A 55,452-nucleotide genomic window follows, 5' to 3' on the forward strand; every position below is an offset into this window, starting at 1 on the left:
CCGGGGGTGGCGGAAGCGCTGCCCGTCAAGAGCGAGGCCTTCGACGCCGCCGTCGCGTCACTGGTCCTGTGCACCGTACGCAGCCTGCCGCGCGCCCTCTGCGAACTCCATCGGGTGCTGCGCCCCGAGGCCGAGCTGCGGTTCCTGGAGCACGGGCTCGCGCCCGGCCCCGGCATGGCCGCCGTGCAGCGCGGGCTGGACCGGACCGTCTGGCCCCGCCTGTTCGGCGGTTGTCACACCGCCCGCGACCCGCTCGCCGCGATCGAGGCCGCCGGGTTCCGGATCGTGTCGCAGCGCGCCTTCCGGTTGCCCGAGCGCGGACCGGCTCTCCCCACCTCGTACTGCGTGATCGGCTCCGCCCGCCGCGTTCCCTGACGCCGACCGGCCGGCCCGTCACCCGTCCGGCCGACCGTCCGACCGTCCGACTGCCGTCAGTCCGTCAGCGGCTTGACCCAGCGCGTCCAGATGTCCTCCGGGTGGTAGCCGGCCGCGCCCCACGCCCCGCGCGCCCCTTCGTTCCCATCGAGCACCATCGCGTCGGCCCCTCGTCCGCCCAGGGCCGCGAAGCGTTCCTCGGCGGCCGCCGGCAGGGCCGTGCCGATGCCTTGCCGACGGTGGCCGGAGTGCACCGCGAGCCGGTACGGGTGGCAGCGCCGGCCGTCGAACCCCGCGACGACCGTGCCGACGAGCTCCTCGCCCCGCCGGGCCAACAGGAGGGCGTGCGGGTCCCGGGCGTGGAGCCGTTGGACGCCGACGAGGTCGTCGCTGATGCTCGTGCCCTTGGCGGCGCCCTTCCAGAAGGCCGACACGGTGGTCAGGTCCGCCGCCGAAGCGGTGGTGCCGCGGAGATCATTCATGCGCTCATCCCACCATCCGCGCATGCGGGGCCGGAAGGGCGGTCATTCTCCTGGGGTGTGTTCTTGCTGCCCGGGCGGCGGGCCCGTCGTACGGGCGCGTCCGATCGCCCCCGACCGAAGGGGTGTGAGCGTCCGTCCATGGGCGAGCCTCGCGGTTCCCGGCCTCCGCTCGCGTCCTTGCGACGCCGCGCGCCGCTTCTCCGTCTGACTGATCATGGGACGGAGGTGAACGCCCGATGACCGAAGTGCTCCTGCTCGTCCTGGCGCTGCTGCTGTGCGTCGCCTGCGGGGTCTTCGTCGCGGCCGAGTTCTCGCTGACCACCGTCGAGCGCAGCGAACTCGAACGCGCCGTGGAGCGCGGCGAGCGGGGAGCGGACAGCGCCCTGACCGCCGTCCGCAGCCTGACGTTCCAGTTGTCCGGTGCCCAGCTCGGCATCACCGTGACCGGCCTGGTCATCGGCATGCTCTCCAAGCCGTCGATCGCCGCGCTGCTCCAGGGGCCGTTCGAGGCCATGGGCCTGTCGGCCTCGGCCGCGTCCTCGACCGCCCTGGCCCTCGGCACCGCGCTGTCGACGGTCGTCCTGATGGTCGTCGGCGAACTCGTGCCGAAGAACTGGGCGATCTCCTCGCCGCTGGCGATCGCCAAACGGGTGGCGACCGCGCAACGGGTGTTCAGCCGGACCTTCAAGCCGCTGATCAGTCATCTGAACACCACCGCGAACCACCTGGTCCGGCGGTTCGGCATGGAGCCGGCCGAGGAGCTGGCGTCCGCCCGCAGCCCGCAGGAGCTCGTGGCGCTCGCCCGGCACTCCGCGAAGGCGGGCGCGCTGGAGGAGGACACGGCCGAGCTGTTCGTACGGACCCTGAACCTGGCCGACCTGACCGCCGAGAACGTGATGACCCCGCGCGTGCAGGTCACCGCCCTGGACGTGCAGACCACCGCGGAGGACGTGGCGAACGCGACCATGGCGACAGGTCTGTCCCGCTTCCCCGTCTACCGGGGCAGCCTCGACACCGTCGTCGGCATCGTCCACATCAAGGACGTACTGGCCCTGCCCGCCGAGGAACGCCACCGCCGCCCCGTCTCGCAGCTGCTGCGCGAACCGCTCCTCATACCCGAGTCGCTGACCGTGGACCGGCTGCTGGACCGGCTGTCCGGGCGGCAGACGATGGCCGTCGTCATCGACGAGTACGGGGGCACGGCCGGGGTGGCCACGCTGGAGGACATCGTCGAGGAGGTCGTCGGCGAGGTGCGCGACGAGCACGATCCGCACGAGACCTCGGACCTGGCCCCCGCCGGTACGGACGAAGCCGGCCGGCCCCTCTACTCCGCCGACGGCGCCGCCCGCACCGACCAGCTCCGCAAGATCGGCCTCCACGTGCCGGACGGGCCGTACGAAACCCTGGCCGGGCTGATCGCCACCGAACTGGGGCGGATCCCGGCCGTCGGCGATCGGCTGGAGCTGGACGGCTGGCAGCTGGACGTGGTCGACGCAGGCGGTCGGCGCGCCGCGCGCGTCCTGCTGCACGTGCCCACCGGAACCGTCGACGGCGGGGTAGCGGAGGAGTCCCGATGACCGTGATCCAGCTGCTGATCGGCCTGGCGACCCTCGTCGTCAACGCCTTCTTCGTCGGCGCGGAGTTCGCGCTGATCTCCGTCCGCCGCAGCCAGATCGAGCCGTACGCCGAGGAGGGCGACCGGCGGGCCCGCGCGGTCCTGTGGGGCCTGGAGCACGTATCGGCCCTGATGGCGGCCGCCCAACTGGGCATCACCCTGTGCACCCTGGTCCTGGGCATCGTGGCCGAGCCGGCCATCGCGCACCTGCTGACCCCGGTGTTCGACCTCGTCGGGGTGCCGTCCGGGCTGTCCCACGCGATCTCCTTCGTGGTGGCGCTGGCACTGGCGACGTACCTGCACATGCTGTTCGGCGAGATGGTGCCGAAGAACGTCGCGCTGTCCGAGCCCGTGCGCACCGCGCTGTTGCTGGGGCCGCCGCTGGTGACCGTGACCCGGGCGCTGCGGCCGGTGATCTTCGCGATCAACGCCTTCGCCAACCTCGTGCTGCGGCTGCTGCGGGTCGAGGTGAAGGACGAGGTCGCGGCCACCTTCTCCGACGACGAGCTGGCCCGCATGGTCAAGGACTCCAGCGACGCCGGACTGATCGACGACCGGGCGAGCGAGCGGCTCCACGACGCCCTGGAGCTGGGTCGTCGGCCGGTGACCGACGTGGTGCTGCCCGCGGACCAGGTGGTTCCGGCCCGATGGGGCATCACCGCGGCCGGGCTGGAGCAGCTGTCGGCCGCGTCCGGATACTCCCGCTTCCCGGTGATCGATCCGCAGCACCGGATCCTGGGCTACCTCCACGTCAAGGACGCCCTGGACGTGACCGAGCGCGATGCCCCCTTCCCCTCGGCCGCGCTGCGCCCGATCGCGCAGGTACGGGCGGAGACCCCGCTGGACGACGTACTGACCGCCATGCGCCGCAGCCGTACGCACTTGGCCGCGGTGCTGGGGGCGGACGGGGTGATGACGGGGTTGGTGACGATGGAGGACGTCCTGCGCGAGCTGTTCGGCAGGCCGACCTCCGCCTGAGGCGGGCGGGAAGCGGGTGGGCCCCGGGGCTGCGGACGCCGGGTACCGCGCGGTAGCATCGCTCCCGCCATGGAGATGAATGCCTCTTACACCAGTTTCGTCGCGGTCGGCGACTCCTTCACCGAGGGCATGTCCGACCTGCTCCCCAACGGCTCCTACCGGGGCTGGGCCGATCTGCTCGCCGCCCGTCTCGCACGGCGCGAGCCCGGTTTCCGGTACGCGAACCTCGCCGTGCGCGGCAAGCTGATCGGGCAGATCGCCGCGGAGCAGGCCCCGGTGGCCGCCACGATGGGCGCCGACGTGGTCACCCTGGTCGGCGGCCTGAACGACACCCTGCGGCCCAAGGTGGACATGGGTCGCGTCCGCGGCCACCTGGAGGAGGCCGTCGCGCTGCTCGCCCCCTCGTGCGGGCAGCTGGTGCTGATGCGCTCCCCGGGCCGCAACGGGCCCGTGATGGAACGCTTCCGGCCGCGCATGGAGGAGCTCTACGTCATCCTCGACGAGCTCGCCGAGAAGCACGGCGCGCTGCTGGTGGACCTTTACGGGGCTCCCGTCCTCGCGGAGCCCCGCATGTGGGACGTCGACCGGCTGCACCTGACGGCCGAGGGCCACCGCCGGGTGGCGGAGGCCGTCTGGCAGACCCTGGGCCTGCCCGCGGAGGAGGACTGGCGCGCTCCGCTGCCCACCGCCGTCGCGATGGGTTGGCCGGCCCGCCGCACCGAGGACCTGCGGTTCGCCCGGCAGCACCTCCTGCCCTGGATCGGCCGCCGCCTGACGGGCCGCTCCTCGGGCGATGGCCTGCCCCCGAAGCGCGCCGAGCTGCTGCCCTTCGGGACCTCGCAGGTCTCGTAGCAAGGCACAATCGCGGACGGCGCCCCGACCTGCGTGAACGCACAGCCGCGGCCCAAGTAGAATTCCTCCACGTGACAGCCAAGCCCCGCATCCCCAATGTCCTGGCCGGCCGCTACGCCTCCGCGGAGCTCGCCGTCCTGTGGTCCCCCGAGTACAAGGTGACGCTGGAGCGGCGGCTGTGGCTCGCCGTGCTGCGTGCCCAGAAGGACCTCGGCATCGACGTCCCGGACGCCGCCCTCGCCGACTACGAGCGCGTCCTGGAGACCGTCGACCTCGCCTCCATCGCCGAACGCGAGAAGGTCACCCGGCACGACGTGAAGGCCCGGATCGAGGAGTTCAACGCCCTCGCCGGACACGAGCACGTCCACAAGGGCATGACCTCCCGCGACCTCACCGAGAACGTCGAGCAGCTCCAGATCCGGCTCTCGCTGGAGCTCGCCCGGGACCGTACCGTCGCGGTGCTCGCCCGCCTCGGAAAGCTGGCCGGCGAGCACGCCGAGCTGGTCATGGCGGGCCGCTCCCACAACGTCGCCGCTCAGGCGACCACCCTGGGCAAGCGCTTCGCGACCGGCGCCGACGAGCTGCTGGTCGCCTACGCCCGCCTCGAGGACCTGCTGGAGCGCTACCCGCTGCGCGGGATCAAGGGCCCGGTCGGCACCTCCCAGGACATGCTCGACCTGCTGGGCGGCGACACCGCCAAGCTCGCCGACCTGGAGCAGCGCATCGCCTCCCACCTGGGCTTCGCGCAGGCCTTCACCTCGGTCGGCCAGGTCTACCCGCGCTCGCTGGACTACGACGTGGTCACCGCCCTGGTGCAGCTGGCCGCCGCCCCCTCCTCGATCGCGAAGACGGTCCGCCTGATGGCCGGCCACGAGCTGGTCACCGAGGGCTTCAAGCCCGGTCAGGTCGGCTCCTCCGCGATGCCGCACAAGATGAACACCCGCTCCTGCGAGCGCGTGAACGGCCTCATGGTCATCCTGCGCGGCTACGCGTCGATGACCGGCGAGCTGGCCGGCGACCAGTGGAACGAGGGCGACGTCTCCTGCTCCGTGGTCCGCCGCGTGGCCCTGCCCGATGCGTTCTTCGCCTTCGACGGCCTGCTGGAGACCTTCCTGACCGTCCTGGACGAGTTCGGCGCCTTCCCGGCCGTCGTGGCCCGCGAACTGGACCGCTACCTGCCGTTCCTCGCCACCACCAAGGTGCTGATGGGCGCCGTCCGGGCCGGGGTGGGCCGCGAGGCCGCGCACGAGGTCATCAAGGAGCACGCCGTCGCTTCCGCCCTCGCCATGCGCGAGCAGGGCGCCGAGCGCAACGAGCTCCTGGAGAAGCTGGCCGCCGACGAGCGCATGCCTCTGGACCGCGCCCAGCTGGACGCGCTCATGGCCGACAAGCTGTCCTTCACCGGCGCCGCGGGTGACCAGGTGGCGACCGTGGTCTCCCGCATCGAGGCGATCGCGAAGCAGCACCCGGAGGCCGCCGGGTACGCGCCGGGGTCGATCCTCTGACCCCCGACGAGCTCGATGCCGCCCGCGACCGCGTCCTCCCGGACGTGGTCGCGGGCGGTCTGCGTGTGCTGTTCTGCGGGATCAATCCGGGTCTCCTCTCCGCCGCGACGGGCCACCACTTCGCCCGCCCCGGCAATCGTTTCTGGCCGGTACTGCACCTGTCGGGGTTCACGCCCCGTCGGCTGGCGCCGGAGGAACAGCGGGAACTGCTCTCCTACCGCCTCGGCATCACCAACGTCGTGGCCCGGGCGACCGCCCGCGCCGACGAGCTCAGCACCGAGGAGTTCATCGAGGGCGGTCGGATCCTGACGGCCAAGGTGGAGGCCCTGCGCCCCCAGTGGCTGGCCGTGGTCGGCGTCACCGCCTACCGCACCGCCTTCGGCGAGCGGAAGGCCGTCATCGGCCCCCAGGAACGCACCATCGGCGCCACCCGGATCTGGGCCCTGCCCAATCCCAGTGGCCTCAACGCCCACTGGACGGCCGAGTCCATGGCCCAGGAGTACGGACGCCTCCGCACAGCCGCCGAAACCCCACCCGAACTCTGACCCCGGTTCCGCCCCGCCCGCTGCCGGAGCCCCGGGATCCGATCCGACCGGACCACGGCCGATCCCCTCGGTAGGCCGACCGGCCCCCCGGATCCCGAGCCGCCACTCGTCCCGACGCCCACCAGTCCGGACGCCCGCCCTGTCGGCCCGTCGGCCGTGTGGCGGGACCCTGATCGGGCTGCCCTACGGTGGGTCGACCACCGTGACTGCCGCCATCAGCAGGTAGGGCTCGTCCTCGCCCCACTGGGCCACGCACACCGCTAGCCAATTGTCCTCGGCGCGCCACAGGTGCAGGTGGTCGGTGGTGTGGCTCAGCTCCTGCCACGGCTGCGGTATGTCCTCTCCTGCGAGGGCTCGGAGCGTCAGGGAGTCCGGGGAGAAGACCTGTGGCTCTCCCCACCGGTCGGCCAAGGCTTGCGTGAGCGCCCCGTACTCGGCTCCGATCTGATCGCGTGCCTCGGCGCGGTACGAACCGTCGTCCTCCCAGAAGTCCCGGGTCCCGCCGAGCCGGACCAGGTGGTATCCCGGGCCACTGGTGTGCCGGCCCAGCCGCACCGGCGCGTCCACGAAGGCCTGCGCCCGCAGCCGGTCGATCAGGTCGAGTTGCTGTCCCGTGGTCATATCGTCAGTATTCCGGGGGCCACTGACATCTGGCCCCTCGTCACGCGTCTCGGCGTCGCACCGCGAACCACCCGGCGGTCAGGGCCGTCACGGCCCATATCGCGGCCACCCCGAGCCCCGTCCAAGGGCCGAGGGATCCCGGCGCCTCCGTCCGCATCACGAGCTGACCGGCCCGATCGGGCATGAACTCCATGCCCCCTCCGGCCACCTGCCCGACGACGAAGGGCACGATCAGAAGGAAGGGTATGAGCAGGCTCATCACCGCGGTGCCGCTGCGCACAGCAGCCGTCAGACCGGCCGCCAGGAGGGCGATCAGCATCAGGTAGATCCCGCTTCCGAACACGGCCCGCAGCGCACCCGGGTCGTTCAGGGACAGGGCGTGGTCGCCCCTCCAGGCCTGCCCGGCGAGGAAGGTGACGAGGCCGGTGATCTGTCCTACGGCGAGGGCGAGTCCGGCGATGACGGTGACCTTGGACAGGTAGAGCGCCGTCCGGTTCGGTACGGCGGTGAGGGAGACCCGCAGTGCGCCGTTGCGGAACTCGCCGGCGAACGCTGTGGCGCCGAAGGCGATGGCGGCTATCTGACCGAAGTTGATTCCGAAGAAGGCGCCGAACAGACGGTCCTCCCCCAGGGCATCAGCCTCGGACGTACCGATCGCCGCGGCGGTGAGGACCGTGATGCCCGCTGTCGCGGCGAAGACCGCCAGCAGCGATCCGAGGACCGCTCGGGCGGAACGTATTTTGATCCATTCCGAGCGCAGCACGGGACCGGTCGGGAGGGCGGATGCGGGCCCCGCGGGGGTGGGCCGGGCAGTCGTGGTGATCATGGCTCTGGCTCCCGTCATGACGTCAGGCGGCGTGGGCGGCGAAGGGGGTGCGGTCGGAGGTCAGATCGAGGTAGGCCTGCTCCAGTGAGGCCCGCTCGTCGGCGAGTTCCAGCAAGGGGATGCCCTCGCGGGCCGCGAGGATCCCGAGCCGCTCGGCGGATATGCCCTGCACGATCCAGCGCCCCGCCTCTGCCGGGGTCATCGCGAAACGGTCGTGCCCGAGCGCGGCCCGCAGCCGGTCCGGCTCCGTGGTCCGCAGCCGCACCCGGGGCGTGCTGCGGGCGTCGATGAAGTCCTTCAGGGAACTGTCGGCGAGGAGTCTGCCCTGCCCCAGTACGACCAGGTCGTCGACGAACGAGGCGGATTCGGCCATGAGGTGACTGGAGACGAGGACGGTACGCCCCTCGGCGGCAAGGCGGCGCATCAGCTCCCGGATCCAGATGATGCCCTCGGGGTCGAGGCCGTTGGTCGGCTCGTCCAGCAGTAGTACCGCCGGATCGCCCATGAGTGCGGCCGCCATGCCGAGGCGCTGTCGCATGCCGAGCGAGAAGGATCCCACCCGTTTCCTGGCCACCGCCTCCAGCCCCACCTGTTCCAGAACCGCGTCCACCCGTGGAACGGGGATGCCGTTGCTCACCGCGAGGGCGAGCAGGTGGTCACGGGCCCGGCGTCCGCCGTGTGCGGCCTGGGGGTCGAGCAGGACGCCGACCTCGCGCAGCGGGTTGCGCAGCTCGGTGAACCCGCGGCCGCCGATGGTGGCGGTGCCGGAAGTCGGCCGGGTCAACCCCAGCAGGAGGCGCATGGTGGTGGATTTTCCGGCGCCGTTGGGCCCCAGGAAGCCGGTGACGCGGCCCGGCATGACGTCGAAGGTGAGGTGGTCCACGACCCTGTGGGTTCCGTAGTCCTTGGTCAGTTCGCTGATCTCGATGCGGTTCATGACTCAAGATTCGCCTTCGGGGCGCCCTCGTTCCTCCCCCACGCGAGGGTGCCGTCTCCCCCACGTGGGGGAGACGCTCGTGGCAGGCGCGCTGCCAGGATGGAGGCATGTACAAACTGCTCCGTGCGCCGCTTCAGCCGGTGACGTATTCGCGCTGGCTGCACTTGTGCGTTCCCCTGTTGCTGTTGGCCATCTGGATGTTCATCAACCCCAGCCGGCCCTGGATGCCCCTGTTGATCGTCATACCGTTCGGTTTCGTGCCGTGGGTGCGGTTGGCCGAGGGGCTCCAGGCCCAGTTCCTGCTGACCCCGCAGGAGCGGGACTCGGTCGCAGGTGGTGTGAGGGACGCCGACGACATCGGTGGCATCAGCACCACCCCCTCGGCGGGTTGGAGCGACCGGTGGCGGACGTTGCTGTGGCTGGAGGTGCGGTTGGTGGTGGCCGGAGCGGCCATGTTCGCGACGGTCTGGCTGCCCTTGCTGTCCGTGGAGTTCATCGCGACCGCGGTCGGGCATCCCCTGAACCCGGACCTGGCGCTCTCCTTCGCTCCGCCGCGCTGGGCTGCGGCCCTTCTCGCACCGGTACCGCTGGTCGTGCTCATCGTCGTCGTGATCCTGCTCGGCGAGATGATCACGAAGATCGCCCGGCGGCTGCTGGGACCCTCGGCGGCCGAGCGGCTGACCGTGCTGGAGGCCCGCACGGAGCAGTTGTTGGAGCGGACCCGGATCGCGCGGGAACTCCACGACTCCATCGGGCACGCGCTGACCGTGGCTGTCGTCCAGGCCGGTGCCGCGCGATCGGCGAAGGACCCGGAATTCACCGACCGGGCGCTGAACGCCATCGAGGAGACGGGCCGGGCGGCGTTGGAAGACTTGGAGCGGGTCCTGCTGGTCCTGCGCGAGTCCGCGCAACCGCCCTCACAACGCCCCACCTTGGCTGAGGCCGACCGGCTTCTGGAGTCGGCCCGGGCATCGGGGGCACAGGTGGACGCACAACTGACGGGTTCGCTGGAGAAGTTGCCCGGCCCGGTCACTCGGGAGGGGTACCGGATCCTGCAGGAGGCCCTCACCAACGTGCTGCGTCACTGCGGTCCGGTGCCGGTACGCGTGCGCGTGGAGATGGCACCGGGCCGGCTGGATCTGGAGGTGACGAACCCGCTGCCCGAGCGGGCGGTGCTGACGAGCCGATCCGGGAGCGGGCTCCGCGGGATGCGGGAACGGGCGGCGCTGCTCGGTGGCGCGGCCGAAACCGGTCCTTTTGACGGCGGTTGGAGGGTGCACGCCCGGCTTCCGCTGGAGCGAATACGCTGATCGGATGCCGGTCACCGTTCTGCTCGTCGACGACGAACCTTTGGTGCGCGCGGGTCTGCGCGCCGTATTGGACTCCCAGCCCGACATCGAGGTGGTGGGGGAAGCCGCCGACGGTGCCGCTGTCATCCCGCTCGTGCGCCAATTGCGCCCCGACGTGGTGGCGATGGACGTACGGATGCCCCTGCTCGACGGCATCGAGGCGACACGGGCGGTCCTCCGGTCGGTGGACGCGCCGCCCAAGATCCTCGTCGTCACGACCTTCGAGAACGACGAGTACGTCTATCAGGCGCTGCGCGCCGGAGCGGACGGATTCCTGTTGAAGCGGGCCCGCCCCGCGGAGATCGTGCACGCGGTCAGACTGGTGGCCGAGGGCGACACGCTCCTGTTTCCCGCTGCCGTGCGAGCCCTCGCCGCCGAGTACGGCAATCGCGAGGCACGTACCGTCCTGAAGCGGGCTGCGCTGACCGAGCGCGAGGAGGCGGTCCTGCGGCTGATGGCCCGCGGGCTGACGAACGTGGAGATCGCCGGCGAACTGATCGTCGGCACCGAGACCGTGAAGTCGCATGTGAGTGCCATTCTGGGGAAGCTGGGGGCTCGAGACCGGACCCAGGCGGTGATCACCGCGTACGAGTCCGGATTCGTCGCACCGGCCTGAGGGGAGGGGCCGATTCCGAACTTGGGGGGCTGCTTCTCGCCGCCGCGCCGGGCACGCAGTACCATCCGGCTGACAAGGCCGCTAGCTGGGAGGACACACGTTGGGGCAGCTGACCGGCGGGGATCCTTCTCTGCTCCGGCGAATCAATTCGGCCGTGGTGCTCCGGGCACTGCGCGCGGCTGAATCGCCGACCCTCACCGATCTCACCCGGGTCACCGGGCTGTCCCGTCCGACGGTCGAGGGCGTCGTCGAGGGACTGATCGGTACCGGGCTCGTGGTGGAGGCCGACGCGGAGGAAGGCGCGCGACGGCAAGGCCGGCCCGCACGGCGCTTCCGCTTCCGCGCCGAGGCCGGGCACCTGCTGGGCATCGAGATCGGCTCGCACCGCGTCGCGGTGTTGCTGTCCGGGCTGGACGGCCGGGTGATCGGCGCCGGAACCAAGGACGTCGCCGAGACGGCGTCGGCCGATGAGCGGCTGGAGCGGGTCAGGGCGGCCGTGGCCGACCTGTTGCGCCGGGCCGGGATCCCCCGCGACTCCCTGCGGGCGGTCGGCGTCGGAAGCCCCGGGATCGTGGAGGCGGACGGGACGGTCCGCCTCGGTACGGCATTGCCCGGCTGGACGGGGCTGCCGCTCGGGGAACGCTTGCGGCGTTCGTTCCGGTGCCCGGTGCAGGTGGAGAACGACGCCAACGCGGCGGCGGTCGCCGAGCACTGGAAGGGGGCCGCGCGGGACACCGACGACATGGTGTTCGTGATGGCCGGGCTCAGCCCGGGCGCGGGCTCACTGATCGGCGGGCGACTGCACCGGGGCTTCGGCGGCGCGGCCGGCGAGATCGGCGCCCTGCACCTGCTGGGGCGCGAGGCCACGCCGGAGCGGCTGCTGTCGACGACCGGCGAACCGCTGCACCCCCTGGACGAGCCCGCCGTCGCCGAGGTGTTCGCGATGGCCAAGCGGGGCGACGAGCGGGCGGTGGCCGCCGTGGAGCGGTTCCTCCAGCGGCTGGTGCACGATGTGGCCGCGCTGGTGCTGGCGATGGATCCGGAGCTGGTGGTCGTCGGCGGCTGGGCGGCCGGTCTGGACGGGGTCCTGGAGCCGCTGCGCCGGGAACTGGAGCGGTACTGCCTGCGTTCGCCACGGGTGGTGCTCTCCATGCTCGGAGAAGCCGCCGTGGCCACCGGGGCGCTGCGGCTCGCGCTGGACCACGTGGAGGAAGAGCTCTTCGCGGTGGAGAAAACGGTCACGGCTCGCCGCTGAAGCACACGGGCCACGGCCGGGCCGCGGGCCGATTGTGGGTCCGGGGTCCGGGGTCCGGGGTCCGGGCCGTCCGACGGCATCGGCGAGCCGCCACCTCGGATCGGTAGCGCGGCTGCGGCCGCGAGCCGCAGCCCGGGGCCCCACCCGAGCGCCCGGCACCGGAGACCGGTCCCGAGTCGGAGTTCGGGGCGACCGGAGCCGGACGGCCGGGGCCGGACCCAGAGCCTGGGCCGGACCCCACACCGAAACCGGACCCAGAGCCGGGACCGGACCCAACGCCGAAGCCAGGCCAGCCGGGGCCGGACCCAACGCCGAAGCCGGGGCCGGCCGGGGCCGGACCCAACGCCGAAGCCGGGGCCGGAGCCGCGTCCGCGGCGAGGGCCCGAGCCTGGGGCCAGGGCGGACCCAGAGCCGAAGCCGGGGCCAGAGCTGGGCCTGGCGGCCGGAGCCGGAGTCGAGACCGGCCGTGGAGCCGGAGCCCGAGGCCGGAGCCGGAGCCGGAGCTGGAGGCCGGACCCCAGGCAGCAGCTGGAACCGGAGCCAAGCCCGGGGCACTGCCGGAGCCCGATCCCGGGGCCGGGCCCGGGGTGGGGGCGGGAGCCGGGCCCGGGAGGGGTACGAGTTGCGTCGGGCGGGCGTCCCGGGGGCCCGGGGTGCGCACGGCCTCCCGGGATTGGGTTAGCTTCGGCGCATGCGTCAGTCGTCGGTGTCTTCGCCCTTGACCGAGTTCGAGGTCACCCTGGTCGAGCGTGAGCTCGGGGTTTCCTTCCCCACCGAGTACCGGGCGTGTTTGCAGGAGGAGGCGCCCGCCCAGCAGGTGTTCCGGCCGCGCCGGGTGGGGTCCGGCTGGGATTGGGGCTTCGACTGGTACTGGCCCGCCGAGTTGGTGCGGTTGCCCTTCCCGCACCCCGACTCGTACGCGCGGGCGGAGCACGAGCTGGCCGCGCGCGAACCGCTCCCGGAGGACTTCACGGACGTGCGGGCGCACATCGCCGCCTACGACGCGTGGGACCAGGAGTACGAGGTCTTCCAGTACGCCAAGATCGCCGGGGCCGTGCTGCTCCAGGAGAACGGATGCGGCTTCAGCACGCTGCTGGCGGTCTCGGGTCCCCTCGCCGGCACGGTGTGGTGGGACGGCCGCGCCTCCTGTGACCTGATCCTCCCGCTCTCCCTCGACCACCCGGGCGGGGCCCGACCGGTCACCTTCGGCGAGTGGCTCCGGCACGGCTCATGGCACTTGCTGCCGCCGAACCGGGGCCGGACCGACGCGGAGTGAGAGGAACTCCCCCACGCCTTGGGCGCGGGCGGGGCCGGTCGCCCGCTCTCAGCGACCGTGCGGGCCATGGGGGCCGTCGAGGGCCGACCGGTCCCGACGGACGTGGGAGCCACTCCGCCATCGCCCGCGGGCCTCGGCGGCCGTGACGCGTCCCGCCGCACCCCGTTCCCGGGGTGCGGCGTCCGGTCAGGAGGCGGCGCGGGTTTCGGTGATCTCGACCCCGGAGTCGCCGAAGGTGAGGCGGCAGGTATCGGCGCGGTACGTGGCCACCGATACGGCGGCGGTTCCGGCGGCGGTGAAGTACCGGGTGGTCACGAGGAGCACGGGGGCGCCGGGAAGCCGGTCCAGTTCCTTGGCGTCGTCGGCGCGGGCCGAGCCCAGCTCCACCGAGCGGTCCTGCCCGTCGAGCGCGAGGCGCTGGAGTTCCCGCAGGACGGCGCGCGCCCGGGCGGGTCCGGCGGGGGCGTCGATGGCGGAGAGCCCGGGTACGGACGCCGTGGGCACGTACAGCAGCTCGGCGGCGACGGCCTGGCCCTGGGTGACGCGGGTCCGCCGGACGGTGTGCACGGGCTGGTCGGCGCCGGTGCCGAGGAGCTTCAGGACCGCGGCGGTGGGAATGCCGTCGGCGGCGTCCACGGGCTCCCAGCCGTCGACGCTCTCGCCGGGCCAGCTGTGCCGGGTGCTGCCGACGGCGACGCCCACGCGCGGCGGGGCGACCGTGGTGCCGACCCCGCGGCGGCGCTGCAGGCGTCCTTCGAGTTCGAGCTGCTCCAGCGCCTGGCGCAGGGTGGCCCGGGCGACTCCGAAGCGGGCGGCGAGCTCACGCTCGTTCGGCAGGACCTCGCCCACGGCGAAGTCCTGGTCGAGCGCCTCACTGAGGACGTTCTTCAGGTGCCAGTACTTCGGCTCCGGCACTGATTCGAGCTGCGTGGTCCCCACCCTGACTCCTCCTGCATTCGCCGCTTCGCCGTGTTCCAGCGGCGGTTCCGCGCCGCAGTTCCGCGCCTTTGTTTATTAAAGGTTCCTGCACTATCCCTGCGACGATAGGACGGCGCCACCCCTTGGTCAAGACCAATCCTCGCCGCTTTGTCGGGCAGATCGGGCATATGTAGCAAGCCGTTCACAGGATGTTCTCGCTCCCACCGCTCTTGACGGAAAGCTTGTAGCCAGGGACTACCGAGCGGTAATGATGGGGGACGTCGTTACTGACGGCCTGTCTCACACGCGTCCACCCGACGAGGAGCAGCATGACCGCCACGGTCTCGTTCACGATCGATTCGCCGCTGGGCATCCGGCCCGCCACCGTCTCCTACGAACGCAAGGGCGCGGGCGATCCGCTCCTCCTGCTGCACGGCATCGGCCACCACCTCCAGGCCTGGCACCCGGTGACCGACGTGCTGGCCGCCGAGTACGACGTCATCGCCGTCGACCTGCCGGGCTTCGGCGCGTCGCCGGCGATGGCCACCGGTGTCCCGTACGACCTGGACACCGTCACCCCCGCGCTCGGGGCGTTGTGTGCCGCGCTGGGTGTGGAACGTCCGCACGTGGCGGGGAACTCGCTCGGCGGTTTGCTGGCGCTGGACATGGGGCGCCGCGGCCTGGCCCGTTCGGTCACCGCCCTCTCCCCCGCCGGATTCTGGTCGGAGCCCGAGCGGCGGTACGCGTTCACCGCGCTCCGCGCGATGCGGGCCGGTGCGGCCGCGCTGCCGTTGCCCGCCCTGGAGCGGCTCTCCCGCAGCGGCGCCGGCAGGGCCGCGCTGACGGGGACGATCTACGCCCGGCCGGCGCGGCGCGCCCCGGAGGCCGTGGTCGCCGAGACGCTGGCGCTGCGCGGGGCCACCGGTTTCGAGCAGACGCTGGCGGCGGGTGGCTCCGTACGGTTCCTGCACGACGTGCCGGGGCTGCCGGTGACGATCGCCTGGGGCACCAGGGACCGGCTGCTGCTGCGCCGCCAGGGCGTGCGCGCCAAGCAGACGCTGCCCGGAGCACGGCTGGTGCGGCTTCCGGGCTGCGGCCACGTGCCGATGAACGACGACCCGGCGCTCGTGGCCCGGGTCATCCTCGACACCGCCCGCACCGCGGAACGGGCCCCGGCACCGCTCGCGGCCTGACGGGAGCCGCGCGGCCCGAACCGACGGGCGCCGATCGCGGGGACACCGGACGACGCGCTCGCGAACGCTCCGGCAGCGGCTGCCCGGCGCCCGCGCCGATCGGCATGACGAGCCGGGCCGAGCCGAGCCGGGCCGGCAGGGCCGGACAGCGGGCCGAGTCGGGCAGCGGGTCGAGCCGACCCGAGCCGAGCCGAGCCAAGCCGGGTCGGGCAGCAGGCCGAGCCGAGCAGCGGGCGGCGCGGGGCGAGCCGGCCGCGCCGGCCGCGGGCGCAGGTACGGAAACGGCGGCCCCGGTCCGGGGCTCCACGACCCGCCACCCCCCGCTGACGGCTGTTCATCCGCGGTTCGTGTGGGCGACGCGGGCGGGCCGGGGGGCGGCGGCACACTGGTCCGGCCCGTCCCCGCCGGCCCCTGGAGACGCACCGATGGCACCGATGCCGCACACCCGACGGTCCCTGCTCGGCGGGTCCCTCGCCCTGCCCCTGGGTCTCGCCCTGTCCGCCGCCTTCGCCGCGCCCGCCCTCGCCTCGCCCGCGGGCGCACCGGCCTTCACACGTTCCGGCCGCCCGGTCGCCCGGTGGGGGACGCAGTCCGGTGAGGTCACCGCGCACTCGGCGACCGTCTGGACGCGCTCCGACCGGCCGGCGCGGATGTACGTGGAAACTTCGCCGAGCGAGTCGTTCCGCTACGGGGTGCGCCGGCACGGCGGCCCCTTCCTCGGACCGGCCACCGACTTCACCGGCACGACCACCCTGCGCGACCTGCCACCGGGCCGGCAGATCCACTACCGGATCACCCTCGCCGACCCCGACGACCCCCGTCGTACGAGCGAGCCGGTGCGCGGCACGTTCCGTACCACGCCCGTCTCCCGCCGCCATGACGTGCGCTTCGTATGGTCCGGGGACCTGGCCGGGCAGGGCTGGGGCATCAACCCCGACATCGGCGGATACCGCGTCTTCGAGGAGATGCGGCTGCGCGACCCCGACTTCTTCCTGTTCAGTGGCGACGCGATCTACGCCGACGGTCCGATCCAGGCCGCCGTACCGCTGCCCGACGGTCGGATCTGGCGGAACGTGACGACCGAGGAGAAGTCGAAGGTCGCCGAGACGCTCGACGAGTTCCGCGGGAACTTCCGCTACAACCTGCTCGATCAGCACCTGCGGGAGTTCTACGGACAGGTCCCCGTGCTCGCCCAGTGGGACGACCACGAGGTGCGCAACAACTGGTACCCGGGCCAGCTGATCGACGACCCCCGCTACACCGTCCGGGAAGCCGACGTCCTCGCCGCCCGGGCCCGCCGGGCCTTCGGGGAGTACTTCCCCGTCACCGACCTGCGCGGCGGCCGGGACGAGGGCCGGATGTACCGGGTGATGCGGCACGGCCCGCTGCTCGACGTGTTCGTCCTGGACATGCGGACCTACCGCAACGCCAACTCCCCCAACCGCGGGGCCGAGGACCCGGTCGGCATCCTCGGTCCGGAGCAACTGGCCTGGCTGAAACGGGAGCTGTCGCGGTCGCGCGCCACCTGGAAGGTGATCGCCTCCGACATGCCGCTCGGCATCGTCGTCCCCGACGGCGCCGCGAACTTCGAGGCCGTCGCGCAGGGTGACCCCGGAGCCCCGCTCGGACGGGAGCTGCAGATCGCCGACCTGTTGCGGTACGTCAAGCACCGGCACATCACGGGCACCGTCTGGCTCACCGCCGACGTCCACTACACGGCCGCGAACCACTACGCCCCCGAGCGCGCCGCCTTCAACGACTTCGAGCCGTTCTGGGAGTTCGTGTCGGGGCCGGTCGGCGCGGGCGGGTTTCCCGCCGGTCGGCTCGACGCGACCTTCGGGCCGCGGACCGCGTACGTCCAGTCGGCGCCGGTGGCCAACATGTCCCCGGTCGAGAACCCCCCGTATTACGGCGAGGTGGAGATCGACGGCGGCAGTGGGGAGCTGACGGTCCGGCTGCGCCGCCAAGGTGGTGGCGTGCTGTTCACGAAGGTGTTGCAGCCCGGCCTCGTGGGGCAGGTGTGAGGAACTCGGCGCTGCGGGCCGCGCGCCGGAGGCGAGTATCGGAAACCGGGTGGAAAACCGGCAGAAACCGGCCAGATCGACACTTAACCAGCCGGTCACAGATCGTTTGCGATCACGCAACACCCCTGCGCCACAGTGGTGTGCATGACTGACCGTAACCCCACCTCCGGGTCCCGTCCGCACCGTCACCACTGGCGTCGCGACCTCGTCGAACTCGCCGCCCTGTTCTGCGCCGTGGCCGTGGCCGACGGCATCGCCAATCTTGTCGTGCACGGCCCCCGGGGCCCGATCCTGCTGGTCGCCTCGGCCGTCGCGCTCCTCGTCACGGCGGCCTTCCACACCTGGTGGGCCCGGCGCCACAGCCATGCTCCGCCGCCGGCCGGCGCCCCCTCCGATCCGGCGCCCGTGCCCTCCGCGACGACCGGCGCGGGCGGCACGGGCGGAACGGGCAAGGACGGTACGGGTACGGCCGCGGCGACCGCCGCGCTGTGGCGGATGCGGACGACCGTACGGGACGAGCCCGGCAGCCTCGCCTCGCTCTGCACCGCCCTCGCCCGCAACGGCGTGGACATCCTGACGCTCCAGACCCACCCCCTCCCCGAGGGCGGCACGGTCGACGAGTTCCTGCTCCGCGCGCCGCAGCGGCTGCCCTCCGCCGAACTCACCCGGGTCGTCGCCCGGGCCGGCGGCCACAGCACCTGGATCGAGCGCGCCGACGCCCACGACCTGGTCGACACGCCCACCCGGGTCCTCGGCCTGGCCACCCGGACCGCCCTGGATGCCGCGGAACTGCCGCTCGCGCTGCGTCAGCTGCTCGGTCGCTGCACCATCCACTCGATTCCGGCGACCACCCTGTCCGGCCGCCCCAACGCGGGCGCCGACGCCCCCGTGGAGGGCGTCCTGGAGGCCACCGTGATGCGGCTGCGCGACCCTTCCGGCGGAGCCATCACCGTGGAGCGCCCGTACCTGCCCTTCACCCCGACGGAGTTCGCCCGGGCCCGCGCCCTCGTCGAGCTCGACGCCCGTCTCGGCCCGCGCGTTCCGCGCGGCCAGCACGTCCTGACCCTGCCCGAGGGCAACGAGATCACCGTGCGCCGCGCCGACGGCTCCGACCTGCCGGCGGCCCGCGCCATGCACGACCGCTGCTCCGAGCGCACCCTCGGCCTGCGCTACCACGGCCCCGTCGCCGACGCGGACCGCTACCTCGGGCACCTGCTGAGCCCCCGCTTCGGCCGGACGGTCGCCGCGACGACGGCCTCGGGCAAGCTCGTGGCCCTCGGCCACCTGCTGTGGGACGGCGACGAGACCGAGGTGGCACTGCTCATCGAGGACGAGTGGCAGCGCCGCGGCATCGGCTCCGAGTTGCTGAGGCGGCTGCTCGCGATGGCCGTCGAGGCGGGGTGCGACAGCGTCTACGCCGTCACCCAGGCCTCCAACACCGGGATGGTCGCGGCGATGCGCGGCCTCGGCCTGCCCCTCGACTACCAGATCGAGGAGGGCACGCTGGTGATCACCGCCCGGCTGGACGCGACCCCCGCCGCCCCGCGTCCCGCGTACGGAATCCCGCACGCCCAGGCCCCGTACGAACGAGGCCACCGGCACTGAGGCCCGTCGGGCCCGGCGGGGCCCGCCCCGCGGACGCCTGAGGCCGCCCTCCGCCCGCCCGTCGGCGGAGGCGGTCGCGGCGGGTACCTCCGGCGGCCCGGCATCGCAGCGGGGTCTCGGGCGCCGCTGGAGGCCGAATGGGGCGCGGGCGGAGTGCGGTCCGGGCGGGCTCCCGCCCACCGGGAACCCCGGGACCCGGCTTCCGCCGGCCGCCGGGTCCGCCACCTCGCGCGAAGTTCCGTACGGGCGGGGCGCCCAGGGGTACCGGGAGCCGGGCCCGGCCCTCCGGTGAGCCTCGCGTCAGGTCCCCCGGCCGCCACGGTGATGACGCGGGGCGGTTCCGCGTACGAAGATGGCCGCATGTCAGAGACCCTCCACAGTGACAGCGCAGCACGTCTGCCCCGTCAGGTCGCCGACGCGTACGTCGACGACCTCATCGCCATCGACCCGATCACGGGCACCTACCTCGGCGTCGCGGCCAGCTCCGGCAAACTGCCGGACTTCTCCCCGGCGGGCCGCGCCGCCGCCGCCGAACTGTCGCGCGCCACCCTGGCCGCGCTCGACGCCGCAGAGCGCTCGCCCGGCGCCGACAACGAGGCCGAGCGGCGCTGCGCCCGGCTGCTGCGCGAGCGGCTCCACGCCGAACTCGCCGTCCACGAGGCCGACGAGGACCTGCGCGCCGTCAGCAACATCCACTCCCCCGCCCACTCGGTCCGCGAGGTCTTCACCCTGACCCCGGCCGACAGCGAGGAGGACTGGGCCGCGATCGCCGAGCGGCTGCGCGCCGTACCGACCGCCCTCGCCGGGTACCGCGAGAGCCTCGCGCTCGGCCTGGAACGCGGGTTGCTCGGCAGCCCGCGCCCCGCAGCCACCTTCGTCGAGCAGCTCACCATCTGGGCCGGCGAGGCCGAGGACGGCGCCCGGGACTTCTTCGGCGAGTTCGCCTCCGCCGGACCGCAGGCCCTGCGCGCGGAACTGGACGGAGCGGCCGCCGGTGCGACGGCGGCCGTGGCCGAACTGCGGGACTGGATGCGGGACGTGTACGCCCCGGCCATCACCGACGCGCCGGACCCGGTGGGCCGCGAGCGCTACGCCCGCTGGGCGCGCTACTTCAACGGCAGCGACCTGGACCTGGACGAGGCGTACGCCTACGGCTGGGCCGAGTACCACCGGCTTCTCGCCGAGATGCAGTCCGAGGCGGCCAAGATCCTGCCGGGCGCCGGCCCCTGGGAGGCGCTGCGGCACCTGGACGAGCACGGCACCCACATCGAGGGCGTCGACGAGGTCCGGACCTGGCTGCAGGGCCTGATGGACGAGGCCATCGAGAACCTGGACGGCACCCACTTCGAACTCGCCGAGCGGGTCAAGCGGGTGGAGTCCATGATCGCCCCGCCGGGCGGTGCGGCGGCCCCGTACTACACCAACCCCTCCGAGGACTTCTCCCGTCCCGGGCGCACCTGGTTGCCGACCATGGGTCAGACCCGTTTCCCGGTGTACGACCTGGTGTCCACCTGGTACCACGAGGGGGTTCCCGGCCACCACCTCCAGCTCGCGCAGTGGCAGCACGTGGCGGACCGGCTGTCCCGCTACCAGGCGACCGTCGGCCTGGTCAGCGCGAACGTCGAGGGTTGGGCGCTGTACGCGGAGCGCCTGATGGACGAGTTGGGCTACCTCAAGGACGCCGAGCAGCGGCTGGGTTACCTGGACTGCCAGATGATGCGGGCCGCCCGGGTGATCGTGGACATCGGCATGCACCTGGGTCTGGAGATCCCGGCGGACTCGCCGTTCCACCCGGGCGAGCGTTGGACGGTCGACCTGGCACAGGAGTTCTTCGGGCTGCACAGCGGCCGGCCGGCGGACTACATCGAGAGCGAACTGACCCGCTACCTGTCGATGCCGGGGCAGGCCATCGGCTACAAGCTGGGCGAGCGCGCCTGGTTGCTGGGCCGGGACAACGCCCGTGCCGCGCACGGCGAGTCCTTCGACCTGAAGGCCTGGCACATGGCGGCGCTGTCGCAGGGCTCGCTGGGCCTGGACGACCTGGTGGACGAGCTCTCCAAGCTCTGAGCCGCTCGGCCCGCGTCGCGGGGCCTGCGGTGCGCCGACGGGCCGCACGTTCCCCGGAAGGGGGGTGTGCGGCCCGTCGGCGATGGGCGGCGGTTCAGCAGCCGCAGTCGTCGGAGTCGGTGGGCGAGGTCAGCGGGTCGGCCTCGGCGCGCCGCTCGGAGCCCTGCCAGGTCTCGACCTCGAAGCCCTCGCGGATCCAGTACTCGATGCCGCCGAGCATCTCCTTGACCTGGAAGCCGAGTTCGGCCAGGGCGAGGGCGGAGCGGGTACCTCCGTTGCAGCCGGGTCCCCAGCAGTAGGTCACGACCGGCAGGCTCCGGTCGAGGAGCTTGTCCGCCTGCTCGGGGATGAGGGCCGTGGGGAGGTGGACGGCGCCGGGCACGTGGGCCTGGTCCCAGGACGGGGTGGAGCGGGAGTCGACCAGTTGGAAGCCGAGCTCGGCGCCCTGCTCGCGGTGGGCCTCGAAGGCGGCGGCGACGTCGGACACGTCCGCGTGGAAGGCGAGGCTCGCGGCGAAGTACGCGGCGGCCGCGGCCGGGGTTGCCGGCGGCACCCGTAGGACGGGGTTCGTACGGAGGGCGGCGGGGGCCGGGGTGCTCGTTGTCGTCGTCATGGACATGAATCTACGAAGCGCGGAACATCCGTGGAAGCGAGTTTTCCCGGCCTTCGGCTTGTTCGCCCGGGGATTCCCCTGCTACACCTGCGGGATGACCGACTATTCCCCCGACGCCACCGACTGGCGCATCCTGAGCGTCCTCCAAGAGGACGGCCGCGCCAGTTTCACCGACCTCGCCCGCGCCGTGTCCATGTCCGCGAGCGCCGTCACGGAACGGGTCCGCCGCCTGGAGGAGACGGGGATCATCACCGGCTACACTGCCGTCGTCGATCACGAGAAGCTGGGCAAGGCCATCCTGGCGCTGGTGCGGCTGCGCTATCCGCACGGCAACTACAAGCCCTTCCACGACTTCCTCGACGCCACCCCGGAGATCCTGGAGGCCCACCACGTCACCGGGGACGACTGCTTCGTCCTCAAGGTCACCGCCCGCTCGATGGGTCACCTGGAGGAGGTCACGGGCCGGATCTCGGGTCTGGGCCCGGTGACCACCAGCGTCGTGTACTCGTCCCCGCTGTCCCGGCGGCCGATCAGTCCGTGACGGCCGCCGCCGTGCGGTGGCGGACCACCGAGCCGCCGCGCTGCTTGACGATCTCCAGTTGGGCCTGGACCCGGGTGCGCAGGTCACCGACGTGGCTCACGATGCCGACGCTGCGGTCCCGCTCGCGCAGGGAGTCCAGTACGTCCAGGACCTCGTCCAGGGCCTGGTCGTCGAGGCTGCCGAAGCCCTCGTCGATGAACAGGGTGTCCAGCCGCATGCCGCCTGCCTCGTCGGTGACCACGTCCGCCAGTCCCAGGGCCAGCGCCAGGGAGGCGAAGAAGGTCTCGCCGCCCGACAGCGTGGCGGTGTCCCGCTCGCTGCCGGTCCAGGCGTCGAGGACGTGCAGGCCGAGCCCGGAGCGGCCGCGGCCGCTCGCCCTGGCGTCGGAGTGGACGAGGGTGTAGCGGCCGCCCGACATCCGCAGCAGCCGTACGGTCGCGGCGGCGGCGACCTGCTCCAGCCGCGCGGCCAGGACGTACGCCTCCAGCCGCATCTTGCGCTCGTTGTCGGCGGAGGTGCCCGCGGTGAGCCCGGCCAGCCGGGCCACCCGCTCGTACGCGGCGCGCAGCGGGCCCAGCGCGCGCAGCTCGTGCTCCGCCTGCCGGGAGAGCCGGTCGAGTTCGGCGCAGCGCACCCGGGCCGCGTCGACGGCCGAGCCGGCGGTGCGCAGCCGGGCGGCGGCGCGTTCCGCGCGGGCCTCGGCGGCGTACGGGTCCGCCGCGGGCAGGGCCGCCGCACGGGCGGTGTCCTGCTCGGCGTGCCGCTCGGCCAGCATGGCCTCCTCCGCCCGCCAGGCGTCGATGCGGTGCTGGAGGGCGGTGCGCTCGTACTCGGGGAGCACCGCGTCGGCGGCGGCTTCGATGGTGTCGAAGCCGGCCTTGAAGGCGGCGTCGGCGAGCTGCCCGTCGGCCTCCTTCAGTCGGGCGGTGGTGACCTCGGCCCGGCGCAGCGCGCCGGCGGCGGTGGTGACCATCCGGATCCGGTCCTCCAGGACGCGGGCGCGGGCGGCGACGCTGGGGGCGTCGCCCCGTACCAGGACCAGCTCCGCCTCCAGGGAGGCCTGTTCCCGGTCGAGGGCCTCGCGGCGCTCGGCGCGGGCGGCGGCCCGGCGTTCGGCGTCGAGCCGGTCGGCGCTGCGGGCGGCGTGCTCGCGCTCGGCGCGGCCCAGCCGCTCGCGGGCGGTGTGCAGGGCGGCCGCGTCCGCGTGGGCGGCGGCGTGCCGGGAGCTCAGGTCCGCGGTGAGGGCGCGCAGTTCGGCGGTGGTGGACTCCCCGGCGGCCGACGCGGCCTCGGACTCGGCCTCGCGGACGGCGGCGAGCCTGCGCTCGACGCCGGCCCTGCGCTCCTCGGCGTGTTCGAAACGGGCGTGCGCGGAGTCCTCGGCGTCCCGGTCCACGTGCCCGGGGGCGGGGCGGGCCGGGTCGGGGTGCTGCTCGGATCCGCAGACCGTGCAGGGTTCCCCGGCGGTGAGGGCCTCGGCGAGTTCGGCGGCGATGCCGCGCAGCCGGGCCTCCTTGAGTTCGAGCCAGCGCTCCCGGGCGGCGGCGGACCCCTCGCGGGCCAGCAGCAGTTCGGCCGCGGCGGCTTCGGCGTCGGCGGCCAGGGCGTCCCGCCGGCCGGCGGCGGTGAGCTGCATGCGGACGGGCTCCAGCCGGCCGGCGAGCTGCTCGGCCAGGGTCGCCGCCTGTTGGGCGGCGTCCACCCGGTCCTGGAGCGCGGCCCGGGTGTCGTCCCAGCGGCCGAGCCAGTCGAGGGACTCCTGGTGCTGCTCGTCGGCGTCGCGGGACTCCCGCTCCAGGGTGGCGCGCTCGCGGCCGATCTCGGCGCTGCGCTGCTCGGCGCGGCGGGCGGCGCCGACCGCGCCGAGTTCCTCGCGCAGCCCCTGCTCGACGGAGGCGAGCTGTTCGGCGCCCGCCTCGGCGAGGGTCGGCGGGAGTACGGCGCGTGCCACGGTCTCGGCGTGCCCGGCGGTGAGGTGGGCGGAGGCCGCGGCCCCGCGCAGTTCCAGGGCGGGGGCGACGAGGGCGCCGCGGCGGGCCCGGTCCAGGAGGCTCCGTACGCGTTCGCGTTCGGGCGCGTCCTGTGCGAGCCGCTCCGCGCGTCGGGTGGTCTCGGCGTGCCGGTGCTGGAGCCGGTCGAGTTCGCGGGCCTCCTCGGCGTCCCGTCGGGCGGCCGCGTGCCGTCCCTCGACCGCGGCCAGCGCGTATTCGGCGACGGTGAGCCGTTCGCGGGCGGAGCAGCGGGCGACGGCCGCCCACTCCCGAACGGCCTCGGCGAGGCCCGGGTCGCCGGGCTGGTGCCGGGGCAGCGGCCAGGCGCGCAGGTCGGCGCTGTCGCCGGCGGCCTGGGCGAGCCGCTGGGCGGCGGCGAGGACCTTCTCGTCGCCGGCTCGCACCTTGGCCTCGGCGGCCCGGCGGCGTTCGGCGAGCAGGGCCTCGACGGCGGCGAAGCGGCGGGTGTCGAAGAGCCGGCCGAGGAGCCGGCCGCGGGCCTCGGCGCCGGCGCGCAGGAACTGGGCGAACTCGCCCTGCGGGAGGAGCACGACCTGGCAGAACTGTTCCCGGCTCATGCCGAGGAGCTGTTCGACCTCCTCGCCGATCTCCTGGTGGGAGCGGCTGAGCGCCGTCCACTTGCCGCCGGTGTGCTCGCGCAGCCAACTCTGCGGCTTGTCCTTGGTGGTGCCGGCGCCGCGCTTCTTGGGCCGGTCCTGTTCGGGGCGGCGGGTGATCTCCAGTCGGCGGTCGCCCGCGGTGAGTTCGAGGGTGATCTCGGTCGGCACCTCGGGGGCGGCGTGGTCGCTGCGCAGGCTGGTGCCGGGTGACTGTCGGGAGCCGGGCACCGATCCGTAGAGGGCGTAGCAGACGGCGTCGAGGACGGAGGTCTTGCCGGCGCCGGTAGGGCCGTGCAGCAGGAAGATCCCGGCGCCGGACAGGGCGTCGAAGTCGATCTCCTGGGGTTCGGCGAACGGCCCGAAGGCGGTGATCCGGAGCCGGTGCAGCCTCATCGGGCGATCTCCTGACGGCTGTCCTGGGCACGTACGTCGTCGAAGGCGCCCCGGAGCACGTCCCGTTCGGCGTCGTCGGCCGTGCCGCCGCCCCGTACGTGCGCGACGAAGTCCTCGGCGATCTCCTGGTCGCTGCGCCCCTTGAGCCGCTGGGCGTAGGAGGCCGTCCCGTCCTCCTCGCGGCCCTCGGGTTCGAAGGCGAGGCTGAGGGTGTGCGGGAAGCGGGCGGTGAGGCGTGCCATGGGGTCGGCGGGCCGGACCGGGTCGGTGAGCGTGACCTCGATCCAGTCGTCCTCGCGGGGGGTGAGGGACGGGTCGTCGAGGATCTCCTCCAGGCGCCCGCGCAGCCGGGACAGGTCCCTCGGGACGGGGGTGTCGATCCGTTCGGCGGTGGTGATCGCGCCGTCGGCGTCGAGGTCGATCAGCCACATCGTCTTGCGGTGGTCCGCTTCGGAGAAGGAGTAGGCGAGCGGAGAACCGGAGTAGCGGACCCGTTCGTTGATCGTCTGGCAGCCGTGGAGGTGGCCGAGGGCGGCGTAGTCGACCCCGTCGAAGACGGAGGCGGGCACTGCCTCGACCCCGCCGACGGTGATGTCGCGTTCGCTGTCGCTGGCCTGCCCGCCGGTGACGAAGGCGTGGGCGAGGACGATGGAGCGGGTCCCGGGCGCCCGGGAGGCCAGGTCGGCCCGGATCCGGTCCATGGCCGCGCCCAGCACGGCTTCGTGGCCGACCTTCTCTGCGCCGAACTCCTCCTTGACGAGGGCCGGTTCCAGGTACGGCAGCCCGTACAGGGCCACCTCGCCGTGCGCGTCGGCCAGCACCACGGGGTCGGCGCAGCCCGCCGGGTCGGTCCGCAGGTGGATCCCGGCCCGGCCGATCAGCCCGGCCCCGACGCCGAGGCGGCGGGCGGAGTCGTGGTTCCCGGAGATCATCACGGTCGGCACGCCGAGGTCGGCGAGCCGGTGCAGGGCCCGGTCGAACAGCTCGACCGCGGGCAGCGGGGGCACGGCCCGGTCGTAGACGTCGCCGGCGACGAGGACGGCGTCGACCTCGTGTGCGCCTACGGCCGCGACGAGGTGGTCGACGAAGTCGGCCTGGGCTCCGAGCATGTTCACCCGGTGGAAGGATCTGCCGAGGTGCCAGTCCGAGGTGTGCAGGAACTTCACTCGCTCGCTCCGACCCGCACGCTTGATCTCCTTCGTGGCCCTGCTCCGACCCTCCAGGCTAACCCGTTCCCCGGCCGCACCACCGCGCCCTTCCGCTCCTCGGACCTCAAGGGTGACGGGCCGGGCGGCCGGCCCGTCGGACGTCGGCGGCGGGTTCAGCCCTCGCTGTAGGCCTCGCCGCCGAGCTCGAAGCCGGCGGTCCCGGCGGTGACGTCGGCGAGCCAGGCCCGGAAGGCGTCGACGTCCGCCTCGGGGAGTCCGATGTCGATGGAGACCGCTTCGCCGTAGCGGACGTCCAGCACGGCCCGCCCGGTGGAGCGCAGATCGTTCTGGGTCCGGCCGGCGCGCTGGTGGTCGACGGTGACGGTGGCGAGCCGGTAGCGGTGGCGGGTGACGGTGCCGAGCGCGTCGAGGGCCTCGCCGACGACTCCCCCGTAGGCCCGGATGAGTCCGCCCGCGCCGAGCTTCACGCCGCCGTAGTAGCGGGTGACGACGGCGACGGCGTAGCGGATGTCGCGCCGGGTCAGCATCTGCAGCATGGGCACCCCGGCGGTGCCGCCGGGCTCCCCGTCGTCGCTCGCCTTCTGCACCGAGGCGTCCGCGCCGATCACGTACGCGAAGCAGTTGTGCGAGGCGGTGGGATGCTCCTTGCGGATCCGCGCGATGAACTCCTGGGCCTCCCGCTCCGTCGCCGCGGGCGCGAGCGAGCACAGGAACCGCGAGCGGTTGATCTCCGACTCGTGCACGCCCTCGCGGGCCGGCGTCACGTACTGGTCTGCCTTCACCGCTCCACCCTACGGGGAATCGGACAGGTGTCCTTTTCGTTGATCCGGCAGAGCGATCCGGCTCAGCGGCAGACCAGAACAGCAGGAGGCGGCACGCGTGTACGGCGACCCGGCGACCATCCGCAAGATCCTCACCGAACTCGGCGACACCTGGGCGGTGGTGGGCCTGTCCAACAACGCGGACCGGGCCGCCTACGGGGTGGCCCGCGTGCTCCAGCGGTACGGCAAGCGCGTGGTGCCGGTGCACCCGAAGGCGGAGACGGTGCACGGCGAGCAGGGGTACGCCTCGCTGGACGCGATCCCGTTCAAGGTGGACGTGGTGGACGTCTTCGTGAACAGCGCCCTGGCGGGCGCGGTGGCCGACGAGGCGGTGGCGGCCGGCGCGGAGGCGGTCTGGTTCCAACTGAACGTGGTCGACGAGGCCGCCTTCGCCCGGACCCGCGGGGCGGGCCTGGACATGGTCATGGACCGCTGCCCCGCGATCGAGATCCCGGCCCTGTAGACACGTCGCACGGCGACCGCGCGCGGCCGTGGGCCGACCGCGCGCGTCAGTGGTGTCCGCCTGCGCCGGGGACCGGTGGGATCGACACCGCCATGGTCATCTCCATCGGCGCGGCGCCCTCGTTGCGGTAGGCGTGCGGGACGTTCGCCTCGAAGGAGACGGCCCCGCCCGCGGGCACCGCGTACCGCTCCTCCGCGATGACCAGGGTCAACTCCCCGGCCGTGACGTGCAGCATCTCGAAGGTGCCGGCGGGGTGCGGGTCCGAGGCGGTCCCGTCCCCGGCCTCCAGCCGGTAGGTCCACATCTCGACGGGTCCGCGCCGGTCGTCGCCGAGCAGCATGTGTGCCTCGCTGCCGGCGCCGCCGGTCCACATGCGCACCCCGTGCCCCGGTGGCACCACGTGCACCCGGGGGCTGCGCTCGTGGTCCAGGAGCGTGGTGATGCTGACTCCGAGGGCGTCGGCCAGTTTGACGGTCGTGCCGACGCTGGGGTTGGTCCGCGCCTGCTCGATCTGGATGATCATGCCGCGGCTGACGCCCGCGCGGGCCGCCAGTGCGTCCAGGGTGAAACCGCGCTCGCCGCGCCACCGCTTGAGGTTCCGGGCGAGCGCCTGGGTGAGCTGTTCGAGGTCCGACACCATTCCGTCCAATATTTTGGATGACTCAGTACAACAAAGTAAACTAACCTACGGCGTATTCGATCCTGTACCCCACCGTTCACCGCACTGTACTGCGAGGCCCCTGCCATGACCGCCCTCTTCGCCCTGGCCACAGCCGTTCTGTGGGGACTCGCCGACTTCGGCGGCGGACTGCTGACCCGCCGGATACCGGCGATCACCGTGGTGGTGGTATCGCAGGTCGTCGCCGTCGTCGTGCTCGGGGCCGTGGTGATCGGCACGGGCGCCTGGCGGGAGGCCGGCCCGCAGCTGTGGTTCGCGGTGGGCGCCGGTCTCGTCGGCCCCGTGGCGATGCTCAGCTTCTACAAGGCGCTGGCCCTCGGCCCGATGGGCGTCGTCTCGCCGCTCGGGTCCGTCGGCGTGGTCGTGCCGGTCGGCGCCGGGCTGTTGCTGGGCGAGCGGCCCGGCCCCGGCCAGTTCGCGGGCATCGCGGTGGCCGTGGTCGGCATCGTCCTCGCGGGCGGCCCCGAGTTGCGCGGAGCGCCCGTACAGCGCCGGGCCGTGGCGCTGACCCTCGTGGCCGCCTTCGGGTTCGGCGCGGTGATGGCCCTGATCGCGGAGGCCTCCACGACCGTGACCGGGCTGTTCCTCGCCCTCTTCGTCCAGCGGGTCACGAACGTCGCCGTGGGCGGCGCCGCCCTGTGGGCGCAGACCCGGCGGGGCGTGCCCGCGCTGCCGGAGGGCTTCGGGCCGCGCGACCTGTGGAGGATGCTGCCCGCCCTGGCCTTCGTCGGCCTCGCGGACGTGGCGGCGAACGGCACGTACTCCATCGCCGCGCAGAACGGCCCGGTGACGGTGGCGGCCGTCCTCTCCTCGCTCTACCCGGTGATCACCGCGCTGGCCGCCTTCGCCGTGCTCAAGGAGCGACTGCGCGGCATCCAGGCGGCGGGCGCCGGGCTGGCCCTGGCGGGAACGGTCCTGCTCGCGGCGGGCTGACTCGCGGCGGGCCGAGGGGACCTCGGGCCCCGCCGGTCCTGCTCGCCGCGGGCCGAAGCCTCAGGCCCCGCCCGCCTCCACCTCCGCCAGCTGCGCCAGCCCGCGCAGCTGCTCCGGCGTCATCCCGTCGGGGATCGGCACCGGCGCCGGGGTCCGCAGCGGCGGCTGCCAGCCCGTCGCGGGCTCCCAGCGGCGTACGATCCGCGCCGGCGCCCCCGCCACGACCGCGTGGTCGGGCACCTCGCCCCGGACCACGGATCCGGCGGCCACCACCACGTTGCGGCCCAGCCGGGCCCCGGGGAGGATCACCGCGCCCGTACCGAGCCAGCAGCCGGGGCCGATCTCCACCGGCGCGTTGCGCGGCCACTGCCTGCCGACGGGCTCGTTCGGGTCGTCGTAGCTGTGGTTCGTGGAGGTGATGTAGACGCCCGGACCGCAGAAGGTGTCGTCACCGATGGTGATGCGGGTGTCGGCGATGACGTGGCTGCCCCGGCCCAGGACCACTCCGTTGCCCAGGATCAGGACCGGCTCCGCGCCGAGGTCGAGGTCGGGCATCATCCCGGCGGTCAGGGTGACCTGCTCGGCGATGATGCAGTGGGCGCCGAGCCGGATCCACCGCTCGCCGAAGACGGTGCCCTGCGGGAACGCGAGCCGGGTGCCGTCGCCGATGGCGTCGAACCGCAGCCGTCCCGGGGTCTGGGCGGTGATCGCGCCCGCCCGCTGCATCCAGCGCCATCCCGCGTGCGCCACCCGGCCCGCGACACGGCGGCGCAGGGCGGTCAGGGATGAGAACGTGTTCTGGTTCTTCGGCACCCGGCCACGGTAGTGGTCCGCGCGCCGGGCGTCGGGACCCCCGACCTGTGATCTTCACCCCATCACCGGAGCGGCCGGGTGCGTGCCCTACGGTGCCGGTAGCGCGGCATCCGGAAGCAGAGGAAGAGATCATGACGTATCAGGCGGGCCAGGCACTCATCGCGGGCGTCGGCGGGAAGCAGCCGGCCGTCGACCCGACGGCCTTCACCGCGCCGACCTCGGTGGTCGTCGGCGACGTCACTCTCGGCGCCGGCGCGAGCATCTGGTACTCGGCGGTGCTGCGCGCCGACTGCGGCCCGATCACGCTCGGCGCGGACAGCAACGTGCAGGACAACTGCACCGTGCACGTCGACCCCGGATTCCCGGTGTCCATCGGCGAGCGCGTCTCCATCGGCCACAACGCCGTCGTCCACGGCTGCACGGTGGAGGACGACTGTCTCATCGGCATGGGCGCGACCGTGCTGAACGGCGCCGTGATCGGCGCCGGTTCGCTGGTGGCCGCGCAGGCCCTCGTCCCGCAGGGCATGGTGGTCCCGCCCGGCTCCCTGGTCGCGGGCGTGCCCGCGAAGGTGCGGCGGGAGCTCACCGAGGAGGAGCGCGAGGGCATCAAGGTCAACGCCGCGATGTACACGGCGCTCGCCGAGCAGCACCGCGCGTCGGTGACCCCCGCCTGACGTCCGCGACGGACCGGCCCCCGGTGCGCGACGGTCCCGGGGGCCGCGGTGCCGGGCCGCCGCGGCGGCCCGGCCGCGTCAGTCAGCGACGCCCGCCGTCGCGGGGGCCGGGGCCTGGTCCGCGTCCGGCGCCGCGCTCTCGCGGAGCTGGGCCGCGGCCTTCTTCATGCGGCTGCGGATCACCAGCGTCACGATGAGACCGCCCGCCACGGCCAGGGCGAGCGCCAGCCAGGAGAACCGCTTCAGCCACGGCTCGGCGACGATGCCGACCGAGTAGATGACGGCGGTGGTGCCGCCGGCCCAGAGGATCCCGCCGAGGACGTTCGCGACGAGGAACCGCCAGTACGGCATCCGCAGGACACCGGCCAGCGGTCCGGCGAAGATCCGCAGCAGGGCCACGAACCGCCCGAAGAAGACGGCCCACATGCCCCACTTGTCGAAGGAGCGCTCCGCGAGGGCCACGTGCTCGGGCCCGAAGTGCTTGGGGAAGCGCCGCCCCAGTTTCTCCAGCAGCGGCTTGCCCCCGCGGCGGCCGATCGCGTAGCCGATCGAGTCGCCGATGATCGCGCCCGCGATCGCGCACAGACCCAGGACCACCGGGTCGATCTCCCCGTGCTGGGAGGCCAGCAGGGCCGAGCTGACCAGGATGATCTCTCCGGGCAGGGGGATCCCCAGGCTCTCCAACCCGATGACCAGACCCACCAGGAGATAGACGCTGATCGGCGGAATCGTCTCCAGCCATTCCTGGATGTGCACCGGTGGGTCCTCCCGAGTTCTCGCCGCCGGGCTCCCGTGACCCGCCGGACGGGGCAGCCTATCGGCTCCCCACGACCGCCTGCGCCCGCAAGGTCAGTTCGCGTGACGACCGCCCGACGCGGACCTCCCGACGGCCGGCGCCGAGCACCCATGCCCGCCGCTCCGGGTCCCAGGACGACAGCGTCCGCACGTCGATGTCCACGGTGACCGACTGGGACTCCCCCGGCGCCAGGGTGAGCCGCCGGTAGCCGGCCAGTACCCGTACCGGCTGCTCCAGCGCGAGCCGCTCCGACGGCCCGACGTAGACCTGCGCGACCTCGGTGCCCTTGCGGCGTCCCGTGTTGCGCACAATGAACTCCGCCCGAAGGCCGCCGCGTTCGGGCCTCACGGTCAGCTTCTCGTAGGCCCAGGTCGTGTACGAGAGGCCGTGCCCGAAGGGGAACAACGGGGTCGCCCCGTTGGCGTCGTACCAGCGGTGGCCGACGTGGACGCCCTCGGTGTACTCCTGCCGGCCGCCCACCCCCGGGTAGCGCAGGAGGTCCCCGGCGACCGGGGTCGTCCGCTCGTCCGCGGGGAAGGTCTGCGTCAGTCGGCCCCCCGGGTCCACGTCCCCGAAGAGGAGGTCGGCCGTCGCGCCCGCGCCCTCCTGGCCCGGGTAGTACATCTGGAGCACCGCGCCCGTACGGGCGAGCCAGGGCATGGTGGTGCACGACGAGGTGTTGAGCACCACCGTCGTGCGGGGGTTGACCGCGGCCACCGCCTCGATCAGCGCCTCCTGCCCGCCGGGCAGCCCCAGCGAGGTCCGGTCGTGCCCGTCGGTGGCGTCCTCGTACGCGAACAGCACCACGCTGTGCGCCGCCCGGGCGGTCCGCACGGCCTCGGCGACGTCCGCGGCGCGCGTGGCCCGGGTGGTGTGCCGCAGCCGGAACCGTTGCCCGGCGGAGCCGCCCTCGGCGGTGACGGCGAGCCGGTGGGTACCGGCCTTCAGGGCGAGCGTGCGGCGCCGGACGGACATCCCGTCGGGAGCCCGGCCGAGGAGGGCACCCGCGAACGGCTCGGCGGCCCCCTGCCGGACGGGGAACAGGTCCTCACCGTCGAGCCGGACGGTCGGCCGCTTCCCGGTGTGGTGGACGAGCAGCGTCCACTCGTCGTCGGCGGCCAGCGTGAACTGCCCCTGGTGGCTCCAGGACCGGCCGGCCTCCACCCGCCGGTCGTCGAGCGCGGCGGGCGGGGTCAGCAGCCCGGCCGGCAACGCCGTGCCGTACGGGTCCTCGCCGAGGGCGTAGCGGACGGTGGCCCCCTTGCCCGCCCGCCGCGTGAGGGCGGTGAGCGGGGAGAGGGGCCGGTCCGGGAGCACCGGCGCGCTGCCGCCGGCGACGAGCGGGACCCGGCCGGTGGGGCCGATCACCGCGAGGGAGCGGGCGGCGGCGCCGGTCAGCGGCAGGGTGCCGCGCTCGTTGCGCAGCAGCACCGCCCCGGCGGTGGCCACCTTGCGGGCCGTCCGGGCGCCCGCCGGCGCGTTGCGGGCGGGTCGGGCCGGTAGTTGGTCCGTGAGCAGGCCGAACCGGTCCAGGGTGGTCAGGATGCGGCGTACGGCCAGGTCGACGGCCTCCTGAGGGACGGATCCGCCCTGCACGGCCTCGCGCAGGGGGCCGCCGAAGTGGACGCCACCGGGCATCTCCATGTCGAGGCCGGCGGTGATCGGGGCGACGGCTCCGTGCAGGGCGTCCGGGTCGGACAGGACCCATCCGTCGAACCCCCAGCGGCCGCGCAGCACTTCGTCGAGCAGGGGGCCGTTCTCACAGGCGTGGACGCCGTTGACCTTGTGCCGGGCGCCCGTGACGGCGCCGGCCCCGGCGGCCACGGCCGCTTCGAAGCCGCGCAGCCCGGTCTCGTGGAGGGTCTGCTCCCCGACGCTGACGTCGACGGTGTCGCGGCCGAACTCCTGGTCGTCGAGGACGAAGTGCGGGACGGCGGCGATCAACCCCTCGTCCTGGACGCCGCGCACGACCTGGCCGACGATGTCGGCGGTCAACCGCGGGTCCTCGGCGAAGCTCTCGAAGTTCCGGCCGGCCCAGGGCGTACGGATCAGGTTGGCCATCGGCCCGAGCAGGACGTCCTGGCCGAGCGCGCGGCCCTCGCGGCCGATGACCCGTCCGTACTCACGGGCCAGCGCGGGGTCGAAGGCGGAGGCGAGCATCACGGGGGCGGGCAGCGCGGTGGCGGGCCTGCCGACGCCGATTCCGGCGGGCCCGTCGGCGAACCGGAGCGCGGGGATGCCCAGGCGCGGTACGCCCGCCACGTAGCCGGCGCGGCCCCGCGCGTGCGGGTCGGGGTCCGGGCCGCCGTGCAGCAGGGCGGTCTTCTCGTCGAGGGTGAGCTGGTCCAGCAGGGCGTCGACGCGGGCGCCGACGGCCGGCTTCCCGGCGGCGGGGACGGCCGGCGAGGCTTTGCGGGGCAGGGCGCCGGGCGGCACGGCGGCGACGCAGCCCGCCGTTCCCAGGGCGGAGCCGGCGGCGCCCACCGCGCCGAGCAGCCGGATCGCGGAACGTCTGGACACGGCCTCGCTCATGGGCGCTCCCTGCGGCGGCGCCTGGGCACCGGCCTCGGCATCGGTCGGCGGGAGCGGCCCGCGCCGGACCGCTCCCGCCGCCCACTGTGCGCGCCGGGGCCGCCGGGACCGACCGGACGCGCCCTGCGGCGCCGCCGGGTTCAGCCCTGCGGCGGCCCGGCGCGCCCGCTACCGGCCCGGTACGTCCGCCCAGGGCCTGCGCCGACCGGTCCCGCCGGCGGGGACGGTCGGCCCGCCCCCCGCCGTGTCCGGCGCCGTCAGCCGGCCGCGATCGGCCGCAGGGTCCACAGGATGGTCATCTCGCCCGTGACGGCCTCGTCCTCGCGCTGGATGGCGACGGTGACGGGGAACTCGGGGCGGCCGCCCGCCTCGAGTTCGGCGACGACGTCGGCGGCGGGGCGGCCGAGGGTGGCGGTGGCCGTCACGACGCCCTTGGCGAGCTTCTTGTAACCGATCTCGGCCTTGACGGCGAGGGGCACCGCGCGCGAGAGCTGGTCGCCGAAGGCGGCCAGGACGATGGCGCCGCTGGCGGACTCGGCGAGGGTGAACATCGCGCCGGCGTGCGGGCCGCCGACGTGGTTGTGGAAGTCGGGCTGGTCCGGCAGGCGGACGACCGCGCGCTCGGGAGTGGTCTCCAGGAATTCGAGGTTCAGGGTGCGGGCCATCGGCACCGTCTTGGCCAGCAATTCGCCCACGTTCATCTGTTCTGCGCTCATGGCACGCGATGTTACCCACGAGTAGAAGGCCTTGGCCAGACCTGCCCCGGGGGCGGCCGTGGCTCCCGGAGGCCGCGCCCACTATCGTTACCGGCCATGTGGCCAGGACAGCAGCAGCAGCCCGGGGGCGAGCAGAACCCCCAGGACGCGCAACAGAACCCGTACCAGCAGCAGCCGGGGCAGCCGAACCCGTACCAGCAGCAACCGCAGCCGGGGTTCGGCGAGCAGCAGCCCGGCTACGGATACCCGCAGGCGGGGTACCAGACGCCGCCCCCGGTGCAGCCGTGGGGTCAACCCCCGACCCAGCAGCAGCCGGCGACCCCCGGACCGGGCGGCGGCAGCCCCTTCGCCACCCGGACCGTGGCCATCGTCGCGGTCTCGGCGGTCATCGTGACCGCGGCCGTGACCGGAGCCTTCGTCCTGACCCGGGACGACGACAAGAAGACGCAGGCCAACGACAAGCCGGCCGCCTCCCCCTCCGCGCCCGCCAGTTCCCCCGCGGCGCCGCCCGCCCCGAGCGGGAACCCGCGCTCCGGCGGGGACCTGAAGCCCCTGATCGCCGGCTGGAAGGTGGTCATCAACCCGAAGTACGGCACCGCCTTCGACGTCCCGCCGGAGTGGAACGTGCTCGGCTCGGGCACGTCCATCGGGTTCGAGGACGCGACCAAGACCGACGGCGGCCCCTTCGTCATGATGTCCGCACCGGCCTACCTCAAGGAGGACTGGTGCAAGGTCGACTCCGACAAGAACGGCAGTGAGGAGACGACCTCCCTCGCCGGCACCGGCACCAAGGGCGGCCAGGGCGCCAAGGACACCGCTTCCGCCTCGCGCAGCGAGGCCGGGACCTGGGTCTACGGTGGCTACGCGCAGAAGCAGCCCAAGGAGATCGTCAAGTTCACCGACCCGAAGGAGTACACCTCCACCTCCGGGCTCAAGGGTCACGTCACCACCGCGACCGTGACCGGCGTGCCCAAGGAGAACAAGTGCGACTCCGACGGCAAGAGCATCGCGTTCAGCTTCAAGACCGCCAACGGTGACTTCTCCACCTGGGTCCTCTACGGCGCCGCGGGCGTCCCCGGCGAGGTCGACCAGGCGACGTACGAGAAGATCCTCAGCACGGTCCGGCTGACCGAGGCCGCGCCGCCGAACTGATCCCCGCCCCGTTCCGTTCCCGCTCGTCCCCCACCGAGCAGGGCCCGCTCCCCGCTCCGGGCCGGACATCCGCTTTCCGATAATTCGGTTGGATTTCCGGCCCGGAGCGGCGAGAGTCCACGGGTGAGTCCACCCCCTGATCCCCCCTCCCCCGCTCGCGCGCGCCGTCGGCCCACGTGGGCCGGCCGCAACTACACCCTGCTGACGGGCGCCGCGGTCATCACCAACCTCGGTAGTCACGGGGCGCTCATCGCAGCCGCCTTCGCCGTGCTGGAGTCGGGGGGTTCCGGTGGGGACGTCGGCCTCGTCGCGGCCGCCCGCACGCTGCCCCTCGTCCTCTTCCTGCTCATCGGCGGCGCGATCGCCGACCGACTGCCGCGCCACCGCGTGATGGTCGCGGCCAACGCCCTCAACTGCGTTTCGCAGGGCGCCTTCGCGCTGCTCGTCCTCGCCGGGGACCCCCAGCTGTGGCAGATGATGCTGCTCACCGCGCTGTGCGGCACCGGAACGGCCTTCTTCAACCCCGCCGCCGAGGGCATGCTGCTCTCCAGCGTCTCGGGCGAGCACGCCAACCGCGCCTTCGCACTCTTCCGGATGGCCATGAACGGCGCCGGCATCGGCGGCGCCGCCCTCGGCGGGGCCATGATCGCCGCGATCGGCCCCGGCTGGGTGCTGGCCGTGGACGCCCTGGCCTTCGCCCTCGCGGGCGCCCTACGGGCGTTCCTGGACGTCGGGAAGGTCGCGGACCGGGCCCCCGGCGGCGGTCTGCTGGCCGACCTGCGCGAGGGTTGGGTGGAGGTCAGGACCCGACCCTGGCTGTGGAGCATCGTGCTCCAGTTCTCCGTGGTCGTCGCCGTCGTCGGCGCCGCGGAGGCGGTGTACGGACCTCTCGTCGCCCGCGACCAGTTGGGCGGGCCGGCGCCGTGGGGCCTGGCCCTGGCCTGCTTCGGTGTGGGGACCATCGGCGGCGCCGTCCTGATGATGGTGTGGAAACCCCGCAGGCTGCTGCTGGTCGGCACGCTGTGCGTGTTCCCGCTGGCGCTGCCGTCGGCGGGGCTGGCGGTGCCGTTGCCCGTGTGGGCCCTGTGCGCGGTGATGTTCGTCAGCGGAGCCGCCATCGAGGTGTTCGGCGTCAACTGGATGACCACGATGCACCAGGAGATCCCGGAGGAGAAGTTCTCCCGGGTCTCCGCCTACGACTGGTTCGGCTCGGTGTCGATGCTGCCGCTCGCCACCGCCCTGGCCGGCCCCGCCGAGTCGGCCTTCGGCCGCGCCCCGTCGCTGTGGGGCTGCGCCGTCCTGGTGGTGGTCGGCACGGCCGCGGTGCTCTTCGTCCCGGACGTACGGAACATGACCCGCAAGCCCCCCGCGGTGAAGGCCCCTGCACTGCCCACCACGACGGACAGCACGAGCCCCGCCGCGGTGTGAGACGGGCCCGGTACCGGCCCAGGTGCCGGGCTCACCCCAGGCTGAACGCGCCCTGCGGCGGCTCCGGCGAGGCCACCGCCTCCGCGTCCGGCACGGTCCGCGCGCCCCTCATCAGGCGGGCCAGCCCCGCGCCGTACTCCACCCGGGCCGGGAACGCGTCGCCGGCGCACCGCCGGGCCAGGGCGGCCACCGGCAGCGGGGAGTCGGAGGCCAGCAGCACCGCGTTGCCGAAGCGCCGCCCGCGCAGCACCGCCGGCTCGGCGATCAGCGCCAGCTCCCCGAAGGCGGCCGCGAAGTTGGCCAGTTGCGCCTTGAGGAACGCGAACGGTGCCCCGTCCGCCAGGTTGGCGGCGTACAGGCCGCCGGGCCTCAGGACGCGGGCCGCCTCCCTCGCGTACTCCACCGAGGTCAGCTGGGCCGGCACGCGCGAGCCGCCGAAGACGTCGGCGACCAGGACGTCCGCGCTCGCCGCCGGAGCCGCGGCCAGCCAGGCCCGCGCGTCGGCGGCGTGCACCGTCACCCGCGCCCCGTCGGCGAGCGGCAGGTGCTCCGCGACCAGTTCCACCAGGGCCGCGTCGAACTCCACCACCGTCTGCCGGGACCCGGGCCGGACCGCGGCGGCGTAGCGCGGCAGGGTCAGCGCCCCGCCGCCCAGGTGCAGCACGTCCAGGGCGGCGCCCGGCTCGGCCGCGCCGTCCAGGACGTGCGCGAGCCGGCGTACGTACTCGAACTCCAGGTGCTCGGGGTCGTCGAGGTCCACGTAGGACTGCGGCGCCCCGTCCACCGTCAGCAGCCAGGCCCGGTCCCGGTCCACGTCCGGCATCAGCTTGGCGGTGCCCTGGCCCACGTCCCGGATCACCGGGATCTGTTCGTCGCTCACTCCACCATTGTCCGGCGCGGGTCAGCCGCTCCAGACCGCCTTCGCCGCGCCCGTGTGCTCGGCGGCCTGGGCCAGCCCCGCGCGGGCGGCGGGGTCGCGGCGCGCCGGGTCCAGGACGTTGCGTCCGAAGGCCTTGCGGGCCTGCGCGGAGGGCGTGATCAGCAGGACCCGTGCGCCGGCCGCGCGCAGCCGCTCCGCCTGGGCGGCGGGCGAGGGGATCTTTCCGGCGCCGAGCGCCATCGGTGCGATGATCACCACCCGTCGGTAGCCGGCGGCGATGTCCGCGTTGGTCGCGGAGCGGACCCCGCCGTCGATGAACCTGCGGCCGGCGACCGTCACCGGGGGCCACACACCGGGCACGGCGCAGCTCGCCGAGACCGCGTCGACGAGGCCGGCGTCGCCGGCGCGGTCGAAGGCGGTCAGCTCGCCGCTCAGGGCGTCCACGGCGGTGACGACGAGACGCCGCTCGGGCCATTCGTGCGAGACGAGGCGGGCCTTGAGCACCTCGCGGCGCACGGCCTCCGGGCCGGTGTCGGCGGCGAGGGCCATGGCGCCGATCCGCCTGCGGTACTGGGCGGCGTCGCGCGAGCGGGCCATCGCGACGGCGTACCGGGCGAGCAGCCCCGCGCCGAACCGGGCGACGGCCTCGCCGGTGGCGTCGCCGAGCTGGCGTTCGTAGAGCTGCTGCGGGGTGAGCAGCCCGGAGGTGAGCTGGGCGCCCACCACCGAGCCGGCGGAGGTGCCGACGACGAGGTCGGCGGTGGTCAGGTCGACGCCCTCGCGGGCGAGCCCGTACAGGATGCCGGTCTCCCAGCCGATGCCGGTGAGTCCTCCACCGCCCAGTACCAGCGCCGTGTCGCCGTTCATGGCCCGTCCCCGTTCCGCCCGCGGTGTCCCGCCCGTGTGGTGACGGCAGTCTGACGCAGCGGGGGCGCCGTCACCACATGCGGGGTGCTATCCGACCTCGGTCACCGTCCCGGCGCCGACGGTGCGGCCGCCCTCGCGAATCGCGAAACCGAGCCCCGCCTCCAGCGGGACGTCCCGCCCGAGTTCCACCGTCATCGTGACGGTCTGCCCGGGCCGGGCCCCGGCGGCGGCGCCGAGGTCGACGTCCCCGACCACGTCCGCGGTGCGGAAGTAGAACTGCGGCCGGTAGCCGGAGGCGATCGGGGTGGTACGGCCGCCCTCCCGCGCGGAGAGGACGTGGACCCGGGCGGTGAACCGTCGGGCCGGCCGCACGCTGTCCGGAGCGGCGACGACGTCCCCGCGCCGGACCTGGTCGCGGTGCACCCCGCGCAGCAGCAGGGCGACGTTGTCCCCGGCCTCGGCGGACTCCATCGGCTTGCCGAAGGTCTCCAGGCCGGTGACGACGACCGGGTCACCGGCGCCGTCCCCGCCGAGCAGGCTGACGCGGTCGCCGAGTCGGACCGTGCCCCGCTCGACGGACCCGGTGACGACGGTCCCGCGACCGGTGATGGTCAGCACGTTCTCGACCGGCAGCAGGAACGGCGCGTCCGTGTAGCGCACCGGTGTGGGCACGTAGGTGTCCACGGCGTCCAGCAGCGCCTGGACGGCACCGGTCCACTGCGGGTCGCCGCGCAGCGCGCCGAGTCCGGAGACCCGTACGACGGGCGCGGCGTCCCCGCCGTACCCGTGCGCGGTGAGCAGTTCGCGGACCTCCAACTCGACGAGGTCGGTGAGCTCGGGGTCCCCGGCGTCGACCTTGTTGAGCGCCACCACGATGTGGTCGACGCCCACTTGGCGGGCGAGCAGGATGTGCTCGGCGGTCTGCGGCATGACCCCGTCGAGCGCGGAGACGACGAGGATCGCCCCGTCGAGCTGGGCCGCGCCCGTGACCATGTTCTTGATGTAGTCGGCGTGGCCCGGCATGTCGACGTGGGCGTAGTGGCGGGTGTCGGTCTCGTACTCGACGTGCGTGAGGTTGATGGTGATGCCGCGGCGGGCCTCCTCGGGCGCCCGGTCGATGCGCTCGAAGGGTACGTAGGCGGCGCCGCCCCGGTCGGCGAGGACCTTGGTGATCGCGGCGGTCAGGGTGGTCTTGCCGTGGTCGACGTGGCCCATGGTGCCGATGTTGAGGTGCGGCTTGGTGCGCGTGAAGGCCGTCTTGGCCATGATGTTCTTCCCGTGGCTCGAAGCTGGACGGGACCCCTGGACGAGCCGACCCTCCCCCTGTGGGGTCCGCCGGACGATCCGGGAAGGGTCAGGTTCGCGCGCCGTCGAACGCGGCGGCCACTGCGGGTGCCTCGGGTGCGGCGGCAGCCTTCGGCGCGTCCGCGACTGCGGACGGCGCTGCGGGGAAGGCGTACCGGAACATGTGGCCGATCCTGCCCGAGGCTTCGGGCCGGGTCGAATGAATTTCGCCGCCGTCAGGCGCGGTTGAGGGACTTGAGGGCCTCGCGCACCGACAGCGGAGCCAGCCGGGCCCGTTCGGCGGTGACGAAGGCGCGCACCGCGTCCGGGTCGGTCTTGGCGTACTCGCGCAGGGCCCAGCCGACGGCCTTGCGGATGAAGAAGTCGGGGTGCGCGGCCAGCCGGCGACAGTGGGCGAAGAGCCGGTCGGCGTCGGTGGCGGACTTGCGGGTGAGCTGGTGCAGCAGCCCGGCGCGGGCGAGCCAGAGGCCCTCGCCGTCGACCCAGTCGTCCATGACGGCGCCCAGCCGCGGGTCGGCCGCGACGAGCGGTCCGACGGTGTGCGCGGCGAGCAGGTCGACGGTGTCCCACCAGGAGGTGGTGACGATCAGGTGCCGGACCACCGGCAGGAAGGCGGAGGAGCAGCACGCCACGTGCCGGCGCAGGTAGTCGACCGCGAAGTAGTGGTACTCACGCTCCGCCAGCGACCAGCAGCGCAGTGCGAGCGCGGCGCAGTCCGTCTCGGAGGGGCGCGGGGTGTCCTTCGTCACTGTCCGGGAGAGGGCGCGGCGCTCGGGGGTGCGGATGCCGAGGAAGGGGGCGACGTCCTTCATGTACGCGGTCATGGGTCCGGCCTGCACCGGATCGGCGGCCGCGGCGTAGACGGTCGTGAGCCGTTCCATGAGGACGTCGGCGAGGGCGCTGGGCCCGATCCCCGGGAGTGGTTGGGTGTTCGGCCGCATGAGGCCCAGATTACGGCGGTGCGTCGTACAGGTCGGTTAGTCTCCCGGAATGTCCCTCCTCCTCGCGCCGTGGACCCGGCTGTCGCTGCTCGTCGTGCTGCTGCTCGCGGCCGGCGCGTGCGTGGTGCTGTACGAGCCGCAGCGGCTGCTGTCGCAGGGGTGGCCGCCGGAGCTGCCGGTGGGTGCGGCGGTCCTGGTGTTCGCGGGCGCGTACGGGCTGTGCACGGCGGCGTTCGTGCCGCGCCCGTTGCTGAACCTGGCGGCGGGGGCGGTCTTCGGGACCCAGTTCGGGCTGGTCGCGGCCGTCGCGGGGACGGTGGTGGGGGCCGGGATCGCCTTCGGTCTGGGCCGGGCGATGGGGCAGGAGGCGTTGCGCCCGTACCTTCGCGGCCGGTGGCTCGAGGCGGCCGACGCGCAGTTGAGCCGGCACGGGTTCCGTTCGATGCTCGCGGTGCGGATCTTCCCGGGGGTGCCGTTCGCGGCGGCCAACTACATCGCGGCCGTGTCGCGGTGCGGCTGGCTGCCGTTCCTGGGCGCGACGGCGCTCGGCACGATCCCGAACACCGCCGCCTACGTGATCGCGGGGTCCAGTGCCTCCTCGCCGGGATCGCCCGCGTTCCTGGTCTCGTTCGGATTCATCGCGGTGTCCGGGGTGGTCGCCGCGGTCGTCGCGTGGCGCAAGCGGCACCGCCTGGCGCCGGTCGCCGCGTACGAGCCGGTGCCCCAACACCCCCCTGTGGTCACGGCCGCTTCCCACGGGCCCTAGCATCGGACCCGAACTGCCCGACGATCACAAGGACGAGCGCACCCCGACATGAGCTGGTTCGAATCCCTAATCCTCGGTCTCGTCCAGGGGCTTACGGAGTTCCTCCCGATCTCCTCCAGTGCCCACCTGCGCCTGACCGCGGCGTTCGCCGGCTGGCACGACCCCGGTGCGGCCTTCACGGCCATCACCCAGATCGGCACCGAGGCCGCCGTCCTGATCTATTTCCGCAAGGACATCGCGCGGATCGTCTCCACCTGGTTCCGTTCCCTGTACACGAAGGCGCTGCGTTCCGAGCAGGACGCGAAGATGGGCTGGCTGGTGATCGTCGGCTCGCTGCCGATCGGCATCCTCGGTCTGCTCTTCAAGGATCAGATCACCGGTCCGGCCCGTGACCTGCGGCTGACGGCCACCACTTTGATCCTGATGGGTCTCGTCCTCGGCTTCGCCGACTGGCAGGCCTCGCGCGACGAGGAGGGCGGCCGGCACCGGGTGGTCGTCCAGCGCAAGACGCTGAAGGAACTGGGCGTCAAGGACGGTCTGATCTTCGGTCTCTGCCAGGCGATGGCGCTGATCCCCGGCGTCTCCCGCTCCGGTGCGACGATCTCCGGCGGTCTGCTGTTGGGCTTCACCCGTGAGGCCGCGGCCCGCTACTCCTTCCTCCTCGCGATCCCGGCCGTGCTGGCCTCGGGCGCGTTCGAGATCAAGGACGTGATGGAGAACCCGACCCACATCTCCTGGGGTCCGACGGTCTTCGCGACGGTGATCGCCTTCTTCGTCGGGTACGCCGTCATCGCGTGGTTCATGAAGTTCATCTCCACCAAGAGCTTCATGCCGTTCGTGATCTACCGGATCGTGCTGGGCATCGTGCTGTTCGTGCTGATCGGCACGGACGTGCTGAGCCCGCACGCGGGCGAGTCGGGCTCCTAGCGGGCCGTACGCTCATCACTTCGCGTGAATCGCAGGCCGCTCGGGAACGTTCCCGGGCGGCCTCCGCGTCGTTCTCCCCGTAGAGAGCTGTGCCGGGAGGGACCCGGCTGGCGGAGGGGGTGTCCCATGCGACGCGTGGTATTGGAGCGATTTCCGGCGGGAAGTCCGAGGGGAAGTTGGCCCGCCGAGGAGTACGCGGCGCAGCGCAAGCGCGAGGGCCTCGCGGCGGAGGTGGTGATGGACCTCGACAGCGACGCCTTCCTCGTCGTGGTCCGCCAGCGGGAGGTTCTTTCCGGTCACTGAACGGCCGGGGATGACCCGGTCGGCGCACGCCCCTTGGCGTCGGGGTCGGACAGCCCCAGACTGACCCGATGACGCAGCGTGTGGACCTCGCGACGGTAATGGACCGGTTGGCCATCGACGAGGTGGTCTCGGGGTACGCGGTGGCCGTCGACGACGGCGACTGGGAGGCCTACCGGGCCCTGTTCGCGCCCGGGGGCCGGGCCGACTACAGCGCGGCGGGCGGGGTGGCGGGCCCGGCCGCGGAGGTCGCGGACTGGCTCGCCGAGACGATGAAGCTGTTCCCGGTGCGCCAGCACCTCATCGTGAACCGGCTGGTGCGGCTGGAGGACGAGGGCGGGGCGCCGGGCGACGCGGCGCGGGTGCGGGCCGACTTCCTCAATCCGATGCGGCTCGCGGGCGCGGACTTCGACGGCACCGTCACGGCCCCCAACTTCGTCGCCGCGGGCCGTTACACCTTCACGCTGGCCCGTACCGCGGACGGCTGGCGGCTGACCGGGGTCACCGTGCACGAGAAGTGGCGCCACATGTCGGCCTGAGCCGCGCCCTGCCGGATGCCGTCCCACACTGGAAGCGGAGGCGCCTGATGCTCACGAAGCGGACCCGGTGGGGGCGTGCGGCGGCCGCGGTGGCCGCCGGCGCGCTGCCCTGCCTCGCCTTCCCGGCCCCCGCGCTGTGGTGGTTCGCGTACGTCGCCCTCGTGCCCTGGATGCTGTTGCTGCGTTCGGCTCCCACGGGGCGGCGGGCGGCCCTGGAGGGCTGGTTGGGGGGCGCGGGGTTCATCGTGGCGGTGCACCACTGGCTGCTGCCGAGCCTGCACGTGTTCCTGATCCCGGTCGCGGCGCTGCTGGGCGTGCTCTGGATCCCCTGGGCCCTGCTGGTGCGGGAGCTGCTCGGTGGGGCGCCCGCGCGGGGTCGGGCGGCGGCCGCGCTGGTCGTCGTACCGGCGGGCTGGCTGCTGTCGGAGCTGGCCCGGTCCTGGCAGGGGTTGGGCGGGCCGTGGGGGCTGCTGGGGGCCAGCCAGTGGCAGGTGCCGCCGGCGCTGCTGCTGGCCTCGGTGGGCGGGGTGTGGCTGGTGAGCCTGCTGGTGGTGGCCGTGAACTGCGCGCTGGTGCTGTTGGTCGCGGTGCCGGGGGCGCGGGCCCCGGCTGTGGCCGGGGTGGCGGGCTGCGCGGTGCTGACGGGGGCCGTGTGGCTGTGGCTGCCGCGCCCGGCGGTGACGGGCGTGGTGCGGGTGGCGGTCGTCCAGCCCGGTCCGGTGGGCGGGGCGGACGGCGCGGAGCGGCGGTTCGACGTGGAGGAACGGCTGACGCGGGGGCTCGTCGGCGCCCGCCCCGACCTGGTGGTGTGGGGCGAGAGCAGCGTCGGCGCGGACCTGGCGACCCGGCCCGACCTGTCGCGCCGGCTGGCGGAGCTGTCCGCGCGGGCCGGGGCTCCGCTGCTGGTCAACGTGGACGCCCGCCGGTCGGACCGGCCGGGGATCTACAAGAGCTCGCTGCTGATCGGGCCCGAGGGGCCCACCGGGGAGCGGTACGACAAGATGCGGCTGGTCCCCTTCGGGGAGTACGTGCCGGCCCGCGCGGTGCTGGGCTGGGCCACCTCGGTGGGCAAGGCGGCGGGTGAGGACCGGATGCGCGGCGCGGCGCCGGTGGTCATGGACCTGCCCGGGGGGCTGCGCGTGGGGCCGCTGGTGTGCTTCGAGTCGGCCTTCCCCGACATGAGTCGCCACCTGGCCCGCGAGGGGGCCTCCCTGATCGTGGCGCAGTCGGCGACCTCGACGTTTCAGGAGAGCTGGGCCCCGGCGCAGCACGCCTCGCTCGCGGCCCTGCGGGCGGCCGAGACGGGCCGCCCGGTGGTGCACGCCACCCTGACCGGGGTCAGCGTGGTGCACGGCCCGTCGGGCGGCCGGATCGGCGCGGCCCTGCCCGCCTCGACGGCCGGGGCGGCGGCGGTGTACGAGGTGCCGATCGCCGGGGGAACGACCCTTTACGCCCGCTTCGGGAACTGGCCCGCCGGGGCCGCCCTGGCCGTGCTGGCGGTGTACGGCGCGGTGCGGACGGCCCGGGCGGTCAGGTCCGGGAGGCCTGCTCCAGAGCCGTCAGGACCACCCGCTCGCACAACTCGTGGGTGAGCAGGGCGTCCCGGGCGCTCAGCGTCCTGCCGGCCTCCACGGCCTCCAGGAAGGTGTCGACGACCTGCTCGATCCCGCGCTGGCGGGCCACCGGAACCCAGTCGCCGCGCCGCCGGACGGTCGGCTGGCCCTTGTGGTCGATGATCTCCGCGAGGTTGACGACCTGCCGCTTGGAATCCTGGCCGGACACCTCCAGGACCTCCTCGGTGGAGCCGGAGAGCCGGTTCATGATGCCGAGGGCGGTGAACCCGTCGCCCGACATCTGGAGGACGACCTGGTGCATCAGCCCGTCGCGCACCACGGCCCGGACGTCCACGTGGTCGGCCTCGCCGGGCAGCAGGAAGCGCAGCGTGTCGACGACGTGGATGAAGTCGTCGAGCACCAGGGTGCGCGGGTCCTCGGGCAGCCCGACCCGGTTCTTCTGCAGGACGATCAGCTCGCGCGGGTGGTCGGCGCACTGCGCGTAGCCGGGCGCGTGGCGGCGGTTGAAGCCGACGAAGAGGCTGACCCCGCGTTCCTCGGCCTGCTCCACCAGGCGCCGTGACGCGTCGAACTCGTAGGCCAGCGGCTTGTCGACGTACGTCGGGACGCCCGCCTCCAGCAATCGGGCCACGATCTCGGGGTGGGCGGCCGTCGGGGCGTGCACGAAGGCGGCGTCGAGGTCCTGCGCGAGCAGGGAGTCGAGCGTGGTGTGCCGCCGCGCGACGGGGACGTGGTGGAGTTCGCCGATCCGCTCCAGCGTCGCGGGGGTGCGGGTCTGCAGGTGCAGCTCGACCCCGGGGCGGGTGGTGAGGACCGGCAGGTACGCCTTCTGAGCGATGTCTCCGAGTCCGATGACGCCGACCTTCACCGGCAGCCTCCAGGTGTTCGCCTTGTGGGAACCCCGAGCTTAATCGGCTGCGGCGGGGCGGGTGTGGGCGTGGGCGGTCCGTCGGTGCGCGGGGTCCGGGCCGGTCCGGCCGGCCGTCACCCGTGCGGGGGCAATATCCGTCCAGGGTTTTCGCAACGGGGTCCTCGCACAGCAGAGTTGCGCGGGTGCATCCAACCCGAACCTCTACGAAACTGCTGCTGGGAGTGGCCTGCGCCGTCTCGGCCGTCTCCGGTTGTGTGAATGTTCCCCCGGGGCCGACCGGCCCGGCGTCGACGCCCTCGACCGGGCCGGCGCCGCAGCACGAGCCGCGCGGCGGGCCGGGGACCTTGTCGGTGGTCGTCCAGGCGCCCGCGCTGGAGGCGCTGCGTGCGGTGCCGGGGCGGGCCGCCGCGAACCCGTCGGCTCCGGCGGCCCCGCAGCGGGCGACGACGACGCACAGCGGGACCGCGGCGGCCCCGACCGGGCCTCACCCGCAGGCGGCGCCGCCGGTCCCCGACATCCCGGCGCCGCCGAAGCCGGTGCGGCACGCCGAGGAGCGTCCGGAGGGCCGGCCGCACCCCGGTCGGCCGGACGCGCGGGTTCCGCGCGACCTGGTGCGGGAGCTGCCGGTCCGGCCGGCCGACGTGTGCGCGCTGGGCCGCCGGCACGGGCGCTGGCACCCGGACAGCCCCGAGGCCCGCATCTGCGCGGGCGTCCAGGGCGGCTGAACCCGGCGGCGACCGGGCTCCGTAGGAGGACCCCGGCGGGCGGCGCTACGGGGATTGCTCGGGGAAGGGCCGGTGGGGGGCGCCGGGCTCGGTGGCCAGCCGGCGCTCCAGTCGGGCGATGGCGGCCCGCACCCCGTTGCCGTACCCGTCGTCGGACAGGGCCCCGGTGGCCGCGCGGGCCCGCGCCAGGTGCACCCGGGCCGCTTCGGGGCGGCGGAGTTTGACGTAGTCGGCCGCCAGGCTCAGGTGCAGCGAGGGGTAGAAGACGCGCACCGCCCGCTGCGGCCCGGGGCGACCCGGACCGTCGCCCGGTCGCCGGGCGGGAACCGCGTTGCCGGGTCGGCCCGCGAGCCCGTCGGCGGCGGGTCCTCCTGCGGTGGATCCTTCGGCGGTGCGTCCGTCGGTGGCCGGTCCCGCCGCGGTGAGACCGTCAGCGGCGGTCAGGGCGCGCAGGTCCCAGGCCAGTTCGTCGGCCGGGTCGTCCTGCGCGTCGGCCATGTAGTGCGCCAGCGTGCACCGGTGGAGGAAGTCGCCGTCCTCGCCGATCTCGGACCAGATCTCCCCGAGCCGGTTGCGGGCCTCCTCGCGGTCGCCGGCGTGCAGCAGGATGACCGCTTGGCCGATCCTGGTCATGACGGCGTCCTCCGACGCCTCCTGCTGCTCCGTCAACGCGGCCTCCGGCTTGCTCCGCAGACCTCGTACGGCCTGATCCCACGAAGCTAACCGCAGGCGCCGTCTCTGGCACCGAGGCGCGGGGTGGCGTCAGCCCAGGTCGGGGATGCTCCAGTCGATCGGCTCATGCCCCTGGGCGGCGACGGCCTCGTTGATCTGCGTGAAGGGCCGGGAGCCGAAGAACTTCTTGGCCGACAGCGGCGAGGGGTGGGCGCCCTTGACGATGACGTGCCGCTCCTCGTCGATGAGCGGGATCTTCTTCTGGGCGTAGGCGCCCCAGAGGACGAAGACGACCGGGTCGGGGCGCTCGGACACCGCGCGGATCACGGCGTCGGTGAACTTCTCCCAGCCCTTGCCCTTGTGCGAGTTGGGCTCGGCCTCGCGGACGGTGAGGACGGCGTTGAGGAGCAGGACGCCCTGCTCGGCCCACGGCATCAGGTACCCGTTGTCGGGGACCGGGAGGCCGAGCTCCTCCTTCATCTCCTTGTAGATGTTGCGCAGCGAGGGAGGGGTCCGCACGCCCGGCTGCACGGAGAAGCACAGGCCGTGGCCCTGGCCGGCGCCGTGGTAGGGGTCCTGGCCGAGGACCAGGACCTTCACCTTGTCGAACGGCGTGGCATCCAGGGCCGCGAAGACCTGCTCGCGGGGCGGGTAGACCGGCCCGTTCGCCCTTTCCTTCTCGACGAACTCGGTGAGTTCCTTGAAGTAGGGCTGGTCCAGCTCCCCGCCGAGAACGGGGAGCCAGGACTCGGGCAGCATCTGGGTCACGTCGACAACCTCCGGTACAAGTTCGTGCAACTGCTCAAGAACCTACCGGGGGCCACTGACATCGCCGCGATCCGGATGCCCGTCGGTCCGCGCTACCAGCTGGTCTTGCGGTAGAGCTCCCACATCTGCATGGCGGTCTGCGGGTCGAGGGCCCGCTCGGCGCCGGCGATGTCCTCGCGGGCTCCGACGTACAGCTTGCCCTGCCACAGGGGCAGCAGGCGGACGTCCTGGGCGAAGATCTGCTGCGCCCGTTCGAACTCCTTGACGCCGGCCGAGCGGTCGCCCTCGCGGCGGGACTTGGGCAGGACCTCGTTGATCACGTCGGCCGGCTCGTACGGGGTGCCGACCGCGTTGTCCTTGCCGACGAACGGCGCGATGAAGTTGTCCGGGTCCGGGAAGTCGGGGAACCAGCCTCGGCCGAAGACCGGGTACTCGCGGTTCTTGTAGCCCTCCTGGAACTCCTTCCAGGGCTTGCCGCGCAGGGTGACCCGGAAGAGGTTGGTCTCGTCCAGCTGGCGCTTGATCTCGGTGAACTCGTCCGCGGTCGAGGCGCCGTAACGGTCCGTGGTGTACCAGAAGGTGAGGTCGACCGGCTGGGTGATGCCGCCGTCCTTGAGGATCTTCTTGGCCTTGGCGACGTCCGGCTGGCCGTACAGGTCGTAGAACGGCGTCTTGTGGCCGACGACGCCCTTGGGGACCATCGAGTACAGCGGTTCGGCCGTGCCCTGGTAGACCTTGGAGACGATCGCGCCGCGGTCGAGGATCTGGGCGATGGCCTGGCGCACCGGCAGCTTGTTGACCTGCGGGTCCTGGGGGTTGAAGACCAGGTAGCGGATCTCGGCGCCGACGTTCTCGACGACCTGGACGCCCGCGTTGTGGGACTCGGGGGTCTGGAGGTCCTTGATCTCCGCGGCGGACAGGCCTCGGTAGGTCGCGTCGATCTCCTTGCCCTTGAGGGCGGTGACCATCTTCTTGGAGTCGGAGAAGTAGCGGATCGTCACGCCGTCGTTGCGGCGGTCGGCGAAGCCCGTGTAGGTCTCGTTGCGGCCGAGGACCGCCTCGCCGCCCTCCTTGTAGGAGGTGAGGACGTACGGGCCGGAGCCGGTGACCTTGCCGTCGTCGCGCACCTTGTCGGCGGGGTAGTCCCCGGGCGCGACGAGCGAGGCGGCCGGCGAGCCGAGGACGTACGGGAAGGTCGCGTCGGAGGCCTTCAGGTGGAAGACGACGGTGAGGGCGTCCGGGGTCTCGATCTTGTCCAGGCTGTTGAAGAGCCCGCTGGGCCCGAACTTGTGGTTGATCTTCCGGATCCGGTCGAGGGAGTGCTTGACGGCCTTGGCGTCGAGCGTCTCGCCGTTGGAGAACTTCAGGCCCTTGCGCAGGGTGCAGCGGTAGGACTGGTTCGCCGAGTCGGTGAACTCGCAGTTCTGGGCGGCGTCCGGCTGGGGCCTGGTGCTGCCCGTGGGGAACGCCAGAAGGGTCTGGTAGATGTTCCGGTACAGCTCCCAGGAACCGTCCCAGGCGGCGGCGGGGTCGAGGTGGCTCGGCGCGCTCGTGGTGCCGACGACTATCCTCTTCGCGCCGTCACCACCGTCGTCCGAGAACAGACCGCAGCCGGCGAGCAGGGATATGGACGCAAGGGCCGCAGTGATCCGCAGGCATCTGGTCCGGTTGAACACGTGCACGCTCCTCGATCAGCCAGGGATGCGGCAGACCCTACCGCAGTGCCTCACAAATCCAAGGGGTAGGTTTCGTGAGGCACTTGACCGATTACATGCACATTCGGTACGCATTTGCCTCCCCCAGGGAGGCAAATGCGTCCGGATATCGGTCAGCCGACTCCGGCATTGAGGAAGATTCCTCCGTCAACGACCAGAGTTTGTCCTGTGATCCATTCCGCTTGTGCAGATGTGAGGAATGCGGCGGCCCCTCCGATGTCCTCCGGCACACCGAGCCGGCCGAGCGGATAGGCGGCCGCCGCCTCGTGCTCGCGGCCCTCGTAGAGCGCCTGCGCGAACTTCGTCTTCACCACGGCGGGGGCGATCGCGTTCACCCTGACCTGCGGGGCCATCTCGTGCGCGAGCTGGAGGGTGAGGTTGACCATGGCGGCCTTGCTCATCCCGTAGGCCCCGATGAAGGGCGAGGCGGAGACGCCCGCGATGGAGGCGATGTTCACGATCGCGCCGCCGTTGTCCTTCTGCCAGGCGTGCCAGGTGCGCTGGGCGAAGCCGAGGGCGGAGATCACGTTGGTTTCGAACACCTTGCGCGCGACGCCGAGGTCCAGGTCCGCGATCGGCCCGAAGACCGGGTTGGTGCCGGCGTTGTTGATCAGGAAGTCGACGCGGCCGAAGGCCTCCATGGCGCGCTCCACGGCGACGGCCTGGTGGGCCTCGTCGTGCGCCTTGCCCGCCACGCCGATCACCCGGTCCGCGCCGAGGCGCTCGACGGCCTCCTTGAGCGCGTCCTCGTTGCGTCCCGTGATGCAGACCCGGTCGCCGCGGGCGACCAGCGCCTCGGCGATCCCGTAGCCGATGCCCCGGCTCGCGCCGGTGATGAGCGCGGCCTTGCCGCTGTCGATGCCGTTGTAGGTCATGACGTACGCCCTGTCTCTCGTGATCCGGTCAGTTGAGCGGGCCGCCGGCCACGTACAGGACCTGGCCGGAGACGAAGCCGGCGGCCTCGCCGGTGAAGAAGGCGATCGCGTTGGCGATGTCGTCCGGGCGGCCGACGCGCTGCACCGGGATCTGGGAGGCGGCGGCGGTCTGGAACTCCTCGAAGCCCATGCCGATCCGGGCGGCCGTCTGGGCCGTCATCTCGGTCACGATGAAGCCGGGGGCCACGGCGTTGGCGGTCACGCCGAACTTGCCGAGCTCGAAGGCCAGGGTCTTCGTGAAGCCCTGCAGACCCGCTTTGGCCGCGGCGTAGTTGGCCTGGCCCCGGTTGCCGAGGGCGGAGCTGCTGGAGAGGTTCACGATGCGGCCGAACTTGGCCTCCACCATGTACTTCTGACAGGCCCGCGCCATCAGGAACGCACCGCGCAGGTGCACGTTCATGACGGTGTCCCAGTCGGTGTCGCTCATCTTGAAGAGGAGGTTGTCGCGGAGCACGCCCGCGTTGTTGACCAGGACGGTCGGGGCGCCGAGCGCGCTCGCGACGCGCTCGACGGCCGCCTCCACCTGGGCGCTGTCGGACACGTCACAGCCGATCGCGACGGCCTTGCCGCCGGCCGCCGTGATCGCCTCCACGGTGTCCTTGCAGGCCGCCTCGTCGAGGTCGAGTACGGCGACCGCGCGGCCCTCGGCGGCCAGACGCACGGCGGTGGCCGCGCCGATGCCGCGGGCCGCCCCGGTCACGATCGCGACGCGCTGCTCGGTGGTGGACATGCTGGATCTCCTCGCCGTCGAGAAACGGCCGCCCGGAGGTGAGCAACCGCTTAGTAGCTTCAGCTGAGGAGACGCTAGGAGCCCTGGCACCCGGTGTCAACGGGGGCCATCACGGCGGGCGGGTCGGTCAGCGCACCAGCAGGTCCAGGAGGCGTTCCACCTCGGCCTCCGGGTCGGCGGTCAGACCGGTGTGCACCGGTCCGGGCTGGACGACCGTGCTGCGCGGGGCGATCAGCCAGCGGAACCGCCGGCCCGCGTCGCCGTCCGCCGCCTGCCCGGCCCGTTCGCCGCCCGCGCAGATCCCCTCGACCCCGTACAGGGCGGCCCGGACGCCGGCCACGTCGGCCTCCGGGTCGAGGACGAGGAGCTTCGCCTCGTCGAGGTGGATGCGCGCGGCGACGTAGGAGCGCGCCCGGCAGTAGACGATGACGCCGGCGTTGAAACACTCGCCGCGCTCCATCCTGGGCACCACGCGCACCAGTGCGTACTCGAACACGTCCCGCTTGGTCACTCGTCGTCGCTCGTCTTCTTGTTGATCTTGTGGGGCCATTCGGGGAGGTGGTCGGTGAGCCAGCCGGGCGGACCCGTCGGAGTCTTCACCCGCGCCTCCAGCGAGATCCTCTCGTGGATCGTGGCCGCGCGCGGCAGCAGCGCCTCCACATAGGCCCGTCGGACCGCTTCGGCGGAGTCGAAGCCCGGCTCGTCGACCAGCCACTCGTCGGGGACGTCGGCGGCGACCTCGGTCAGCAGCTCCTCGGTCACCCGCGGGGCGAGTTCGGCGGCGGCGGCGTCGATGTCGGGGCCGACGGAGGCCAGGACGTGGTCGGAGGCGTCGTAGGGCTTGGCCGCGGCGGCCCGGGCGGTGGGCCAGTTGTGCTGCCAGATCATGGTGGCGCCGTGGTCGATGAGCCACAGGTCCCCGTGCCAGACCAGCAGGTTGGGGTTGCGCCAGGACCGGTCGACGTTGTTGATCAGGGCGTCGAACCAGACGACGCGTCCCGCCTCGACGGGGTCCGCCCGGTAGGCGAGCGGGTCGAAGCCGATCGAGCCGGGCAGGTAGTCCATGCCGAGGTTCAGCCCGCCGCTGGCCTTGAGCAGCTCCTGGACCTCCTGGTCCGGCTCGCCGAGCCCGATGACGGGGTCCAACTGCATCTGCACCAGGCGGGGTACGCGCAGGCCCAGCCGTTGGGCGAGGCGTCCGCAGATGACCTCGGCGACCAGGGTTTTGCGGCCCTGGCCGGCGCCGGTGAACTTCATGACGTAGGTCCCGAGGTCGTCGGCCTCGACGATGCCCGGGAGCGAGCCGCCTTCCCGCAGGGGCGTGACATAGCGGGTCGCTGTCACTTCTGTCAGCATTTTCCCAGGGTATCCATTCGTCGAGCCTTGCGATCTAAGGGCTCCCCGAAGGTCATCGAGGAGCTCCTCCGCCAGGGTAGGCGTCGCCGCCGCCCCGCCCCACCTGGATTTCCCGGGCCTCACCGGGAGCGGCCGCGCCGTCGCATCCGATTCGGCTGAAATCAGCTCTCAGTCGGGCAGAGCGGCCATAGCCTCGGGGCATGACCACGACCAGTGACACGACGTACGAGTTCCGCATCGCCGGGCCCGGGGACACCGGGGCCATCGAGGACATCGACGGCTCCTTCACCACCACCACCGTCTTCGCGGTGGCGGTGACGGGCGAGGGTTTCGCCCTTCGCGAGGTGCCGGTGGATCCCCCGCTGGTCAAGGTGTTCCCCGAGGACGACGGCAGTGACGACGCGGCGGACGGCGCGGACGGCGCGGACGACGACAACCGGACGTTCGTGGCCGTCGGCACCGACGGCCGGGTCGCCGGTTTCGCCGCCGTCTCGTACTCCCCGTGGAACCGGCGGCTGACCATCGAGGACATCGAGGTCGCCCCGGACCACCGGGGCCGGGGCATCGGCCGCGCGTTGATGGGGTGCGCGCTGGAGTTCGCGCGCGAGCGGGGCGCCGGGCACGTCTGGTTGGAGGTGACCAACGTCAACGCCCCCGCCATCCACGCGTACCGGCGCCTCGGCTTCGCCTTCTGCGGACTGGACACCGCCCTGTACCAGGGCACCGAGTCGGAGGGCGAGCACGCGCTCTACATGAGCATGCCCTGCCCCTGAGCGGCCAGTACGCGGACCACCGCGGGGTCGGCATCGGCTCCGGCGTCGACCCCGGACCGCTGCGCGACGGTGGCCGTCAGCAGCCAGCCGGCGGCCCCCTCGGGGTCCGCCGGCGGCGCGTACCACTCCACGCGCACGTCCAGCAGCCGGTGGCCGGCCTCACCGCGTTCGGCGTACCAGCTCCGGAACGGGGCGGTCCGCCACACCGTCAGCGGAACCGACCGCTCGCCCCCGGTGCGTACGGCTCCCGGCCCGACCGCTCGCAGGGCGGCGCCGGCCGCGCCCGCCAGCGTCCGCTCCACGGGCACGCCCAGGGCTTCGGCGAAGTGCAGCAGGTAGTCCATGCGTTCGGCTTCGGGCGGCGCGCCGAGCACCGCCCGGCCCGAGTCGCACCACGTACCCCACTTGATGTTGGAGACCAGCCCGGGCAGCCGGGTCATGTCCCGGGGGATCCAGAACAGGATCACGTCGGAGCGGCGCATGGCGTCCTCCTCCCAAGCCACCTGGTCCGGGTACGCCGGGTAGCCGCCGCCGGCCGGCGGCTCGGGCAGGAACACCACCAGGCGTCCGGCGCCGGACCACACGGACCGCAGCGCCGCGACGGCGTCCGGCCGCCACGACGGCTCGGCGGGGTCGGCGGGGGTGGGGCCGCACAGGTACACGGCCGCCGCCCAGGACTCCGGCGGCTCCTGGCCGACGTGCACGACCCGTACCTCGGCCGGCGCGGGGTCGGGTACGGCGACGGGTGCGGGGGGCTCATGCGACACGAGGGGCTCCGGGGTCGGTCGGGGACAAGGTGGCGAGGAAGTCCAGCAGGAGGGCGTTGAAGGCCTCGGGCCGTTCCAGGAACCCGAGGTGTCCGGCGTCCGGCAGCTCCGCGTAGTGGGCTCCGGGGATCGCGCGGGCCACCTCGCGCCCCAGTGGGGCGGGCGCCAGCACGTCGTCGGCGAATCCCAACACGAGCACGGGCAGCCGGATCCGGCCGTAGTCGGCCAGCCGGTCACGGACCGGTGGGGCCGGTCGGTGGGCCGCGGACACCCCGGTCAGCGCGGCGATTTCGAACAGGTCGAGCCATTGTGCGGTCGTCGCCTCGTCGGCCAGGGTCCGGGGCGAGAGGTTGTGCGTCAGGCTGACGAAGGCCTCGTACTCCGGTGGCGGCCGGACACCCGACGCGGCGGACGCGGCCTCGGCGCGCGCCAGGGCCTCGCCCACCGCGTCGGGCCGGCCCCGCGTCGCCGCGAGCAGCGCCCCGCTCGCCAGGCGCGGATCGGTCAGGAGCAGTTCCTGGACGGCGAGGGCGCCGAGGGAGTGCCCGACCAAGGGGCAGGCCGGCCACGCGAGGGCTTCCAGCAACTCTCTTATGATGAAGGCCAGTTCATGCGGTCCGGTGGCTGCGGGCCCGTGGTCGAAGGTGACGACGAGGCGGCCCGCGGCG

Annotated in this window: 55 protein-coding genes (2 of these 55 cut by a window edge); 27 read left to right on the forward strand and 28 right to left on the reverse strand. The window is 73.3% G+C overall.

Translation table 11 applies throughout. The features are described 5' to 3' along the window. Positions 1–375, forward strand: the 3' portion of a protein-coding gene (locus ACFY0I_RS28680) for a class I SAM-dependent methyltransferase (protein ID WP_388901251.1). Its footprint begins 282 nt before the window's first position; 375 of the gene's 657 nt are visible here — the last part of the coding sequence; the start codon falls outside the window, past its left edge; the stop codon is at positions 373–375. A 56-nt stretch (positions 376–431) separates the two neighbouring features. Here the strand turns inward: ACFY0I_RS28680 and ACFY0I_RS28685 are convergent, their stop codons facing one another. After that, positions 432–857 carry a GNAT family N-acetyltransferase gene (locus ACFY0I_RS28685; protein WP_388901253.1) on the reverse strand — a complete coding sequence of 142 codons (426 nt, stop codon included), beginning with the start codon at positions 855–857 and terminating at the stop codon, positions 432–434. Between the two features lie 236 nt (positions 858–1,093). Between ACFY0I_RS28685 and ACFY0I_RS28690 the strand changes: the two genes are divergently transcribed. The 5 genes from ACFY0I_RS28690 to mug all read left to right on the forward strand — a co-directional run bounded on the left by ACFY0I_RS28690 (position 1,094) and on the right by mug (position 6,352). Continuing rightward, entirely contained in the window at positions 1,094–2,434 is a 1,341-nt protein-coding gene (locus ACFY0I_RS28690; protein ID WP_388901254.1) for a hemolysin family protein, read from the forward strand. After that, positions 2,431–3,450, forward strand: a complete 1,020-nt coding sequence (locus tag ACFY0I_RS28695; protein WP_388901256.1) for a hemolysin family protein — start codon at positions 2,431–2,433, stop codon at positions 3,448–3,450. Before ACFY0I_RS28690 ends, ACFY0I_RS28695 begins: the two co-directional genes overlap by 4 nt. 69 nt (positions 3,451–3,519) lie before the next feature. After that, a complete protein-coding gene (locus tag ACFY0I_RS28700) occupies positions 3,520–4,302 on the forward strand; it encodes an SGNH/GDSL hydrolase family protein (protein ID WP_388901258.1) in 783 nt (260 codons plus the stop codon). 71 nt (positions 4,303–4,373) lie between these two features. Continuing rightward, positions 4,374–5,807: an adenylosuccinate lyase gene (gene purB / locus ACFY0I_RS28705; protein ID WP_388901259.1), complete on the forward strand. Its 1,434-nt coding sequence runs from the start codon at positions 4,374–4,376 to the stop codon at positions 5,805–5,807. Beyond that, complete coding sequence (gene mug, locus ACFY0I_RS28710; protein ID WP_388901412.1) at positions 5,804–6,352, forward strand: G/U mismatch-specific DNA glycosylase; 549 nt, start codon at positions 5,804–5,806, stop codon at positions 6,350–6,352. Before purB ends, mug begins: the two co-directional genes overlap by 4 nt. A 183-nt stretch (positions 6,353–6,535) precedes the next feature. Here the strand turns inward: mug and ACFY0I_RS28715 are convergent, their stop codons facing one another. The 3 genes from ACFY0I_RS28715 to ACFY0I_RS28725 are packed head-to-tail and all read right to left on the reverse strand — an operon-like array spanning position 6,536 to position 8,736. After that, positions 6,536–6,973: a hypothetical protein gene (locus tag ACFY0I_RS28715; protein ID WP_388901261.1), complete on the reverse strand. Its 438-nt coding sequence runs from the start codon at positions 6,971–6,973 to the stop codon at positions 6,536–6,538. Between the two features lie 40 nt (positions 6,974–7,013). After that, positions 7,014–7,799, reverse strand: a complete 786-nt coding sequence (locus tag ACFY0I_RS28720) for an ABC transporter permease (protein ID WP_388901263.1) — start codon at positions 7,797–7,799, stop codon at positions 7,014–7,016. Positions 7,800–7,821: 22 nt separating this feature from the next. Next, positions 7,822–8,736 (reverse strand): ATP-binding cassette domain-containing protein, encoded by a 915-nt coding sequence (locus tag ACFY0I_RS28725; protein WP_388901265.1) that lies wholly within the window; start codon positions 8,734–8,736, stop codon positions 7,822–7,824. 107 nt (positions 8,737–8,843) lie between these two features. Here ACFY0I_RS28725 and ACFY0I_RS28730 point away from each other — a divergent pair, with 107 nt between their 5' ends. From ACFY0I_RS28730 to ACFY0I_RS28745, 4 genes are all read left to right on the forward strand, one after another. Further along, a complete protein-coding gene (locus ACFY0I_RS28730; protein WP_388901267.1) occupies positions 8,844–10,046 on the forward strand; it encodes a sensor histidine kinase in 1,203 nt (400 codons plus the stop codon). Positions 10,047–10,050: 4 nt separating this feature from the next. Then, positions 10,051–10,701, forward strand: a complete 651-nt coding sequence (locus ACFY0I_RS28735) for a response regulator (protein ID WP_388901269.1) — start codon at positions 10,051–10,053, stop codon at positions 10,699–10,701. A 100-nt stretch (positions 10,702–10,801) separates the two neighbouring features. Further along, the gene (locus ACFY0I_RS28740; RefSeq protein ID WP_388901271.1) at positions 10,802–11,956 is read left to right on the forward strand and encodes an ROK family transcriptional regulator; all 1,155 of its coding nucleotides are present in this window, start codon (positions 10,802–10,804) and stop codon (positions 11,954–11,956) included. A gap of 691 nt (positions 11,957–12,647) precedes the next feature. Then, positions 12,648–13,232, forward strand: a complete 585-nt coding sequence (locus ACFY0I_RS28745; protein WP_388901273.1) for an SMI1/KNR4 family protein — start codon at positions 12,648–12,650, stop codon at positions 13,230–13,232. 186 nt (positions 13,233–13,418) lie between these two features. Here the strand turns inward: ACFY0I_RS28745 and ACFY0I_RS28750 are convergent, their stop codons facing one another. Beyond that, positions 13,419–14,171, reverse strand: a complete 753-nt coding sequence (locus ACFY0I_RS28750) for a GntR family transcriptional regulator (protein WP_388901275.1) — start codon at positions 14,169–14,171, stop codon at positions 13,419–13,421. 308 nt (positions 14,172–14,479) lie between these two features. Here ACFY0I_RS28750 and ACFY0I_RS28755 point away from each other — a divergent pair, with 308 nt between their 5' ends. The 4 genes from ACFY0I_RS28755 (at position 14,480) to ACFY0I_RS28770 (ending at position 21,039) form a co-directional block, all read left to right on the forward strand. Further along, on the forward strand, positions 14,480–15,343 hold the full coding sequence (locus ACFY0I_RS28755) for an alpha/beta fold hydrolase (protein WP_388901277.1): 864 nt from the start codon (positions 14,480–14,482) through the stop codon (positions 15,341–15,343). A 434-nt stretch (positions 15,344–15,777) separates the two neighbouring features. Then, positions 15,778–17,367, forward strand: coding sequence for an alkaline phosphatase D family protein (locus ACFY0I_RS28760; protein ID WP_388901414.1), 1,590 nt, complete (start codon positions 15,778–15,780; stop codon positions 17,365–17,367). 144 nt (positions 17,368–17,511) lie between these two features. After that, a complete protein-coding gene (locus ACFY0I_RS28765) occupies positions 17,512–18,972 on the forward strand; it encodes a GNAT family N-acetyltransferase (RefSeq protein ID WP_388901279.1) in 1,461 nt (486 codons plus the stop codon). A gap of 360 nt (positions 18,973–19,332) precedes the next feature. Next, positions 19,333–21,039, forward strand: a complete 1,707-nt coding sequence (locus ACFY0I_RS28770; protein ID WP_388901281.1) for a DUF885 domain-containing protein — start codon at positions 19,333–19,335, stop codon at positions 21,037–21,039. Positions 21,040–21,133: 94 nt separating this feature from the next. Here the strand turns inward: ACFY0I_RS28770 and ACFY0I_RS28775 are convergent, their stop codons facing one another. Beyond that, entirely contained in the window at positions 21,134–21,652 is a 519-nt protein-coding gene (locus ACFY0I_RS28775; RefSeq protein ID WP_388901283.1) for a rhodanese-like domain-containing protein, read from the reverse strand. 94 nt (positions 21,653–21,746) lie between these two features. On the opposite strand from ACFY0I_RS28775, the gene ACFY0I_RS28780 reads away from it, so the two are divergent. Next, positions 21,747–22,193, forward strand: a complete 447-nt coding sequence (locus tag ACFY0I_RS28780; RefSeq protein ID WP_388901285.1) for an Lrp/AsnC family transcriptional regulator — start codon at positions 21,747–21,749, stop codon at positions 22,191–22,193. Here the strand turns inward: ACFY0I_RS28780 and ACFY0I_RS28785 are convergent. The 3 genes from ACFY0I_RS28785 to ACFY0I_RS28795 all read right to left on the reverse strand — a co-directional run bounded on the left by ACFY0I_RS28785 (position 22,183) and on the right by ACFY0I_RS28795 (position 27,148). Further along, positions 22,183–25,197, reverse strand: a complete 3,015-nt coding sequence (locus ACFY0I_RS28785; protein ID WP_388901286.1) for an AAA family ATPase — start codon at positions 25,195–25,197, stop codon at positions 22,183–22,185. The genes ACFY0I_RS28780 and ACFY0I_RS28785 overlap by 11 nt on opposite strands. Further along, positions 25,194–26,363 (reverse strand): exonuclease SbcCD subunit D, encoded by a 1,170-nt coding sequence (locus ACFY0I_RS28790; protein ID WP_388901288.1) that lies wholly within the window; start codon positions 26,361–26,363, stop codon positions 25,194–25,196. The genes ACFY0I_RS28785 and ACFY0I_RS28790 overlap by 4 nt, the downstream gene beginning before the upstream one ends. A 155-nt stretch (positions 26,364–26,518) precedes the next feature. Next, a complete protein-coding gene (locus ACFY0I_RS28795) occupies positions 26,519–27,148 on the reverse strand; it encodes a YigZ family protein (RefSeq protein ID WP_388901289.1) in 630 nt (209 codons plus the stop codon). 97 nt (positions 27,149–27,245) lie between these two features. Here ACFY0I_RS28795 and ACFY0I_RS28800 point away from each other — a divergent pair, with 97 nt between their 5' ends. Beyond that, positions 27,246–27,650, forward strand: coding sequence for a CoA-binding protein (locus ACFY0I_RS28800; protein ID WP_388901290.1), 405 nt, complete (start codon positions 27,246–27,248; stop codon positions 27,648–27,650). Between the two features lie 46 nt (positions 27,651–27,696). On the opposite strand, the gene ACFY0I_RS28805 is transcribed toward ACFY0I_RS28800, so the two are convergent. Then, positions 27,697–28,287 carry a helix-turn-helix domain-containing protein gene (locus ACFY0I_RS28805; protein WP_388901416.1) on the reverse strand — a complete coding sequence of 197 codons (591 nt, stop codon included), beginning with the start codon at positions 28,285–28,287 and terminating at the stop codon, positions 27,697–27,699. 108 nt (positions 28,288–28,395) lie between these two features. On the opposite strand from ACFY0I_RS28805, the gene ACFY0I_RS28810 reads away from it, so the two are divergent. Then, positions 28,396–29,262: an EamA family transporter gene (locus ACFY0I_RS28810; RefSeq protein ID WP_388901291.1), complete on the forward strand. Its 867-nt coding sequence runs from the start codon at positions 28,396–28,398 to the stop codon at positions 29,260–29,262. A gap of 60 nt (positions 29,263–29,322) precedes the next feature. Here ACFY0I_RS28810 and ACFY0I_RS28815 read toward each other — a convergent pair whose 3' ends face one another. Beyond that, the gene (locus ACFY0I_RS28815; RefSeq protein WP_388901292.1) at positions 29,323–30,075 is read right to left on the reverse strand and encodes an acyltransferase; all 753 of its coding nucleotides are present in this window, start codon (positions 30,073–30,075) and stop codon (positions 29,323–29,325) included. 131 nt (positions 30,076–30,206) lie between these two features. On the opposite strand from ACFY0I_RS28815, the gene ACFY0I_RS28820 reads away from it, so the two are divergent. After that, entirely contained in the window at positions 30,207–30,749 is a 543-nt protein-coding gene (locus ACFY0I_RS28820; RefSeq protein WP_388901294.1) for a gamma carbonic anhydrase family protein, read from the forward strand. 78 nt (positions 30,750–30,827) lie between these two features. Here ACFY0I_RS28820 and ACFY0I_RS28825 read toward each other — a convergent pair whose 3' ends face one another. The 3 genes from ACFY0I_RS28825 to ACFY0I_RS28835 form a co-directional block, all read right to left on the reverse strand. Beyond that, the gene (locus ACFY0I_RS28825) at positions 30,828–31,505 is read right to left on the reverse strand and encodes a DedA family protein (protein ID WP_388901296.1); all 678 of its coding nucleotides are present in this window, start codon (positions 31,503–31,505) and stop codon (positions 30,828–30,830) included. 58 nt (positions 31,506–31,563) lie between these two features. Next, entirely contained in the window at positions 31,564–34,077 is a 2,514-nt protein-coding gene (locus ACFY0I_RS28830; RefSeq protein ID WP_388901298.1) for a beta-glucosidase, read from the reverse strand. A gap of 257 nt (positions 34,078–34,334) precedes the next feature. Beyond that, a complete protein-coding gene (locus ACFY0I_RS28835) occupies positions 34,335–34,793 on the reverse strand; it encodes a DUF4442 domain-containing protein (protein WP_388901300.1) in 459 nt (152 codons plus the stop codon). A gap of 96 nt (positions 34,794–34,889) precedes the next feature. On the opposite strand from ACFY0I_RS28835, the gene ACFY0I_RS28840 reads away from it, so the two are divergent. Both ACFY0I_RS28840 and ACFY0I_RS28845 read left to right on the forward strand, forming a co-directional pair. Further along, the gene (locus ACFY0I_RS28840) at positions 34,890–35,945 is read left to right on the forward strand and encodes a hypothetical protein (RefSeq protein WP_388901302.1); all 1,056 of its coding nucleotides are present in this window, start codon (positions 34,890–34,892) and stop codon (positions 35,943–35,945) included. A 123-nt stretch (positions 35,946–36,068) separates the two neighbouring features. Continuing rightward, on the forward strand, positions 36,069–37,373 hold the full coding sequence (locus ACFY0I_RS28845; RefSeq protein WP_388901303.1) for an MFS transporter: 1,305 nt from the start codon (positions 36,069–36,071) through the stop codon (positions 37,371–37,373). Positions 37,374–37,404: 31 nt separating this feature from the next. On the opposite strand, the gene ACFY0I_RS28850 is transcribed toward ACFY0I_RS28845, so the two are convergent. From ACFY0I_RS28850 to ACFY0I_RS28865, 4 genes are all read right to left on the reverse strand, one after another. Continuing rightward, positions 37,405–38,196 carry a spermidine synthase gene (locus ACFY0I_RS28850; RefSeq protein WP_388901417.1) on the reverse strand — a complete coding sequence of 264 codons (792 nt, stop codon included), beginning with the start codon at positions 38,194–38,196 and terminating at the stop codon, positions 37,405–37,407. 78 nt (positions 38,197–38,274) lie between these two features. Beyond that, complete coding sequence (locus ACFY0I_RS28855) at positions 38,275–39,120, reverse strand: patatin-like phospholipase family protein (protein ID WP_388901305.1); 846 nt, start codon at positions 39,118–39,120, stop codon at positions 38,275–38,277. 87 nt (positions 39,121–39,207) lie between these two features. Then, a complete protein-coding gene (gene tuf, locus ACFY0I_RS28860; protein ID WP_388901306.1) occupies positions 39,208–40,386 on the reverse strand; it encodes an elongation factor Tu in 1,179 nt (392 codons plus the stop codon). 254 nt (positions 40,387–40,640) lie between these two features. Beyond that, positions 40,641–41,366, reverse strand: a complete 726-nt coding sequence (locus tag ACFY0I_RS28865; protein ID WP_388901308.1) for a DNA alkylation repair protein — start codon at positions 41,364–41,366, stop codon at positions 40,641–40,643. Between the two features lie 49 nt (positions 41,367–41,415). Between ACFY0I_RS28865 and ACFY0I_RS28870 the strand changes: the two genes are divergently transcribed. From ACFY0I_RS28870 to lnt, 5 genes are all read left to right on the forward strand, one after another. Next, positions 41,416–42,132, forward strand: a complete 717-nt coding sequence (locus ACFY0I_RS28870) for a TVP38/TMEM64 family protein (protein ID WP_388901310.1) — start codon at positions 41,416–41,418, stop codon at positions 42,130–42,132. 48 nt (positions 42,133–42,180) lie between these two features. Continuing rightward, positions 42,181–43,059 (forward strand): undecaprenyl-diphosphate phosphatase, encoded by an 879-nt coding sequence (locus tag ACFY0I_RS28875; protein WP_281207138.1) that lies wholly within the window; start codon positions 42,181–42,183, stop codon positions 43,057–43,059. 126 nt (positions 43,060–43,185) lie between these two features. Beyond that, positions 43,186–43,362 (forward strand): hypothetical protein, encoded by a 177-nt coding sequence (locus ACFY0I_RS28880; RefSeq protein ID WP_388901312.1) that lies wholly within the window; start codon positions 43,186–43,188, stop codon positions 43,360–43,362. A gap of 68 nt (positions 43,363–43,430) precedes the next feature. Beyond that, a complete protein-coding gene (locus tag ACFY0I_RS28885) occupies positions 43,431–43,898 on the forward strand; it encodes a nuclear transport factor 2 family protein (protein WP_388901314.1) in 468 nt (155 codons plus the stop codon). 47 nt (positions 43,899–43,945) lie between these two features. Then, positions 43,946–45,490 carry an apolipoprotein N-acyltransferase gene (gene lnt, locus ACFY0I_RS28890; RefSeq protein WP_388901316.1) on the forward strand — a complete coding sequence of 515 codons (1,545 nt, stop codon included), beginning with the start codon at positions 43,946–43,948 and terminating at the stop codon, positions 45,488–45,490. Here the strand turns inward: lnt and ACFY0I_RS28895 are convergent. Continuing rightward, positions 45,429–46,340 carry a Gfo/Idh/MocA family protein gene (locus ACFY0I_RS28895; protein WP_388901317.1) on the reverse strand — a complete coding sequence of 304 codons (912 nt, stop codon included), beginning with the start codon at positions 46,338–46,340 and terminating at the stop codon, positions 45,429–45,431. The genes lnt and ACFY0I_RS28895 overlap by 62 nt on opposite strands. 185 nt (positions 46,341–46,525) lie before the next feature. Between ACFY0I_RS28895 and ACFY0I_RS28900 the strand changes: the two genes are divergently transcribed. Next, complete coding sequence (locus ACFY0I_RS28900; protein ID WP_388901319.1) at positions 46,526–47,068, forward strand: hypothetical protein; 543 nt, start codon at positions 46,526–46,528, stop codon at positions 47,066–47,068. 45 nt (positions 47,069–47,113) lie between these two features. Here the strand turns inward: ACFY0I_RS28900 and ACFY0I_RS28905 are convergent, their stop codons facing one another. From ACFY0I_RS28905 to ACFY0I_RS28935, 7 genes are all read right to left on the reverse strand, one after another. After that, complete coding sequence (locus tag ACFY0I_RS28905; protein WP_388901321.1) at positions 47,114–47,737, reverse strand: hypothetical protein; 624 nt, start codon at positions 47,735–47,737, stop codon at positions 47,114–47,116. A 93-nt stretch (positions 47,738–47,830) separates the two neighbouring features. Then, on the reverse strand, positions 47,831–48,499 hold the full coding sequence (locus tag ACFY0I_RS28910; protein ID WP_388901419.1) for a uracil-DNA glycosylase: 669 nt from the start codon (positions 48,497–48,499) through the stop codon (positions 47,831–47,833). A gap of 101 nt (positions 48,500–48,600) precedes the next feature. After that, on the reverse strand, positions 48,601–50,184 hold the full coding sequence (locus ACFY0I_RS28915) for an ABC transporter substrate-binding protein (RefSeq protein WP_388901323.1): 1,584 nt from the start codon (positions 50,182–50,184) through the stop codon (positions 48,601–48,603). Between the two features lie 152 nt (positions 50,185–50,336). Further along, a complete protein-coding gene (locus tag ACFY0I_RS28920; protein WP_388901325.1) occupies positions 50,337–51,098 on the reverse strand; it encodes an SDR family oxidoreductase in 762 nt (253 codons plus the stop codon). A 28-nt stretch (positions 51,099–51,126) separates the two neighbouring features. Next, positions 51,127–51,888, reverse strand: a complete 762-nt coding sequence (fabG, locus tag ACFY0I_RS28925; protein ID WP_388901327.1) for a 3-oxoacyl-ACP reductase FabG — start codon at positions 51,886–51,888, stop codon at positions 51,127–51,129. 127 nt (positions 51,889–52,015) lie between these two features. After that, entirely contained in the window at positions 52,016–52,399 is a 384-nt protein-coding gene (locus ACFY0I_RS28930) for a DUF3037 domain-containing protein (RefSeq protein ID WP_388901329.1), read from the reverse strand. Beyond that, positions 52,396–53,244, reverse strand: coding sequence for a HipA family kinase (locus ACFY0I_RS28935; protein WP_388901331.1), 849 nt, complete (start codon positions 53,242–53,244; stop codon positions 52,396–52,398). Before ACFY0I_RS28935 ends, ACFY0I_RS28930 begins: the two co-directional genes overlap by 4 nt. A 200-nt stretch (positions 53,245–53,444) precedes the next feature. Here ACFY0I_RS28935 and ACFY0I_RS28940 point away from each other — a divergent pair, with 200 nt between their 5' ends. Beyond that, a complete protein-coding gene (locus ACFY0I_RS28940; RefSeq protein ID WP_388901333.1) occupies positions 53,445–54,017 on the forward strand; it encodes a GNAT family N-acetyltransferase in 573 nt (190 codons plus the stop codon). Here ACFY0I_RS28940 and ACFY0I_RS28945 read toward each other — a convergent pair. Both ACFY0I_RS28945 and ACFY0I_RS28950 read right to left on the reverse strand, forming a co-directional pair. Further along, positions 53,993–54,784, reverse strand: coding sequence for a nucleoside 2-deoxyribosyltransferase domain-containing protein (locus ACFY0I_RS28945; RefSeq protein WP_388901335.1), 792 nt, complete (start codon positions 54,782–54,784; stop codon positions 53,993–53,995). The genes ACFY0I_RS28940 and ACFY0I_RS28945 overlap by 25 nt on opposite strands. Further along, positions 54,774–55,452: the 3' portion of an alpha/beta fold hydrolase gene (locus ACFY0I_RS28950; protein WP_388901337.1), read on the reverse strand. It continues 176 nt past the right edge of the window; the window shows 679 of its 855 coding nt (coding positions 177–855); the start codon falls outside the window, past its right edge; its stop codon occupies positions 54,774–54,776. Before ACFY0I_RS28950 ends, ACFY0I_RS28945 begins: the two co-directional genes overlap by 11 nt.

It is taken from the genome of Streptomyces sp. NPDC001568 (assembly GCF_042893755.1).
In the GTDB taxonomy this organism is placed as follows: Bacteria; Actinomycetota; Actinomycetes; order Streptomycetales; family Streptomycetaceae; genus Streptomyces.

Coding starts and splice junctions, on each gene's coding strand:
- ACFY0I_RS28685 (WP_388901253.1), bottom strand. CDS start 857: ATGAATGATCTCCGCGGCACCACCGCTTCGGCGGCGGACCTGACCACC.
- ACFY0I_RS28690 (WP_388901254.1), top strand. CDS start 1,094: ATGACCGAAGTGCTCCTGCTCGTCCTGGCGCTGCTGCTGTGCGTCGCC.
- ACFY0I_RS28695 (WP_388901256.1), top strand. CDS start 2,431: ATGACCGTGATCCAGCTGCTGATCGGCCTGGCGACCCTCGTCGTCAAC.
- ACFY0I_RS28700 (WP_388901258.1), top strand. CDS start 3,520: ATGGAGATGAATGCCTCTTACACCAGTTTCGTCGCGGTCGGCGACTCC.
- ACFY0I_RS28715 (WP_388901261.1), bottom strand. CDS start 6,973: ATGACCACGGGACAGCAACTCGACCTGATCGACCGGCTGCGGGCGCAG.
- ACFY0I_RS28720 (WP_388901263.1), bottom strand. CDS start 7,799: ATGATCACCACGACTGCCCGGCCCACCCCCGCGGGGCCCGCATCCGCC.
- ACFY0I_RS28725 (WP_388901265.1), bottom strand. CDS start 8,736: ATGAACCGCATCGAGATCAGCGAACTGACCAAGGACTACGGAACCCAC.
- ACFY0I_RS28730 (WP_388901267.1), top strand. CDS start 8,844: ATGTACAAACTGCTCCGTGCGCCGCTTCAGCCGGTGACGTATTCGCGC.
- ACFY0I_RS28735 (WP_388901269.1), top strand. CDS start 10,051: ATGCCGGTCACCGTTCTGCTCGTCGACGACGAACCTTTGGTGCGCGCG.
- ACFY0I_RS28745 (WP_388901273.1), top strand. CDS start 12,648: ATGCGTCAGTCGTCGGTGTCTTCGCCCTTGACCGAGTTCGAGGTCACC.
- ACFY0I_RS28755 (WP_388901277.1), top strand. CDS start 14,480: ATGACCGCCACGGTCTCGTTCACGATCGATTCGCCGCTGGGCATCCGG.
- ACFY0I_RS28760 (WP_388901414.1), top strand. CDS start 15,778: ATGCCGCACACCCGACGGTCCCTGCTCGGCGGGTCCCTCGCCCTGCCC.
- ACFY0I_RS28765 (WP_388901279.1), top strand. CDS start 17,512: ATGACTGACCGTAACCCCACCTCCGGGTCCCGTCCGCACCGTCACCAC.
- ACFY0I_RS28770 (WP_388901281.1), top strand. CDS start 19,333: ATGTCAGAGACCCTCCACAGTGACAGCGCAGCACGTCTGCCCCGTCAG.
- ACFY0I_RS28775 (WP_388901283.1), bottom strand. CDS start 21,652: ATGACGACGACAACGAGCACCCCGGCCCCCGCCGCCCTCCGTACGAAC.
- ACFY0I_RS28780 (WP_388901285.1), top strand. CDS start 21,747: ATGACCGACTATTCCCCCGACGCCACCGACTGGCGCATCCTGAGCGTC.
- ACFY0I_RS28785 (WP_388901286.1), bottom strand. CDS start 25,197: ATGAGGCTGCACCGGCTCCGGATCACCGCCTTCGGGCCGTTCGCCGAA.
- ACFY0I_RS28810 (WP_388901291.1), top strand. CDS start 28,396: ATGACCGCCCTCTTCGCCCTGGCCACAGCCGTTCTGTGGGGACTCGCC.
- ACFY0I_RS28820 (WP_388901294.1), top strand. CDS start 30,207: ATGACGTATCAGGCGGGCCAGGCACTCATCGCGGGCGTCGGCGGGAAG.
- ACFY0I_RS28830 (WP_388901298.1), bottom strand. CDS start 34,077: ATGAGCGAGGCCGTGTCCAGACGTTCCGCGATCCGGCTGCTCGGCGCG.
- ACFY0I_RS28835 (WP_388901300.1), bottom strand. CDS start 34,793: ATGAGCGCAGAACAGATGAACGTGGGCGAATTGCTGGCCAAGACGGTG.
- ACFY0I_RS28840 (WP_388901302.1), top strand. CDS start 34,890: ATGTGGCCAGGACAGCAGCAGCAGCCCGGGGGCGAGCAGAACCCCCAG.
- ACFY0I_RS28850 (WP_388901417.1), bottom strand. CDS start 38,196: ATGCCGGACGTGGACCGGGACCGGGCCTGGCTGCTGACGGTGGACGGG.
- ACFY0I_RS28855 (WP_388901305.1), bottom strand. CDS start 39,120: ATGAACGGCGACACGGCGCTGGTACTGGGCGGTGGAGGACTCACCGGC.
- tuf (WP_388901306.1), bottom strand. CDS start 40,386: ATGGCCAAGACGGCCTTCACGCGCACCAAGCCGCACCTCAACATCGGC.
- ACFY0I_RS28865 (WP_388901308.1), bottom strand. CDS start 41,366: ATGCGGCCGAACACCCAACCACTCCCGGGGATCGGGCCCAGCGCCCTC.
- ACFY0I_RS28870 (WP_388901310.1), top strand. CDS start 41,416: ATGTCCCTCCTCCTCGCGCCGTGGACCCGGCTGTCGCTGCTCGTCGTG.
- ACFY0I_RS28875 (WP_281207138.1), top strand. CDS start 42,181: ATGAGCTGGTTCGAATCCCTAATCCTCGGTCTCGTCCAGGGGCTTACG.
- ACFY0I_RS28880 (WP_388901312.1), top strand. CDS start 43,186: ATGCGACGCGTGGTATTGGAGCGATTTCCGGCGGGAAGTCCGAGGGGA.
- ACFY0I_RS28885 (WP_388901314.1), top strand. CDS start 43,431: ATGACGCAGCGTGTGGACCTCGCGACGGTAATGGACCGGTTGGCCATC.
- lnt (WP_388901316.1), top strand. CDS start 43,946: ATGCTCACGAAGCGGACCCGGTGGGGGCGTGCGGCGGCCGCGGTGGCC.
- ACFY0I_RS28910 (WP_388901419.1), bottom strand. CDS start 48,499: ATGCTGCCCGAGTCCTGGCTCCCCGTTCTCGGCGGGGAGCTGGACCAG.
- ACFY0I_RS28920 (WP_388901325.1), bottom strand. CDS start 51,098: ATGACCTACAACGGCATCGACAGCGGCAAGGCCGCGCTCATCACCGGC.
- fabG (WP_388901327.1), bottom strand. CDS start 51,888: ATGTCCACCACCGAGCAGCGCGTCGCGATCGTGACCGGGGCGGCCCGC.
- ACFY0I_RS28935 (WP_388901331.1), bottom strand. CDS start 53,244: ATGCTGACAGAAGTGACAGCGACCCGCTATGTCACGCCCCTGCGGGAA.
- ACFY0I_RS28940 (WP_388901333.1), top strand. CDS start 53,445: ATGACCACGACCAGTGACACGACGTACGAGTTCCGCATCGCCGGGCCC.